We start from the raw sequence: 44,714 nt of genomic DNA, 5'->3' as shown, positions 1-44,714 counted from the left end.
TCATAAGCATCTTTTTATTTTGTACTCAAACATAACTTCTTTGCAAATTAATCGTTCTATATTTGTGCTCTGTGCTTTTAAATGGTAACTTTTAAAACGTTTTTTAGTATCATATCTAAGGTAAAATAGTATTTTACTGCTATGTATTAGCCGCCTCCATTTTTTTATGGAAGCGAATAGTTCCGTTCTTCAAAACTAGCTATGCACTATATTCATTAAAAGGCTTTTCATTTCATAAGATATAACGTTTTGAACTTCATTACCTTTATTTCCTACCTCAGTAAAAAAATACCGTGGTTATAAAATCAATCTTCTCTTTAAATCCTTTGTGCAATCTTTACGAATAAACCCATAAGCTTATGACCGTTTCAAACGATTATTCCTTTGAAGGTTTCGCTCAAAAAAGAGCAAAACTCATACCATTCTTTAAACGTATACAATTTATGTTATCTATAATTTCAAACAACTAAATTTTTAAACAATGTGATTTGTGCTATGATAAAAACGTATCATAAAATTTATAAACTGTTATGAATGATATCTGCTTTTCATTTCATTTGAATGCCCCCATGCGTTATAATATTTACGTCATGATTTTCTTTTTATGGTCTATTCATACATGGCAATCTTATATAAAAAATGGTCAAATGAAACATGCATAAAAATGTGGATTCTTAAGTGGACTCATATAAAATAATTACAAACAAACTATTGACTTTATTGTATTTTTTGATATTATATCTTACATTATCTGACCAGTTGATCTCTACACGCTTAATAGCTTCATTGTCTGAAAAGCGAAACCGCCTTTCAACCGGTGCATTATCTCGCAATGGGTTCCATGTCACCCACAACTCTGCACGCCACCCCTCTCCCTCTTCACGTAACGTTGGAATAAGCGTCTGCCAAGCTGTCTCTGTTACAGGCTCTGCCTCATCAACCCAACAAAGCAAAATACGACCCATCGATTTGATACTGGCAATATTGCGGTCCAGACCAGAAAACTGAAAGGCTATACGACCATCATTTGATTTAATCGAAGCCTCTCCAACTTTGTAATATTCCCTTAAAAAATCATGATCTTCAATGGCGCGCTTAATCTCCTCCAATGAACTCTCTGCCAAAGAATTTTGAAACTGACGTGCACAAAGAATGGTACCAGATATCCCCTGCATGCCAAATTGATAGCCTTTTAAAGCAGCCATCAAGGCAAAGGATCTTGTTTTACCAGAGCCTCGTCCACCCCAAGCCGCGCGTACCACTGCTTTACCTGCAAACATCGGTATAAGCTTTGGTACAATCTTAATCTGTCTTGTCGTCATTCACTAAAGGAGCAATCTCTACACGCCCTATGATCTTAATCGCGCCCCCATCTTCACCTGTTACCTGTAAAGGCAACACCTTACCAAGCAACGCTAAATAAGCCGCAGGGCATTCCATAGCCTGTTTTTCTAAATAAGAGATCAATCCCTCATTGCCAATTTTATTTCTAGCATTCTCTGCAGCCCTCACTACTGCCTCTTTTAAAATACGGGTCATCTTATTAGGCACGCCTTTAACCCGCCCCATTCCTGCCTTAGGTGGTATCCACTTTTTTTTAAGTTGTGGAGCCTGCTCTGTATTTTGTGATGTCATAAAATACACCCTCCCGATAATAAAAAACCCCGCATTTGCGGGGATTTTGGACTGTACTTAACCCTCTCTAGACACAATACGCCTAAATACAGTAACGTCATTAAATACGATTTGCTACACTTTGTCAACATAAAAATAACACATATTGATAACTTCAAAGAAAATCTGTATGAAGCGAAGATGCAACAATGAAAAAAAGATAAAATCTGATGTTATTATCGTATTTAAAGAAAATTGCCTTATCCGGAATAATGAGTATCTTATTCACTAGCTATATAAGTAGTCAATCATTAGCAAAACATGTTTCTTCGGAACATCCATGCCCAAATGGGCAAATTGCTGTTTTTCGTGATGTACAAAATCCATCTTCTTTTATTAAATGTATTCCAGAGACAGATTATGATAAATCACTTCTTCCAGAATGGGCTAGAAAGTATAAACTAGTTGGTATAGGTGAAGACAGTTATAATGAAATATTGGAACGTCGTTTCAAAAAAGCTCGGATAAAATCTCAGATAATACAATGCTTCATAATAGGCTTTATAATAATCACCATCATGTCTCTTCCGATTAACATACTCTGGCGATTTAGATTAAAGATTCCTGCGTTTTTATTTACAATAATGACCGCCTTAGCTGTTATTGCCATTCCCTTCATATTCTATTGATAGTTATTTTTTGTAAAAATACTTTTGAAGCACATTAAGAGCAACGCGCAATGAATTCACAAGGTGTGGTAGCATTTGATCTTCTATAACGAGGTACTGTAGCGCAGCGTGAAGATTGTACTGTCTATAGAGGCATTGGGCTTCTTTTAGTGCCTCTTGCATGTTGATAAACTGCTCTGTTGCGAATGCTACCCATTTGTCTCTTGCTTTATCATCAGCAGATGACGGCATTTCGTCATAAATTGCATTAGGCAAGCCCTTTGCACAAAGGTAATTATTTCTTATCTGTAAATACTGTTGCGCAACGTCATAATGCTCTTGAGTGAGTACACCTTGCAAACAAAGCCGACCTATATAAGACCCAGAAAGTGGATTTTTTGCCTCTTGTAGTGTTAAACCGAAGCGTTTTGCACGTATTTCTATTGCCAATTGATTAGCAGCTTCACGAGGTAATTTTGCACGTGAGATACGACCATTGGCTTCTCTTAGCTGCCCTGTCATTTTAGGGCGTCCCCTCTTTTTATTTCTTTTCACAACACCGCCTTCTGTTTAAAAAGGAACACCATCATTCATAATGGTATGGGGTGTATCAAAAGGTCTCTGAAAGCTTTTGTCATAAGGGGATGATTGCTCTTGATTATCATCATTTTTGCCATCTAAGAGCTTTAAGTCGCCTTTGTACTTAGGCAAAATGACTTCTGTTACAAAACGATCAATACCGTTTTTATCTTGCCATTTACGCGTTTGAAGCTGCCCCTCTATATAAACTTTGCTGCCTTTATTGAGATACTGAAGCGCTATTTTTGCTAAATGTGGATTAAACACCACAATGGAATGCCATTCTGTTTTGTCTATTTTTTTATTAGCTGCCTTATGCCGTTGTCACTGGAGACGTTACGCGTGGCAACTTTTCTAATGTGCGCACTTCTATCATTCAGTTTAGACGACATGTCAAACAATGGCGTGAACATATCATTGCCTTTCAGTTTAACCGCGTTGTTTGGGAGCGCTTTGTTGAAATGTCAGTTCTCGCTGGATGCTTGAATTTACCTGGATGGGAAGAAAATCCCTTGCCATGGCTTCAATGTGAAAGCTTTGCGCCCCCGCTTGAAATGATTGATCCTATTAAAGATATCTCAGCGGAAAAAGAAGAAATCCGTGCTGGCTTGAAAACACGACGTATGGCTCTTGCTGAACGGGGCTTTGATATCGACAGCATTCATGCCGAACTTGAGGAAGAGCATACAGACGCTCGCGCGCGCGGCTTATCTTTTGACACGGATATGGCAGCACCTTCTGGTGAAAATCAAGCGATTGATGATGAAGATTCAGACTCTTCTGAGAGTTATGAAAGTAACCAAGACAGTAAAGCACATAAAAATGGTGAATAATCTTGACATGCCGTTTTTGGCATCACGGCTTTTTGGGGTTCCACACATGCTTGCCTCCACAAAGCTTGATATTATTCTCAATGCTCTTGCCCCACGCCTTTTTGCAAGTGAAAAGTTTCCTATTGAAGCTTATTCGCAAGAGAATACAGAAGCTTTCAGACCACCAGAAACCTATGTGGTGCAAAACAATATTGCCATAATACCCGTTCATGGCACGCTTGTACGCCGCGGTGCATGGCTTGGAGCTTTATCGGGATTGACTTCTTATGAAGGGTTAAGGGCTTCTTTTCGTGAAGCCATTGCACAACCTGATGTTCATGCCGTCTTACTCGATATTGACAGTGGTGGAGGAGAAGCCGGTGGTATCTTTGATTTGGTTGAAGAGTTTCAAACCCTCTCAAAACAATACAATAAACCCATTTGGGCGCATGCCAATGAATTTGCTTGCTCGGCGGCTTATGCCATTGCTTGTTCAGCTTCTCAAATCTGGGTTGCACGCACGAGTGTTGTAGGCTCTATTGGGGTTGTTTGCGCCCATCTTGACCAATCTCGTGCAGATGAGAAACAGGGGCTTAAATGGACCTTTGTTTTTGAAGGTGATCACAAAACGCATGGCAATCCTCACGAACCCTTGAGCGATACAGCACAGATAAAAATGCAAGCCGATTGCGCCCTGCTCTACGAAATGTTTGTCGATTGGGTTGCAAAAAACAGACCTCTGAGTGCGGACGCAATTCGTGACACAAAAACAGAAACTTTTATAGGCACCCAAGCCTTAGAGCTTGGATTAGCAGATGCACAGGGCACCCTTGCGCAAGCTTTGGAAGCCTTAACGGATTCCATATCACAAACCCCAACAGCAACAAAAAAAGGAAAAAACACATGGCACGCACCCTATACCGCGCCGAAGAAGATGATGAAAAAATTGTCGACGTCATCAATGAGGACGAAGAGGACGAAAATGATAATGACATTGACGAAGACACTCAAGACTTCGACGAAGAAGAGGAAAACGAAGACGAAGATGAGGACGAAGATAAACAGGAAAGCGTAAAAGCTGCTCTTGAAAAGGAAAGAAAACGTGGCGAGGCACTGACAAACCTTGAAAGGCAAGCAAAACGCTTAGGCGTTTCTTTTGATGCAGCAAAAGCCATTAAAAGCGGCATGAGTGTTGAGAAAGCAAAAAATGTTGTGTTAACCGCCGCTGTCTCGAAAAGCGCATCTTTAAAACTATCAACCATAGCTCCCCATAGGGATGGGACGAGCAAGGAAAAAATTTATGCAAAATGGGAAACAGCTTGGAGGGCAATAAAATGAGTCAAGTTTTTTATGAAGACGTACGCAATGGCGCTTATCTTGGACCCTACGATCCGGATATGTCAAATGAAGAAGTGGTTTTTGCATCAGGAGCATTCATTGAAGCTGGAACTGTCATGGGGAAAATTACAGCATCACAAAAATATGCCCCCCTTAATCCAGCAGCATCAGATGGCAGTCAAATCCCTGCTGGGATTTCTTTTGCCACTGTTGATGCCTCTCAAGCCGATCAACGTGCCGTGATGACAGCACGCTTATGCACTGTAAAAGCTTCTGAACTGCTATGGCCAGATGCCATTACAGATGAACAAAAAAGTGCTGCCATTCAGTCTCTCGAAGACCATAACAATATTTTATTGCGATAGGAGAATGCGCACATGGATATGAATTTTTTTAAACACGACGCTTTCTCTGCCACCACAATGATGAAAGCGATTGAAAACTATGAGTTTCAACCGGGCCTTATTAGTTCTCTTGATCTTTTTGAGGAAGTGGAAACAAGCACCACAGTGGTTGGTATTGAAAGACGTGACAATACATTGTCCTTGATTCAAACCAGTGAACGTGGCGCCCCCTTGGCAGAAGGTGATAGAGATGGACGTAATCTTCGGTTTTTCAAAACAACACGCATTGCCAAAAGTGACACGGTGAAATCAGAGGAAATCCAGAACCGGCGTGAATTTGGGACAGAAGATCAACTCGAGACAGCAATGAAATATATTGCCAGAAAACAAAAGAAACTGATTTCTGAAATCGAATTGACATGGGAAAACATGCAACTTGGCGCTGTTCAAGGGGTGGTACTTGATGCCGATGGCTCTGTTATTGTCGATTGGTACAAGGAATGGGAAATTACACCTCCAAAGCCGATTGACTTTAAATTAAATAATGAGACAACCAATGTTGCGGACCATGTTGATCAAGTCATTATGAAAATGATTGAAGCTTCAAAGGGAGCGTTTTCTGATCGTTCACGCATTATTGGGCTTTGTGGAAATGAATTTTTCTCCAAATTGAAAAACCATAAAACAATTCGTGAGACTTATCTCAACACAGCTCTTGCACAAACGTTGAATAGTGCTGGAGGTATTGCAACACCAAGTTCAATTGGCTCTGGGAGCTTTGGCAGTTTTGACTTTGCAGGTGTGACTTTCATTAATTACCGGAGTATTCACAACTATAATGTGAGTGCGAAGGCTGGAACAAAGCGCGCCATAGGCATTAAGCCTGATGAATGTCAATTCTTGCCCGCCAATGCACCGGGAGTGTTTCAAAAAACCTTTTCTCCTGGAGAAAGTTTGGATTTTGCCAACACCGTTGGAAAACCGCTCTACACCATGTTGATCGTTGATAACGACCGTAATGCATGGGTAAAACCGGAGGTATACAGCTATCCGCTTTATATTTGCACGCGTCCTGAAATGCTCTTTAAAGCGGTCAGTGGAGGAAAATAACATGCGATGGCACGGGTTGCTAAACCAAATGATTCAAGACGTGTGCAACACCTTTGGGCAATCCGTCATCTACACGCGAAAGGATAATCAACAATCGTTTCAAATTACAGCAATTTACACCATTAAGCATTCAGAATCGGAGGCTGGTGGCAGAATCCCCACGACAATCGCAAAAAAGGAACTTGATGTTTGTATCAATGATATCGGGGGAATACCACCAAAACTTCAAGATAGTATTGTGATCATCTCTCCTGAAAACAACAAAGCCCCCTCTTCTCAAGAGCAATTCGTGGTCACAGATGTCCAAGCCTCTGAATCCGGTATGTACAAACTTATCTTGCGGGAGCTAAAACAATGAAACATCTTTGTGTGGTGTGTTTAAAAATCAATAAGGCCGCCCAAGAGCTCGGATTACTGCTGTAAATCTTGGGCTTGAAAAAGCAGTGAATTGGTAATTCCACGGAATGCCGGTACGGCGACTAACTTGGCATCCTTTGTATGTTATAGCTACTGATGCAATTCGTGTCCAAGTAGTCCTTTCATTCCTTTCAGGGCTTTCAAATACAATGGCTTGATCTGTAACCAAAAGACGTCCCCAAAGTGTGGTCTTTTTACTAATATCAAAGGAAACGCGTTCTTGAACTCCCAACAATTTTTCATTACGCGCTAAACGATAATCATATTCACTTGCATCAAGTTCTTGAAACATTTCACACGCCTCCAAAAAATTAGAGGGAGGAATATCTGGTTGCAACATCGCAACTTGTTCTTCAAAAAGCTTTACATTTTTATTTTCAAAATGGACAGCGATTCCCAAAAGTGAAACAATAATAATGGCTATTAATAACCATGGTGAAATACTTATTATTGCTACTGTGCCCCCAATCAATAGAGCACAAAGGAGAAAAATCTTGATCCCATTTTCCAATCGTTCGTTTTTAAATGCTGGAGATGTTTTATTAACGACTGAGAAATCAGAAGAAGGATGTGCAGGAGGGAGAGACATTGAAGCCTGTTCTGAAACTTTCTCTTTAAAGCGTTTTTTGCGTTTATCTTGCCAATAAGCGAAAATGGAAAACGCAAAAAATGCAAAGAAAATTAACCAAAACCATCCCCAAAAACCTAATCCATTATTTTCATCTGATTTATTGTCTTGAGTGGGCATGATTTGCTTATCAGTATTCTCAACTGGTGCCTGAGCCATGCTTTCATCTTGAGTAGCAACATCTATTGACGAAGTCGAAGAGAGGGTAACAACTTCATTATTATGTACAACTTGACCTGGTTTGTCTTTCTGTACAGAAACACCTACTATTGGAGCACTGACAAATAATAGAGCACCAACACCAAGAGTCTTTAACCCCATTTTGCGCCATTTTTTTCTACATACGAAAACGATCCCAGTGATAATAATTGGTAAAGATAACAACCATACAATAATCGCAATTGTATCAAGTACGTCGCGCATTACTCCCCCTCCGCTATAAATAAAAGGAGAGGGATTTTAAAGTGAGTCGATAAATAAAGTAAAGATAGCTTATCATTTTTAGAAAAAAGTGATATTAATGCTTGACATCATCATAAGGATGTGAATAGTCGAGTCAGGTGCCTCAAAAACGCCTTAAATACCAAGCGGATTGATTGCCGAAATAATCAATCTTCTGAACATTAAAGATTTTGACTCATTATATGTGGTAGCATATAAAGATCTTGTCGGGTGTGGTTATGCTATACAATACCCTTTCGGGGAAAGCATAACGACGGACTTGGTACCGTGTTTTTGAGCACCCGGCGCTCTTCATAGAGTGTCAATCAAAAACCTCTATTACCAAGGAATTCATTATGAACACACTTATAGAAATATCAGAACAGGTTATTGATCGGGAAACTGTTCAAACTGTTAATGCACGTGATTTGCACGCATTTTTGGAAATTACATCAAAGTTTGCAGACTGGATTAAAAATCGCATTAAAGAATGTAATTTTCGAGAAAATATAGACTTTATAGGTTTTTCTAAAAATTTAGAAAAAGGTGGGCGCCCAAGCATAGAATACCACATTACCTTAGACATGGCTAAACATCTTTCCATGATAGAGAGGAATGATAAAGGACATGAAGCTCGTTTATACTTTATCGAATGTGAAAGACGTGCAAAACAAGTAGCAACACCGCAAGTAGATCTTGCCAATGTTTTGGAAAATCCTCTGACGATTAAACAGCTCCTTTTAGAGAGTATCAATCAATTAGAAGACTTAAGAAATGAGGTGAGTACACTCAAGCCAAAAGCAGAAGCTTTGGAAGGCTTAAAACGTTCTGATGGATTGTTTGGTCTTATTGAAGCAGCAAAGATGTTGGAGGTACGACCAAAGGATTTAACCGATTATTTTTATAACTTGTCTCATTTTCTATTTGATAATGTGGCAACAATATGAATAATCGAATTAGGTACCTCAAAAACGCCTTAAATCCCTAGCGGATTGATTGCCGAAATAATCAATCTTCTGAACATTAAAGATTTTGACTCATTATATGTGGTAGCATATAAAGATCTTGTCGGGTGTGGTTGTGCTATACAATACCCTTATGGGGAAAGCATAACGACGGACTATTGGCCGTGTTTTTGAGCACCCGGCACTCTTTTGAAGTGTCAATCAAAAACATCTAACCAATAGGAGTTCATAATGAACAATCCTATAGAAATTACGGAACAAGTCATTGATGGCGATGCGATTCAGACAGTAAATGCACGTGATTTACATACGTTTTTAGGAGTAGGTAAAAAGTTTGCAGACTGAATTACTGAACGCATTAACAAATATAATTTTGTCGAAAACAGAGATTATATAGTTTTTCCCAATTTTGGGAAAAACCTCCAAGGTGGTCGTCCCTCTAAAGAATATCACCTCACCTTAAGTGTAGCCAAAGAGCTCTCTATGCTTGAGAATAATAAGAAAGGTAGAGAAGCTCGTTTATATTTTATAGAATGTGAAAAACGTGCAAAACAAGTAGCAACACCGCAAGTAGATCTTGCCAATGTTTTGGAAAATCCTCTTACGATTAAACAGCTCCTTTTAGAGAGTATCAATCAATTAGAAGACTTAAGAAATGAGGTGAGTACACTCAAGCCAAAAGCAGAGGCTTTGGAAGGTTTAAAACGCTCTGATGGATTGTTTGGTCTCATCGAAGCTGCAAAAATGTTAGAGATACGACCAAAAGATTTAACCGATTACTTACGTAAAAATGATTGGGTCTATCGGCGGGCTCCAGGGGCGCCTCTATTACCTTATCAGGATAAAATCAAGAAAGGATTCATGGACTGCCCTGCCATCACCATTCAAAGACCGGATGGTACAGAGAAGGTACTCCCTTCAACGAAAATCACATCCAGAGGATTGGCATGTTTGAGAGAACAAATCTTTGGGGGTGTGCAATGAAGATAGATATTAACTTCTTATGCGATTTGTGGTTGGCATTATCTCAATTTTCTAGAGATGAAAATATGAATGATAAAGATTGCACTACTCTGGTTGATACTATGAGTGTAATAGAAAAAGCTTTAATTTTAAAACTTCAAGATGAGATGCCAAGTATACTTAAAATCTTAACAGTTCTAACAGATTTTGGCGATTCAGAGTTACCGCATAGCATGGACTCTTTGTTGCGCACTTATGAACCAAATTTCGAGAGCCCTGTTAGAAAGGTTGCTTAAGTAAAAAATATGCCCCTCTCCGTTCTCAAAATGGGGAGGGGGTTAAGAGGCTGCTTCTAAAGGTGCAATATACGAAATCGGATTATTATGCCGTGCTTGCCAAAGATCATGCTTCTGTTGCAATTTAAGCCAGAATTCCGCATCATTTAAACCAGCCATCTCCAAACGTAAGGCTAGGTTAATGCTAATTGCTGCATTACAGTTTAAAACACGTGATAAAGTTAAACGTGCAACACCAAGACGATTAGCTGCTTCTGTTACCGTTAATCCTAGCGTATCCAGCAACTCTTCTCTTAAAATGCCACCGGGGTGTGGAGGGTTGTACATCATCATAACACCTTAAAATTAATGATAATCTTGATAATCAACAAGTCCAATATCTGTTCCAATAAAACGAAAGGTAACGCGCCAATTGGCACTTACACGCATCGACCAATAACCTTTTAAATCGCCAGTAAGTGCATGTAGACGATATGATTTAATTGTTACTTGTTCAGGTGAGGATATTGTATCTAAAATTACCAAAATATTTGCTAATTTTTTAGCATGTGCGGACTGTATACCCTTATGCGATCCTGTTTCAAAAAAACAACTTTAATCCTTTATGCTTAAAACTAACGATTGCCATACACTTACCTTTTGGTACTTGATACTATACACCATGCACTTATATCAATCAAGCATTTTATCAAAAGGAAAATTACAGTTTAGAAGAAATATATCTATTTAAACTTACACCATTTTCGGCGGCTTGAATTGCGAGTTTTCTATGAAGTTCTGGTGGAATTCTTAATTGAAACTTACCACTATATTTACCATGTGACAAAGGCAAGGGAACTTCTTCTCCGTTGTGTTGCATATCCTCAACAACCTCTGAAACGAGATCCATAATGCCTTTTAAAGCTTTCTCTGCTTGAGCGTCTAACCATGAAAGGGATGGGAATTCTGCACATAATCCGACATATTCCTCATCTTCTTGCGACCACAAAACACGATATGTATAATGATTATTGTTCATGTTTCATCCTTTCTATCGCTTGTAAGACTTGTTTAACCTGATAGGCTTTTGCCTTATTGCCAGAATCTTTTTGAATATTCACACGAGGATCACCAAGCCACGGTGTTTTAAAAACAAAGTGGCTTGTACCATTGTTCCGCGGTTCTCCAAAGAAATAGACACATACAGCTAACAAATCCGAAAACTTAACGTTCTTTGGTGATGCTTTCATCAAGCTGATCATTTTTTCAACTTTATTACTCATAACCAATAATAGTATCATTATTAATCCTAGTCAATCACTTTATACACTTAATTGAACAGGAGCCCCCATGTCCCCCCGAGAAACGATAAGGAAAACATTTGCTGCGTTGATAAAGGCAGCAAAAACAGCGGCTGGTGACAATGTTTTCAATATGCGTGACTTCAACTTATTTATTGAAGCAATGCCAGCCATTAATATCTCAACGCAAAGTGAAACCATTGAAGATGGACATGATTTTGGCTTAAGGCGGCGTGTTTTAACAGTAGATGTTGAATGCTATGCAACATGTGAAGATGGCGCGCGTTTTGTTGACCAATTAGCGTGGGAAGTTGAAGAGATTTTCCATGCCAATCCCAATCTTAACAACACCGTTGAGACATGCCGCCTGCAAAATATTGCTTTTGCCTTTGGTGATAATGGCGCTCTAGCGCTCCATGGTGCAATTTTAACCTTTGACGTGACTTACCTAACCAATATCCCCTGCCCTGATGAAGGAAATGCAATCGAAGTAGCTGTTGAACCTCTTGTCGGTTTTGCACCAGAAACAGGTGTAGGAAATGAGGAAAAATACCATAAAATTGAAGATGACCATGTTAGAGCGACGCAATAAAGAGATCACTGATTTAAAGAGACGCATAGCCAATATGGTTGTGGTGGGGAAAATTAGCCATGTCGACCATAAAAACGCACGCTATCGAGTAAAAACTGGAGGTCTTATCAGTGACTGGATTCCAGATACCCAAGCCCGCGCCGGTAAAACACGCTCTTATGAAGGGCGCGATGTTGGAGAGCAAGTGGTTGTTGTTTCATCATCAGGCGATTTATCTCAAGGGGTGATTGTTGGCTCTATTCATACCGATGTTAACCAAGTAGCCGACAAAGGCAATATCCATAAAACACTTTATCCCGATGGTACCAGCCTTGAATATGATGATGAACAAAACACCTATGCACTTAATATAAAGTCGGGTGGAAAATTTATCCTGACAATCTCTGATGGTGTGTCACTCAAAGGGGATAGAGGTAAGCTAGAGCTTAGTGCACCGGATGGCATAAAAATCATCTCAGAACGTGATCTGAATTTAAAGGCAAAGGGCAATATTTCTATAAAAGCAGAGGGTAATATTTCACTCAATTCGCAGAAAGATGTTTCTCTTCATTCAAGCAACAATGAGGTTTCCATTCATTCAAGGAAATTAAAGCATAATGGCACCAATGTAGGAGCAACCCATGTTCATGGGGGTGTTTACCCTGGTGGCTCCATGACGGGAGGTCCAAATTGAACAGTGGAATGGACCGCACAACAGGCAAACCATTGGTCGGCATAGAGCATTTGCGACAGTCGATTATTGACATCTTGTCAACACGGATTGGCACCCGGGTGATGCGTCGTGACTACGGTTCACTCCTTGCTGAGCTCATTGATACACCGGTTAACAGCAACTTTTCTGTTGCTCTTTATGCCGCCATTGCTGAGGCTTTAGACAAGTGGGAACCGCGTTTTAAACTGAAAAAGATTGATTTTAAAATGCTTGAAGCCGGACAAGTTTCGCTATCCTTTGAAGGCATTTATTTACCATCAGGCAAGCCCATCACCATGGAAGGATTATTGATAAAATGAGTAAAGCGCTTGCAAAACCCGAAATTATTACAGAACTTTCTTTTGAGGAAATCCGCGCTGCTGTTCTGACCCATTTAAAAGAGCTTTTACCTAATTATACATTTTTGGAAAGTGATCCAGCCGTAAAAGTCATAGAGGCTTTTAGCTATCGAGAATTGCTTTTAAGACAGCGTATCAACGAGGCAGCACGCAATAATATTCTTAATTTTGCCACCGGTGAATCCCTTGATGCTTTCGTTTCAAACGTTTCTTATAAAGATCTCATTTATGTTTCAAACGTTTAAACGTTCATTTAGAAAGGCTTTCATAAGTTTCTTTTAAACAGAACTTGCTTTGCAAATTAATCGTTCTATATTCGTGCTCTGTGCTTTTAAATGGTAACTTTTAAAACGTTTTTTAGTATCATATCTAAGGTAAAATAGTATTTTACTGCTATGGTATTATTTGTCTCCATTTTTTTGTGGAAGCGAATAATTCCGTTCTTAAAGACTAGCCTGCAATATATTCATTAAAAGACTTTTGATTTCATAAGATATAACGCTTTGAATTTCATTATCTGGTTATTTCCTACCTCGGTAAAAAAATACCGTGGTTATAAAATCAATCGTGTCTTTAAATCCTTTTATGCAATCTTTATGAATTAAACCTATAAGCTTATGACTGCTTCAAACTGTTAATTTCTTTAATGCCATTTTAAAGGTTTTTCCCAATTTTGGGAAAAATTATATGATCTCTATTTTCTATAAATACGTATCTTTTGATACAATTTACCTTATAACAGTTTCAAACGATTACCCTCTTATAGAATGATCTAATATTGCTATAACACTCTTTAGTTTTTGCGCTTCTCAATTTTGAAAACTATAATTTTATGTTTTTATCATGTGATTAACAAACCAATCTTTAAAACAAGATATAATCTTTAAACGTATGCGATTTATGTTATCGATAATTCCAAACGACTAAATTTTTAACAATGTGATTTGTACTATGATAAAAACGTATTATAAAATTTATAAACTATTATGAATGATAACTGCTTTTCATTTCATTTGAACGTTTACATGCGTTATAATATTTACATCATAATTTGCTCTTTATGGTCTATTCATAGATGGCAATCTTCTATAAAAAATGGTCAAATGAAACATGCATAAAAATATGGATTCTTAAATGGACTCATATAAAATAATTACAAACAAACTATTGATTTTATTGTGTTTTTTGATACTATATCGAATCTGCCTTTTAAAAATTAAAAGGCTTACAAATCTTCTCTCAAATATATAACTTACACTACTTTCTTAATGAGGTAAAAATTAAACCATCAATCGGTGCAAAGTTTAAAAATAACTATTGCAAATAAACTAATTACTTTCATTATTTTAAAAAAATATTAGTATTTTTTTAAGCCAATTATAAAAATTCAATTAATGCAGCCTTGAACGATTATATAATGTAATAATCTACTGCTACAATATATAAAATGCTTAAAATATTAATGTATATAATTTATTTATTGTTTATATATACATATATTATCATTTATATATTGATGATAAAATTTCTTCTCCCAAAAATTAAATAAGCTACTATTTGAATATGGAAAATATTGAATAATATAAATATATTCCTAAATTAGTATACACACGTTTTGCTTTTTGAAAAAGAAATACTATATTTTTCCAAAGTATAGTATGATTACCAGGATGAGCTGGTAAAATAACTTTATTTAATAAATAATAACTCTCTTTACTGATAAATAAATTTGACGAAGAAATAGTAGGAATAGAAGTAAAATATGCTTCTTTTTGATAAACTGGACATTCAGATGCCTTCACAACAGATAAAAAAATTAATAATATAGCACATATAGCAAATAAATATTTTATAGTCATTTTTTATAATCTACCTCAATTAATAAATATTCATAATGAAATTAACATAATTCTATTTTTGTGTCTATATTATATTTAAAATATTTTTTATTTATAAATTTTATTTAATAAACTATTAAAATATATACATAAATTGAAAGATAATATTATTTTATATGAAAAATTATTTAATATTGATAATTATCATTTAATAATAGTTTGTATTAATTTTTATATATTATATAGATCTTAAAATAGATATGTATAATTTATGAACAAAATTTTTAAATATTATTATATTAATTATAAAATAAATAATATAAAAATAATTTATTTTGCTACTATTTGTATTCTATATTTCTCATGCAATGCAATAAAAAACTTTATTCAAAGTAAAAACTATTATTTTTTTGGATGTATAAGAGGAACAGACTTTTTAATGGTAAATGCTACAAAGGATGCAATCAACACTTTCAAAAAACCACTAACCAAAAAACCTAATGAACTTATTAAAACTATTAGCAAAGGGACCTGAGTCATATAAGCTACCCATGGAATACCAAAAGCATAGACAATCCCAATGCCACCCACAGTATTTATTAAGAACAATAGTATAAAATTTAATTGTTTCCAAAATAACTCAACCATAAAGCCAATAAAAAATGCAGCAAATGGAAAACTGATTAGATAACCACTCGTAACTCCTAAAAAAACACTAATTCCACCACGACCACCAGGCAACAGCGGCAGTCCAATCGCAACAAGAACAAGAAAAAGAAGCGAAGCTAAAGCACCCCTTTTCGCCCCAAGTATAGATCCTGCTAACATCGGAGCCATAGACTGAGCTGTAATTGGCACTCCTAAAAGAAAAGGAAGATAAATAGAAGGAAAGAGGCCCAAAATAGCATAAATAGCAGCAAATAAAGCAATATAAACTAAATCTTTTGTATTCATTTGTTTCCTCTTTCACTATAAAAACGTTAATGATTATGAGATGCTGTATAAATAGTATCAGCAATCATAAGAACGCGCTTCTAATGCTTCCGCCACATCTGAAGCCATTCTTATTGTTCGTATAATTAAAGGTATCGTAAGAGCGACAAAGTTAGTATTAAGTCCCCGTGCTTTCTGAGCCTCGTGTACTTCATTAAACTTTTCACTCAAAAGAGGAATAAACCTGATTGCCATAGAGATAACCATGCTCACTTTTGATGGATTTATACCAAAACAACGAAAGGGCTGAAGCCATGCTTCAATTGCATTTACCATATCTGAAACTTTTGTTGTGAATGAAATAAGTGACGATAAAGAAAAGAGGATAACAAGATGCAATATGACCTCAACTCCCGTAAGCCAACTACCAAAAATAATTTGAAACATAAATAGAAGAACTAAAAGCAACCACATCGACTGAAACTGCTTTATCACAGTTTTGAAAGAAACCTTGGCAACTCTATAGAATAAGATTACAAATAATAAAAATAGCCCAAGAAGAGCTATGGAAGAAACCATTATTATAAAAGTTCCACACAGCGTAAGAAACAATAACTTAACTCTAGGACTAAGCCTATGAATAATTGTATCCTTTGGAATATATAAACCGATCATGACATTCTTTTTATATACTCCTTGATAGCAACAAAAGGTACATCATCAATTGCTATTTCCCCCTTATCAAAAACAAGTACTCTATCAAACTTTTGCAAAAACTCCAAATCATGCGATACAACAATTGCTGTTTGTGGTAATTCTTCTATCACTTGCGTAACACGATGCTTATTGCGCAAATCAAGTAATGTCGTCGGCTCATCAAAAATAATGTAATCTGGTTTCATTGCAACTACACTGGAAATCGCAATAAGTTGCTTTTGCCCACCACTTAATAAATGAACAGCATGATTTCTAAAAGATTCAAGCTCATAGCGCTGCAAAATTTCATCTACACGTTTCTTAATTTCATCTTTATTAAGCTTTAAATTTTTAAGACCAAAGGATAAATCCTCTTCAACTAATGGTAAAACAATCTGATTATCAGGATTTTGAAAAACAAATCCAACTTTACGCTTTACTGCTTTTGCATCGCGTTTAGTATCAAGCCCATCAACACTTACAAAACCATGAGATGGTAACTGGAGACCATTAATAAGACGAACAAATGTACTTTTTCCAGAACCATTTGCACCAATAATGGCAATGCGTCTTTCAGTAAGTTGTATAGTAATATCCCTTAAAACACACAAGTCACCAAAAACTTGTGTAACCTTATCAAATTTTATAATCCCCAAGATTTATTCCAATCAATCCCTTTTATTAGCTCTTTTTTCGCTACCATTTCAATTTATAACCTAAAAATAACAACAAGCACCATAGAGGAATAATAATGGCTGCCAAACTCATATCGGGCATTTGCACAAGAACATATGACTCTAGAAAATATGCCTTTATTCCTATCATCCCTAAAAGTTGAGCCATGAATCCATTTTGCCCAAAACCGCTTATAAACATTATACAAAATAATAAAGAAAGAAAACATAAGCAAAGATAGTTAGCGTAAGGATATAAACCAAACTCATAAATAAATGTCTCTTTTTTATTCTGATGGGCTTTTCGAAACTTCAAATGAACGATAACAATAATGGCCCAAGTAATAATCGCTGCGGCTGTAGCAAGAGCCATGATCCGCATAAAACTATTATTGGGAATAAGAGCATTAACGATGATTATCATCGCTGTACAGAGTGATGAAAATAAGATAGCAACATAAGGCACGTGTGCAGAATTAAGTTTACTAAAAATATGTGGTGCATTTTTTTGTATAGCTAAACTGTAAAGCATACGACCATTAGAATAAATACCACTATTATAAACTGAAATAGCAGCCATAATAACCACAAAATTCAAAATATGCCCCGCTGCCGGAATTCCTATCATATCAAAAATTGTCACAAAAGGACTGCCATTTCTTTCAATCATATTCCATGGAGTGATCATCATAATAACACTAATAGAACCAACATAAAAGATTATAATTCTCCACATGACCTTACGAATAGCTATAGGTATTGCTTTTCTTGGACTTGATACTTCTCCAGCAGCAACACCAATCAGCTCTGTTCCTCCAAAAGAAAACATCACCACACACGTCGCTAAAATAACACCCTCTATCCCATAAGGAAAAAAACCACCATGATCCCAAAAACGATGAATGCCTACTTGATATCCACCTATGCCAGTGACAATAAGAAAAATCCCAAAAACAATCATACCAACAACGGCTGCGACTTTAATCAAAGCTAAACTAAACTCAAATTCGCCGTAAAAACGAACATTCAACAAATTGATCAATGTCACACATAAAAGAACAAAAAAAGACGATTTCCAATGATCAATCAAAACCCAATGATCTAAATAAAATCCAATCACTGTAAGTTCAGTCATACTGACAAGAATATAAAGAAACCAATAATTCCAACCTGTTATAAAGCCTGCTAAACTCCCCCAATATTTATAAGCAAAAAAACTAAAAGCACCTGATGTTGGCTCTTCTACTGACATTTCACCAAGCATACGCATGATGAAATAAATAATAAGTCCTCCGAAAAGATACGCTAAAATAACCGAAGGACCAGCCAATTTTATAGATTCTGTTGAACCATAAAAAAGGCCTGTTCCAATAACGCCTCCTAAAGCAATCATTTGAATATGGCGATTTTGAAGATTACGTTTTAATTCATTGTGCTTTTTTTCAAACATCATGCCCCATTACTTTTGTTGAACCTAACCGCAGCTTTTATCAAAAAAATTACGCACCTTTTTCAAAAAACATAAAACAAACATAAACCTATTTTCTTGTGATAATGCAACTCTTTATTTTTTTGTGTATTATATGTATGTCTCGTTAAAGTTTTTAAGAAAAAATATGCTCCGTCCTTTATTTAAATTAATGACCTTTATTTTTGTTACACTAACCATTATAGTACTGGTCATTGATAACGCGCACTCTGTGATCACATCACACTGGACAACAACTCCCTTTAATAAAATTTTAGTAAACCTTCTGCAAACAGATATCGATAGCCTTAATCAATCTTTCTGCAAGATAATGCCTGATTTTCTATCCTCAATTTGCATTACTTTTACTTATTTACCGGCGTGGTCTATTTTTGGTACTTTAGCAATAGTATTTTGTATCTTAAATTACGAAAAACAAAAGCCTTTCCACAAAAAGCATATACATATAACGAAGAATACATTTAATCTTGAAAAAGCTTCTAGAAACACTGTATTATACACAACCAATGGAGCTTAGAATGCCCCTCATTCTATCAAAACAGCTGAACATCACTTAATCATCAGATTAACGAATAAATCTAACTTCTTATTCCACCTATAAGAAGACTCTGCACAGAGAAATTAAAATATATTTAGAGTGTTTATATTTTTCTATAGCTGCTGCCTTATACGTTACCAAAAACTTTCTTAATTCCACTCCTAGAAATTATATATAAAAAGTGTCTTCCAATATCGGCACATTACTTATAAAATTGAAATTTTTTGAAATTAATGAGAAAATTTACAAAAACTATTTTATATGTCTAAAAAATTGCATTAGATGGAGATTTAGTCTGTTAATAATTGCAATTATGATAAAGCACATCTAATGGTTTCTCCTTCATAGTGGTATGTGCACTATTGTATCTAACAAATAAAAGGCAATACCAAAAGGCCTTTAGAAGTATTCTTCATACTGAAAATGGTAAAATAACAACTTTAGTGACGCTTCGTTCCTCTAATCTGAAAATCGTCTCGTTAAAACACCGATTTTTTAGATATATCATCCAAACTTTTCCATGGATTAGTTACTACATGAGAAAGCTTTTCAATAAATTTTTCTTGGTAAGCTAACTTTATTTCTAGTTCTAGCAGCCGATTTTCATCTGACATGATTCCTACTCCATCTTAAATAAAAAACGTGATTAATTTTATTAATCCTCGCCTTTTCCTTCCTATAAAAATGAAAATCAACTTTTCAACGAATTTCTCTTATCCTATTTTCATATCAATAAAGGTTTATGATGATCTTTATGTTTCTAAGCACTTATTCAACAATCTTCTTTTCTTAAGAATCAGAAAAAGTTTTTATCTTTACTAAGAGATATTAACAGCATTTTCTATCCTAAAGATTTACATTACCAACTTCTTAATTTGAGTGCTATCGTGAATTGAAAAAATTTTATACCATTAAGATCAAAGAATACTGCCACCTCTTGATTTTTTACATACCTTCCCTTCTCCTTCAAGTTATTCTCATATCTTATAAATTACTGAAAAAATGCATACTTGCTTTTATACGTACTTTTAGCTATTAACCTCAAATTAATCTTGTCTCATTGACTTACAAATCTATGCCGCATTAGCTCAGTTGGTAGAGCACATCATTCGTAATGATGGGGTCGCTGGTTCGGATCCGGCATGCGGCACCACTTTTTTATCAAGCATATTGAAATATATGATTTTTTATTTGATTAGTTGTTTTTTAGATCACCTTTTAAACTACCTCTTGTGGTTTATACAATTTTACTTAATTTGTTGTTATTTGCTCCGTATTTTTCTTTGGAGTGAATGGTAAGATCTCTTTTTTTCTTCCATCTTACTGGTATCCCTAGTTTATAAGGTTGAGAAAACTCTCCTTGAAGCACCCAATTGCGAATCGTTGTTGTCAATACGCTAAAAAGCTGAGCACATTCACGGATTGTTGCATATCTATCACCATCATCAAATATCATCTCATGACTTTGCTATTATGTTACTTAAATGGGTGGAGATGTGGGAGGAAGAAAACCATCATAATTTCAAGAAGCTTTTGTCAAAATCTTTTGCATCACTTGTGCTACTGCTCCTAAAAAGATTTCAACAACTTGATTGATTTGCCTAAGATACCGCTGAAACATAGTCAATACAACGCTAAACAAAGGTAATACCATTGAATCCGAACGCTCCACAAAACGCTTCTCATACGAAGAATACAAAAATGTTATTTATATGAACCTGAAACAAAACTCATCGTTAATTTATTACCAATATCATGATAGTAAATTTTACAACCTCCAGAAGCATTGGGATTTTTGATAAACAAGGTTACCGCAATGTCCGTCATACTACCATTGCCAAAAACATTCTCTCCTTCTTGAGCAGCTCCATTGCTTAACATATTTTTACGAAGATCACCCCTCAAATTGAGAACATAAATACTCGTAAACTCTTTGGCTAAAGATTTTCGTAATCCATCCATTGTTGACTTTTATATAACCAGAACCAGAAACAAAGCCGATTACTCCAGCATTATCAATACGGTCACTCGCCCAGCGAATGGCACGTATATAACTATCATAAAGCGCTCGTATATTCGTTACTTTGGATTGAGTAGCATAGGTTTCACGAATGCGATCATCTAATATCGGATAGGGAGTATTCTTCGCATTATCATTTTCATTCTTTTGTCCTACCGAATAAGGGGGATTGCCAAAAATTACTTTGATATTTAGATTTTTCTGATGTTCTAAATATTCACTGTTTTCTTTAAATAATTTTTGCAGCAGATTCTTCTCTTCAAGCATCCGGAATGTATCGGTTAAACCAATATGCTTAAAAGGGATATACTCACCTTTCATCAAACTATGATACGTCGATTCAATGTTAATCGCTGCTATGTAATAGGCTAGCAAAACAATCTCATTGGCATGGATATCATGACGGAATTTATATTCCATATCCTCTAGTTTGATGAGATTGGATTGTAATAGCCTTGTGATAAAAGTTCCTGTTCCCGTGAAAGGATCAAGGATAGAAACACCCCGTGACCCCAAGCTTTTGCCAAATTCATTGCGCAACACATCATCAACAGAATGAATGATAAAATCAACAACCTCAACGGGCGTATAAACAATCCCAAGCCTATCCGTTGTTTTCTTAAAGGCCTTGGCAAAAAAGCTTTCATAAAGTTTGATAATAAGATTTTGCCTTGCTAAAGGAGAGGTAATCCCTGAGGCACGAAGCCTTACACTGTTATAAAACTCTTGTAATTCCTTGGATTCTTTCTCGATATTCGTTTTATCAAGTTCTGTTAAGATCCTTTCCATGGCTTGCGAAATGGCATTGTTCTGGACAAATTCATTGCCCTCAAACAAGGCTTCAAACACCGGACGCGTGACAAGATGTTGCGCTAACATCTCAATGGCTTCCTCTTGCAGAAGAACCGTTCTAAGAGCACGAGGAAATGCCGCCATAAAGTTGAAGCTTGTTTGTCCATGCAGCGATAAAACTATCAATATCTTCTTTTTTAATTATGTGAGAGGCGTCATAGCATTTACATTGAATAGCCGCATATCCCCCTTCATCACGGATTGTAGCCACTAGATCAATGCCAATATCCGTTCCATCTTCATCATGCTCTTTCGCCCATTCATAATAGGTTTGAACCTTTTCGTATTCTTGCTTTTGAAGCGGATCATGCATCAAATAATCCATGACCAGGTTTTCAAATAATGTTCCTAATTCACGGGGAGATTTAGCTTTTTGCCGATAATATTCCAACAGAGAGTGTAAAGTGACGTGTTCATTATCAGACTTAATAGATTGCAGCATATTGTAATAAAAATCCCTTGCCTTATGAGATGATCAATAATCATCAAAAGAATCAGAATGAAGCCTATAAAATCCATTTTGAGTTAATAGTGAAAAAATGCTAAATCTACACGGGAGTTAATAATAGCGTACCTGTAAAAATAAACGCTGTTATAATTATAATAATACCAATAAATTCAATAAGATAATTTAGTTTTCTATACATATCACATCCACATATTACTGTTGTTTGTTCATTCCAATCGTTAAATGTGATTAACACAATATGTATTTAAAAAATATTAAAGCATTAAAATAAATGTTTTGATACATTTTCTAATTCTAATTTACTTGAATGAATGACGATAAAAATGAGAAAAAGTACTAAAAAACCAATATTTTTTTCAAAAGGGGTTTTAAAGGCTGCTTATTCACAACCCATGACACGAGGTAAGATTAGAAAAATAGTGAAATTTGCTATTCATTTCACAGATCATATCAGACAAATGTATTATGTACTTTTAAGATATCATAAGGAGTATTTTGATAAGTTTTTATTGCTTGCTTCGTAAGAAAGATAGACGGTATATAACACTTCCTATACCTCCCCTCCTACAAAACCTATGCTATAGGTTGAATTTACAGATTGTAATGTTGATATAAGTTGTTTTTTTTTGAAAAATTGATAAAAATTAACATATTGAAATATAATGTCTTTTATTTTAGATTAGAAAATATATAAAGAAGGGAATAAAAAGCACCTCAAAAACCAATGATGTGGAATGCTTTGAAGGTTTTATTTTATCATTATAAAATTATATGTTTTATCAGAATTTAAAATTCGTTCATTGAGGTGTGTTTTTTGACTTTTCACTAAAAGGTGCCATTCATAGCGTATAGTATGTCAAGTGCCTTGGAAGTTATTGTCTCCAGAGGTTTTACAAATATAGTTACAACAACATAAATATAGTGCATTAATGGCATTGGAAACTGTAATAAGCTAAAAAGAGAGCAGCAGTGGTAGATTTTTTTTCGCCCCAACCATTTTTATTGTAATGCCTGTTTATAAGGAATGGCTTCTAAACAAATATTTTCATTTAAAAAGCCATTATCGTTATCATTTAAAGAAGTATTTTGATTATTATTTTTTACATCACTTTCTTTCATATTTTTCTCTCTCTAGAAAGTAACATGTTATTAAAGTCGGTTCCTTTTGGAACTTGCATCATAAAGACCTCAAAAGCTTAACTATAGGCAGGCTTTGCTAAGGTAAATCTGCTTTACGCCCCGCATCAACGACATCCATTGCAATGATGAGACAAGCTTTAATATCGGGTAGATTCACACGTATCATGCCATGGGTTGAAAGGGATGCCATAAATTCACAGGCTCTGATAACAACCCAGATAGCAAAGCCAGACCGGTTTCAATGCCTTCACAAATGACCAGATGTTTTGGATTGCCTTGGCTCAAATGCACCGCGCCACCCGATACAGATCCCAACATAGCTTTAGCTGGTGATAAATCTATTTTGCATCTATTGTCTTTTAAAAAGATCCTATGAATTGCAAAGGAGTCAGCCCCCTTCACAAGAGCCACCAACGCGGGCAGTGTCATCCCTAAAGGATGTGGACATTTGTCGTGAAAGCGTAAATCAGCAAGCAATTCACATGTGATCCCCCGCATGCGTAAATAGGTTTCTACTAAAGTGTTTTTGATTGGTTTGCTTTGTTGCTAAATTGCTCTTGTTTTCTCTGCTGTTCCAGCTTTTGTATCCCAAATGAGAGTAAGGATATTGCGTATTTCAGTTTGTGTAATCTCAAAAACGGGTAGACAGCCTAATTCTGGAAGAATGTGCATTTTTAAATGTGAAAACCAACGCCCATCTTTCCCATTTCCTTTTAATTCAGCTCTATGGCTTTCAAAAGTATCTAAAGCAATATCTTTTAAATAATTTGGAGATTACTTATTGCCTCACGCTTTTGTTTATTGCGTTCTTTAATGGGACCACGCCCTTCACATAAAATAGAGCGCCATTTTGTTGCAGTTTCACGAGCTTTTTTAAAGAGACATGTCTTAATGCACCCAATCCCATTTAACGGCGACGCTCGTGAATGGTATAACGATAAATCCATTAAGCACCTCCATCTTTACGTTTGTGCAGAAGCAAGCCGGCACCATCATTATATTTGCCAGCCCCCAATGTTATGACAACCCTTGCATTAAGACAGTTCATAAGAGCCATTTTAGTCCTTTCTTATACAGTTTTACCCATACTCTAACCCCTCTTATGACGTGCAAAAGAATGGTTTTGATTGATTCAAGATAAACAGATTTGGAATGAGAGAATCCTACGATATTCAGGCCCCTCATTCAACATACGAAACAATGAAATATCATTATAAATCAATTCATTGTAAGTATATTACAGTACAATATTCTTTGACAAAACTATCAAATATCATTGGTCTATAGATCGAATAGCTCTAATAATATATTGTTTCAGTTGGTAACATGCTAATAATAAATGGATAAAATATATATTATGTTTTTTTATAACACACTTTATTTAAAATCTTTATGAAGTTATTTTTTAATGAAATTAAGCAATTAGAGAAAAATAAAAATAATAATTAAATTTACTATAGATTTTTTGATTAAATATATATAATTCATTACGTGTTAAGAACATTGATTCTAAGATAATTGGTATATGCATAATGTTTAATTGTAGCGCGTTTTTTTGTTTTTATAAAAAAGTTTATAATAAATTATGAATTGTACAATTACTTAGAAATTAATATTTTTTATTTTGTGAATTATTATATTTATTATTTTTTATTGAAGATAAGCTTTTCTTTACCCAAGACATTAAAATTTTTCATAAAATTTCTTTAAATCACTCTAGGTAAATAGTGGTAATTTATGGACTCTATCTGATTATAGACTAGATTTATTAAAAGTTATTATCATAAGGATGATATTAATTACTTCAAAGTAGATAATATTTATCAAAATAAAAAATGATATATGATCTTATAGAAAATTATGGAGGTTTTAGCTCTATTAGATTCTTTCACTATTTCTTTCTTTAAAATAAGTAAATGTAAGTTTTAAATTCATATCCTGCTTTGTGTAGGTTTTTTTTATAGGATAAGAATAATGCGCAAAATATCAAAAGAAGGCCTTGCACTGATTAAACAATTGGAAGGTTTACGTTTAAAAGCCTATGAAGATTCCGGTGGTGTATGGACTATTGGTTATGGACATACAAGCGCTGCTGGCGCTCCAAGTATCCAGAAAGACATGCAAATTACAGAAAAAGAAGCTGAAAAAATCCTTTGTCAGGACTTAAGAGAGTGTGAATCCGTTGTTGCAAAAGCTGTTACTTTGCCTTTAAACGATGAGCAATTCGCAGCATTAGTATCGTTTTGCTATAATATAGGGGTAATGGCCTTTTGCAATTCTACACTTTTAAAAAAGCTCAATAAAGGTGAATATGAAGTAGTGCCAGCCGAATTACAAAAGTGGACAAGAGTAGGAGGAAAGCGTATCCAAGGTCTTGTCAATCGTCGAGTAGCTGAAGCAGGGTTATGGGTAAAAGGAGCTCACGTTGCTCCTAATTATCATGCAGTGGAATCAAAAGGTGTAACAGGTATTTGTAAAGTAGAAGCTCTTGCACCAATCATAGGTTCTTTTTCAGGGCTTGGAGGACTTTTTGCAGGAAATGGTCCCGTTCAATGGGTTTTAGCAGGCATTATGGTTTTAGCCGCTTGTACAGCTATGGTATATATTGCTAAGCGCTTTCAGGAATACCGGCTATGATCTTATGGATAAAGAAATACCTGACAACAACATCAGCAATTATCGCAGCTTTTTTGTGGCTTTAGTGAAAGCCTTTTTCCTTGAGAAAAAAGTTGAAAATCAAAAGCAAACAAATGGAACTTTCAAGATGGCGACAACACGGCTTGAAGTAGAAAATGAGGTTAACAAGAAAAGTGATGCTAATGTGCGCACTAAACTTTCTAACTGGTTGCGCAATGAATGAATGAACTTCTTGTATTGGATGGCTGCCAATTTATTTGAATCGGCAAGATATCAATGTATTAGTCCGAATTTAGCGAGGGATATTTTGAAACATAATGAACAAGGTGAGCGTCTATGTAGTTGGAAATATAAACCAAAGTTAAAATGATAAAGGTGTGGTTTCTCTGCAATATTAATTAATAAAAAAAATTTGAAAGAAGTGCGTACACTCAGATTAAAAGTAGTATGACTTACTTAAGGGATTAAAGCATTTTAATCGTTCATTAGGTTTTATTAAAGTAATAAAAATGCTTAATTTATAATCGAAGGATTTAAGTGATCATATTTGCGTAACATGGTTGAATATACCGATTATTCTAGCACTTTTGTTATTCTATAAGAACAAAATGAAAAAAGATTTTAGTGATTGCATTGCTATCCCCATTAAAAGATTTGATAATTACAAAAAAGGCCCTGTCTTCAAAAGAAATAATACCTATAAGTTTGGTATGCTTAAGGGAATAAATTCATAGAACTGTATAAGAAATAACAATATCGGCTTTATGCGATTTGTGTAATGAGATTATTTGAGCTTTCTAATCGTAATGATATTGAAGTTAAAGTAAATAATTTCATACTACATCTACTTTTTCATGTTAAGCTGGTGCAAAAACATTGTAAATAATGTTGGCTGTTAACTTTTCTACAGATGAATTGCCTATGTAGAGAATAATATGTAATTCTAATGGAGAGAACCAATGGTCATTTTTCCCTTCACTCTTTAACCCAGCTTTTTTACTTTCAAAAACCACTCGAACCACTTCTTTAAAGATTGCTGAAGAATTATAAAATTGTACCAATAATTCAGCCTTGAGACCTTGAAACCTTGAGACCTTGAAACCTTGAGACCTTGAGACCTTGAGACCTTGAGACCTTGAGACCTTGAGACCTTGAGACCTTGAGACCTTGAGACCTTGAGATGATATATCTGTGCTAAAGTTATGCAAATATTATAGATCAATTGTCTGTGTAAAGAATAGTATTAATGAAGAGCCGGAGGGGCCATTGCTAAATTGTTTAATGGAATAAAATATTACATGCCAATTTATATCATTAAAAAGACCCAATAACCCTATCTATAATAATAAGAGATTTTGACAATTTATGAAATCTGTCGATAAAATATAACGAAAATAATGTTAGCAATAACCATAATATACAAAATATATTAAACTGCTTCCTAATATGCTCTCCATTCAAAAACATCATAAATTACTAAAGATGTAAGAAAATAAGGCAAATAAGCACATTTAACGCGCAATCTTTCTTTCAGTAAGAAGGCAGTACAGTGCACTTCTTTTATTGCTTAAAAATGTCTTACATAAAAAAACAACATCATCTATATTAAAGTATATTATTCAATAAACTGAACATAAATTCTATAGAGAGTATAAAAATAATATTTATTATGATAAAATTTTATAATAACTATATATTAAAATAATACATATTGATTTTTAATAATTTATTTTATACAATTGTAATGTGTTTAATTTTATATTATATTTAAACTAAATGATATTTATAATCTTATATTAAGATGTAAAATGATTATGATATTTTAAGTGTTTTATAAATAGGAGATAGAAAATGTTAACAGCATTATTGATATTTATTTTTTCTACATCAACAGTTATTTTGCCTTTAATAGCTGCGCTCGTTCCTTTTTATCCTTAGAATAAGCTTTTAATAAAGTGAATAAAAGATGCATATAGTGTCATTTGTGTTTTTTTTTGCATTGATTATTAAATTATTTATTTACTATTATTATAGTTATTGAGTATTTTAAATCATTTTATAGAGGAAATGTTTGACCTTTTATATTTAACGTTAGCTGTAAATATATTTGCAAAATATCCAATTGCGTTTCTTGATGAATACGTTCCTCTATAAAAAGACTTTATTTCTAAAAACAATATAATATTGTTTTCATTTATAAAAAATATCTGTATTCACTAAATTCTTTCGTGTAATATCTTTGACTGTTTGAGCACCAGTCAGTATCATAGCTACCCGCATTTCACTGGTAAAAAGATCAAGGAGATGTGTGACACCTTTCTTACCCGCTGCTGCAAGCGCATAAACAAAAGCACGACCAATCATAACAGCATCCGCACCTTGCGCTATCATGCGTACAACATCAAGACCAGAACGAATACCAGAATCCGCTAAGATAGTTAAATGACCCTTTACAGCATCTGCAATGGCGGGTAATGCTCGTGCTGTTGATAATACACCATCAAGCTGACGTCCACCATGATTGGAAACAACAATACCATCAGCACCAAATTGTACTGCTTCTCGCGCATCTTCTGGGTCAAGAATACCTTTCAGAATCATTTTTCCCTTCCAAAAATCGCGAATCCATTGTAGATCCTGCCAACCAATTGATGGATCAAAATTTGCACCAAGCCAACCAACATAATCATCCAATGCAATCTTCTTTTTGAGATAAGTGGAAACATTTCCAAGATCATGGGGGTGCCCCATAACACCAACATTCCAAGCCCAATGGGGATGCGTAAAAGCTTGTAAAAAACGACGTAATCCAGCATAAGGACCAGACATCCCTGAATGCGCATCACGATAACGTGCACCAGGAACTGGCATATCAACAGTAAAAACCAACGTGCGTACACCAGCTAACCAAGCCCGCTCCAGTACATCACGCATAAAACCGCGATCTTTGAGAACATAAAGTTGAAACCAAAATGCACCTCCAACCACTTCCTGCACTTCTGAAATGGGACAAACTGAAACAGAAGATAGTGTAAAAGGGATCCCTTTTTCTGCTGCGGCACTTGCTGCTTTCACCTCACCACGACGTGCATACATACCCGTTAGCCCAACAGGTGCGAGCACAATCGGTAAATCAAGCGTCTGACCAAAAAGCTTAATTGAAAGATCAACTTCACCAACTTGCCTTAGAATCCTTTGACGCAGTGAAAGCGCTTGAAGATCTGTATAATTACGTCGCATCGTTTCTTCAGCATAAGCCCCACCATCAATATAGTGAAAAAGAAAAGGAGGAAGACGACGCTTTGCTGCCTTACGATAATCAAATGTTGAAGAAATAATCATTTATGGCACCATTGTTCTTGAATAAAAATGGAAGACACTCTAAAATGCATAAGAGCAAATCCGTGTGCTTTCCTATTTAAATATTATCCCAAAACGCTCCATTGAATAGAGAGAAGTAACAGATACTGAAACTTTCTAAAAAAACTAATTGATAAAAACAACGTTTTTATTTCTCTTTTCCAAAGATAAAATCTCATAATATGGGGCAACATCAATAACGTATCCACTCATACATTGTTCATGCGCAATTGAAATATTAATACTCCCTTTAAACGAATATCTCTTCAAGGACTATTGTTCCGCCAATTAGCTTATTATAATTGAAAGTAATTCCCTCCTTCAAAGAGTCCTTACATTCTGATTGATAAAGATAGAAAACCTATAATCATTAAGTATAAACCATAAGCTTCCCCAAAAACCGAAAAAAGCCTTTATTAATATTGAAATTAACACCATCGCATACGTCCAGAAATCTTCTCATATCAATATTCAAAACTGAAACCTGTTAGTTGTTTATAAAAGTTTATAAAAACAGACATTGCCTAATTCATAAAGCATAAAAAGAACTTTTAATGTTCATACTCATAAAAGATATGAGTCTTTATTGAAACAATTTTCTAGCAATATTATATTTGGAAATTATAAATAAGTTACTAAAGTTAGAACATTGTTCATTAAAAAATTTGTTTCTGAACTGCCGTAAAAAACTTATCTATTTGCTCTTAATGATAGTTTTTATACAAAATAAAATCTACCAATCATTTAAGCTCTAAAAAAATAGCTGTATTCAGTCTCGCATATTTTCTTTTCAAAGTAAATAATCTGCTGTTATATTGAGTTTTGATAAGTTATTAACTTATTGTAATAATACATATATATGATATATTAAATATAGTAAAAATTCTTTCATTTTAGATCTTTCCATGATGAAATAATCGAAACTATTCTTTTTATATATCATAAACGAAAACTTCGTGTGGATAGAAATTCTTGAAAAAAATTAAAACGTCTCTTATATCTTTACAGATACAAAGTCATAGTCTTAGAAACTGAAAATAGAGCATATGGCGCTGATTTTGTGAAGGGCAAAACTCTTCTTTTACTCACCCTATATTTCTTGCATACGCATTATCAAAATTCGTGGTTTACCCACTTATTTAAAATGCTTGGATAACTTTAAACCCTGGGCTTGATAATGTGATCCAACATCATGACCATAAAGAACGGATGGTCGATTAAGCATATGCTCATAGACCAAACGGCCAATAATTTGACCATGCTCTAAGATAAAAGGAACTTCATGGCTACGTACTTCTAAAACTGCTCTCGCTCCTTTACCACCCGCCTCCTTATGGCCAAATCCTGGATCAAAAAAACCTGCATAATGCACCCTAAACTCACCAACTAAGGGATCAAAAGGAGTCATTTCTGCAGCATAAAGTGGAGGCACATGAACAGACTCTCGTGAAGCTAAAATATAAAACTCATCAGGATCAAGAACAAGTTCTCTTTGACCTCGATCAAAAAGAGGATCCCAAAAATCTAAAATGTGAGCAATGGCGCGTTTATCGATATCAATAACACTTGTATGATGTTTACCGCGATAACCTATAAGCCCGGTTTTGTCTCCCTTTAAATTAATGGAAAGTCCAATACCATTAGCACTAATATTAGGAAGATCATCCGATATCAGCCTTTCTTGCCTTTGCAGAGCATGCAGCTCAATTTCATCTAAATAGCTGTGCCCTTTTCTAAACCGAAGCTGTGATAAATTCGAGCCAGTACGTACCAAAATTGGAAATGTTCGTGGACTAACTTCCAAATAAAGTGGACCATGATAACCAGAACAAATTTTATCAAACTCCTGAGCATTATTTGTAATAACACGGGTAAAAATATCTAAGCGCCCCGTCGAGCTTTTAGGATTGGCAATAGCAGATAAAAATTCCGGTAAAGCCAAAGTTTCCAAAAGAGGAACAATATAAACACACCCTGTTTCCAAAACGGCCCCGTCTCGTAAATCAAACTCATGCAACTTTAACTGTTCAAGCTTATCCAAAACTTTTGTATCAGTACCCGGCATGAAAGAAGCACGTATACGATAAGCTTTCTCCCCTAAACGAAGATCAAGACTTGCTGGTTGTATTTGAGATCTATCAAATGGATACAGGGACTTGAGAAAGTTATTATTAATCAAAGCTTGTATATCACTATCTGCTAAAATACCGCTTATACGCACCATATATACCGCCTTCCCTTTTTACATTGTTTCTTTTTTGACCTACATGATAAATTGGTGCAAGCTTTTTAAGATGATAAAAACTATTTTTTATTTTTTCCACCCAATTTGTTAAAATAAAATACTTCAAATAATGAAAAATACTGTTTTTCTCTTTAAAAAATAAATAGGAAGTGTTGTAAAAATAATACCTCCCATACCCTCTTATTCTTGAATGTCGCGCAAATGATGTTATTATAATTTTTATAGAACCTTTAAGATTCCTGTTAGAATTTATTATGATTATACGCCATCTTAGCGAAAATATTATTAATCAAATTGCCGCTGGTGAAGTTATTGAGCGACCAGCAAATGTTGTCAAAGAACTTGTTGAAAACGCTATTGATTCAGGTGCAACACGCATTGAGATTATTACAGCAAATGGTGGGAAAAATTTTATCAAAGTCAGCGATAATGGCTGTGGAATTCCTGCAGATCAATTAACCTTAGCAGTTTCTCGGCATTGTACCTCAAAGATCACCGATGACATACACAATATCTGCTTCCTTGGGTTTAGAGGAGAAGCCCTTCCCTCTATTGGTTCTGTTGCTAAACTTAAACTCATTTCACGAACAAAAGATGCTGAAAGTGCTGCTGAAATTTCTGTAACTGCAGGAAAAATTATAGGGCCCAAACCAGCTGCTGCAAATCCTGGAACAATTGTTGAAGTTCGTGATCTTTTCTTTGTCACGCCAGCACGATTAAAATTTATGAAAACTGATCGGGCTGAAACAAATGCTATTAGCGATATGATTAAACGAATTGCTATTGCATTTCCACATATCCGCTTTTCTCTCTCAGGACTAGACAGAACATCTATGGAACTGTCTGCTACAGAAAATAATACTCAAGGGCAATTACAACGCATTACACAAATTATGGGAAAAGACTTCGCCCCTAATAGCATCACTCTGAATGCTGAACGCGAAGCAGTGCGCTTAACGGGTTTTGCTTGTTTGCCATCTTTCAACAGAAATAACAGCCTTCATCAATTTGCTTATGTTAATGGGCGGCCCGTACGTGATAAATTTCTATGGAGTGCGCTCCGAGGCGCTTATGCTGACGTCATGGCACGAGATCGTTATCCTGTCGCTATTCTTTTTCTTGATCTCCCACCCGCTGAGGTTGATGTTAATGTACATCCAGCCAAAGCTGATGTACGGTTCCGCGATCCAGGATTAATTCGTGGTTTAATCGTTGGAGCTATTCGTGAAGCATTACAACAATCTGGTATTTGTCCTACTTCAACCAGTTCTGAAGCAACGCTAGCTGCATTTCAAACACACAAGCCTTTGAGCAATTTTAAGAATACCCACCATTCCTCCTCTTATAGCCCACAGCCTCATCATTTTGCTGCTACTTCAATGGTTCACAAACCATTGGATATTAAAAGCTCTTTTGGTTTTAAAGAAGATACCACTCCTATCATGGAGGGCTTAAATATACCAAGTGGTGATGCATACATTCCAAGCCCTATACCTTCATCAGAAGAGTTATCTTATCCATTAGGAGCGGCCAGAGCACAAATTCATAAAAACTATATTATTGCCCAAACTCAAGATAGCTTGGTCATTGTCGATCAGCATGCAGCTCACGAACGACTGGTTTATGAAGCACTCAAAAATGCACTTTATTCCAAACCGCTTCCCTCACAATTATTACTTATTCCTGAAATTGTAGAACTCTCTGAAGAGGATGCAACGTGCCTTTTAACGCACAAAGATGCTTTGCAAAAATTTGGATTAGGAATAGAACCATTTGGCCCCGGAGCAATCGTCGTGCGTGAAACGCCTTCCATGCTAGGAGAAATCAACATACAAGCCCTTATTAAAGATCTCGCAGATGAAGCTGCTGAATATGATACAACAAATAATTTAAAAGCAATGCTTGATTATGTTGCAGCCACAATGGCCTGTCACGGCTCAATACGATCAGGGCGCCTTTTACGCCCTGAAGAAATGAACACACTATTACGACAAATGGAAGCAACACCCAATACAAGTACATGTAATCATGGTCGTCCTACTTATATTGAACTAAAATTAGCAGATATAGAACGGCTTTTTGGCAGAAAATAAACGCTTAATCATTTTGACAAAAAATATTTTTAAATTTACTCTCGACTTTATAATATATCTTATGGCACTCCTCTTGAATCTCTTGTATCAAGGAAAAAGGAATTATTATGTTTTCCAATGGTGAACGTGAAGCAAAAATTCACTATTCTAATAATGGATATGACATTATAGAATATGGAACTTATACAATTTGTGCTGTTAGCGGGCAAAAAATCCCTATAGATGATTTAAAATATTGGAATTATCACCGCCAAGAAGCATATGCTAATTGTGAAACCTCCTATCATCGGGAACTTGAATGCAATCCGCATCTCAAACAATTGTTAAAAACAAAAGAAAAATAAATCTTCGAAAGCTATTAATTTAACCTTTATCTTTCAGACAAGAAAATTCAAGGGGACGTTTTCTAAAGCGGGTCATGACCTCCTTAAGGAGTGTACGACAGAAATCCTTTTGAGCAAAATTGACCTTTACATCAAAAATAATAAGATTTTTCAAATCTTTTTGCGTATGGATTGTCTGTATACGGATATAATCTTTAGCAGTTGTTGCTAAACATAAATTGTGCATTTTAGCCTTTTCTATAAGGCTTGTTAAATTTTTAGCGGTGAAAAAATAATGGTCTGGATACACGTAAGTTTGCACCACATGACCTGATAATTCTTTAATAGATTTAAAAAATTTATCCGGATTACCAATGCCAGCAAATGCCAAAAATGATTTTCCTGCTACCTCATCAGAGGCACTTGCTTTAAGATGAGCCCGATATAAAGGCTTTCCCGTACGGGTAACAAGAAAAGCAACATTATCACGCGCATCTGGGTGACCAACCAATAAAACACTATCCATAAAAGAAAACTGTGTTTTTAACGGTACGCGTAAAGGTCCTGCTGGAAAGACAGCTCCATTACCAAAACCACGCATCGCATCAACAACGAGTAACGTATAATCCATATAAAGACGGCGGCTTTGAAATCCGTCATCCATTAAAATAAAATTACATCCCTCTTGCTTAAGCCGTTGTGCCGCTGCATAACGATTAGCCGATACAGCTACAACAGCATAACGCGCAAGTAGAAGTGCCTCATCTCCAACATCACGTGCATTGTCATATTTCTCATTTACAAGATGCACTCCTTTAACTGCTCCACCATAACCACGTGATACAACACCGGGTACAAAACCAAGCTCTCTAGCTACTTTAGCAAAAGCAATAACAACCGGCGTTTTACCCGCACCACCACATGTAAAATTTCCAATACACAACACTGGAAGATCAATCACAGGAGGCTTTCTTGCCATAAAACGGCATGAGAAATAACCATAACCCCATGAAATTGGAGTTAATAAAAAACGCAAAAAGCTTTTATTTTTCCACCAAAAATGAGGCGCATTAATATGCATATCTACCCTGACGCTGATGTAAACCTGTTTGTATGACAAGAGGTTGTAAAAATGGATCTAAAATCTTTAATGTGCGCTCAAGTGCACCTGCCATACTTGTTGCTACCTCATAAGCCTTATCAACCATTTCTTGTCGCAAGGCTTCATTTGTTAAAAGCCTATACACCTGAATAGCAAGCTGTTTTGTATCTTGAACCATATATGCTGCATCGCGCGTTAAAAATTGTTCGAACATCTCTTGAAAATTTGAAACATGAGGCCCCGTCAAAATAGCTGAACCAAGCAAAGCCAATTCCAATGGATTGTGGCCACCATTTCCACATAATGACTTACCAACGAAAGAAACTTTTGATAAGCGAAGAACAAATCCCACTTCTCCAATCGTATCTCCCCATAAAATGTCGGTATTCATATCTGGAATCGTATCTCTACTTCTACGAACAAAACGTAAACTCTGACTGTCACATTTTTTAATAAGATCTTCTAAACGTTCAGGATGACGAGGCACAATAATTGTCAATAAATCCGGCAAATAATTTTTAACAATCTTATGAACCTCAAAAGCAATTTCCTCTTCCCCTTCATGTGTTGAAATAGCCGCCCAAACTGGGCGATTACCGATAGCATTACGATAACGTGCAAGCAATGCTTTATCTTCAACCAGAAAAACATCAGCCTTGAGATTACCAGAAAACATAACAGATTTTACACCAAGTGTATGGTAATAAGTTACATCTTTTTCGTTCTGGCCAATCGCCAAATCAATATCTTTAAAAATATGTTTGGCAAGAACGTGCCTCTTTTGCCAAGATTTAAAAGAACGTTCAGACATATGGGCATTGACCAAAATCTGCGGAATACGCATTTTTGCAAGTTCTTTAATACGGAGAGGCCAAATTTCTGATTCACAAATCAAGACGAGATCAGGCTTCCAATGGTTAATAAAACGGCGCACTGCACAATCTAAATCCAAAGGGGCATATTGATGAATCAACCGATTACCAAATTGTTTTTTCAAAAGAATGGAAGAGGTCACAGTCCCTGTTGTAAATAAAACATTGATTTTTAATGATAAAATATGATTAACAAGTGGGAAAAGTGCCAGTGTTTCTCCAACACTTGCTGCATGCAACCAAACTAACGAACCTTGGGGACGTATATGGGAACTTTTACCTAAACGCTCTTTTGCACGACACCATTCTTCTTTGCCACGAATAGTACGAAAAAACAAATAAAAAGGGATAACAGGACATAAGCAAAAACCAATCATTCGATAGGTTAAAAGAGCCGCATGTGCCTTTAATTCTAACATTTAAAATCACCTCATCCAGCTATTTTTAGATATCTATATGCTTATTTTGTTAAAAAATTCATCAACACTATCGGTTGCATCCATATTTTTAATATTCATCTGTATCTTGGATAAAAAACGCTTTATTAAAGGAAAAGAATTACAATTTTATCCCCATATTTTTGCAAAAATTTTACTATAAGAATGACATATACACATTATTCGAATTCCTTTTAACGAAATTTTGTCAATTATGTTTACTTTATCATTTCATTCTGCACCTTATACAAAGAATTTACTCAAAAATAATAAAACTATATTTCAACAAATTATAACTTTGAAAATATAATTATAAATATATGATCTTTTAAAGCCTAAAAAACAATTTATCGTTATTTTTAAGCTATCAAGATGCATTTATAGCTTTTAATGAGACTTTGAATTTTAAACGTTGGTATTTTAGAGAAAAAACCTATTTTTATGTTATGTGTTATCAATTTTTCAAAAAAATATTCCATATAGACATTATAATCTGTATAAATAGAATCAGTAAAATATATTAAAGGGAAAGTTCAATCTTTATCATTCTATTACAATAAAATGAATATGTGAAACTAAACTTTAAACAAAATTTTAAATCCTATCTTTTCAAAAGAGAAGTAGATCATCAACACAAAAAGATTAACTCATGGATTGTCGTTTTAAACTAGTGCTCAAAAAAACTTATGAGGTAAGTTAACTTCATAAATCTATTTAATTTCTCTAAATTCCTAATTTTGGTAAGTTTCTAACGACTTTCATGGTTTCTAAACTTACAGTAATAATTCGTTGCAACAATTCCAATGGATAAGTAAACTTGCTACAGGTCTCAACAGAATAGTGATTGGTGTCATTAACAATGCTATTCTTTTTATCAGACTTAACGCATTAATGTCTTATACTCTATTCAAGAGCAGAGTAACTATTCACAGTATAATTACAGACTTTGAGTAAGACCTATTATGATAATATTTATACCGAAAATAGTTTGATAGAGTTGTCTAGCACTTTCATCAAGTGTAAAGATGATAATGCAAAATGGAGTTATAACCTGCATGAATACTATTATGAAATGGACTTGAACGCCTTGAGAGATATTTCCTTAAGAAAGCATATGCATTTAAACGACAAGCATACTCTTTTTAAGGTGTTATATTTTACTCAAAGAACATGCCTTGTGAAAAATAATAAATAAAAGCGTGAAGCAATTTACAGGCTATAATGACCAAATATTTAAACTTTACTCTGCATCGCCTGATTCAGCATCAAGAAACTGATGCAAATCTACAATGTAATAACGTTGTAATGCATTATCTACACTGCTTTGTGCTTTTGCCTGCCATGCTTTTTGAGCAGATTGATAATCTGAGAAAATACCAACCATATCTAAATCATCTGGATTCTTGAATTGATTACCCTTAAGATTTTTTAATTCCCCACCAAATACAAGATACAAATACTGTTTTTTTTCGTTGATTTCAGTCATATATGCCTCCATATCATTCAAATAATTTTAATACGCTTTTATGTGATTAAACTAACTTTGCTTGACGAACAACATCTATCATGTCCTGACAGCAATTATTTTTACCAGCAATTAAAAGTCCATATTGGTAAGGCTCAATTCCATAAGATAGCAAAGGAATATCAAGCGATGAAAAACATCCTCCACACTCCTGCAAAATAAGATCAGCAGCAGCAATATCCCATTCATGACAATTTGGACGAACCAATACGATATCGATCTCATCTTGAGCAACAAGAACAATGCGATAAGCAAGAGAAGGAAGATAATGGTAAAGACTGACCCGATTACGAAAATCATCTGGTAATTTTTGAGCAAGCGATTTATCAAGCGAAACTTTATATTTTCGATTAATTCCCGAGGCTAAACGAGGAAGCTTTATCTCATTTAATGTTGCCCCTTCCCCCGTGACAGCTGCATAAACATCTCCTCTAGCTGGACATTGTAGAACACCTACAATAGGACGCCCATTCTCAATAACGGCAACCGAAATACACCAATAAGTACTGCCAGAAAGAAATCCACGCGTTCCATCAATAGGATCAACAACAAAATAGCGCTTATAATCTTGTTTTTCTCGATTATCTTTTGTTTCTTCTGAAATCCATCCATAATTTGGACGCGCTCCAAGAAGTGTTTCTTTCAAAAAATGATCAACAGCAAAATCTGCCTCACTAACCGGTGAATTGCCCTCTTTAATCCAAACATCCAACGTGCATCTAAAATACCTCATAGCTAAATCTCCTGCCTCTCGGCAAACATCACGCAAAAGATTTAAATCAGAAAAATGATGCGTGTTATTTTCCTGCAAGTGTCATCCCTTCAATTAACAATGTTGGAGAAGCTGTACCATAACGCCGATCAATATCGTTGGCAGGTGTTAAATGCGCTAACATATGGAGCAAATCAGAACCTAGTGTTACTTCACTCACTGGATAAGCAATTTCACCATTTTCAATCCAAAAACCGGAAGCGCCACGACTATACTGACCGGTAATAAAATCAATGCCATGACCAAATAATTCGGTTACATAAAATCCATTTCGCAAATCTTTTATCATATCGTGAGGCGATACTAAACCTGGTTCAATAGCAAAATTCGTACTGGTCGGCTGCACCAATGACCCCGAACGCACACCGTGTCCATTTGTTTTAAGCCCTAATTCAAGCGCTGTAGAGGAGGAAAGAAGCCAGTTTTTTAAAACACCGTTTTCAATAATATTGAGTGTTTGCCCCTCTACCCCTTCTCCATCAAAAGGATGAGAAGAATTTCCACGTAATCGCAAAGGTTGATCAGTGACGTTAACATCAGGCTTCATCACTGACTTTCCCAAGAAATTTTGTAAAAGACTCGTTTTACGAACCACAGAGGCTCCATTGACCATCGATGCAATATGCCCTGCAACTCCACGAGCCGTACGTGGATTAAAAATAACATCAACTCCTCCTGTCACTGCACGCAACGCCCCCAACCGTCGAACAGCACCAAATCCTGCATTCTTTCCCACAGTTTCTGCGGTCTCTAGATCAGAAAAATGTAAAGCTGTTGTATAATCATAATCCCGCTCCATCTGTGTTCCTTCACCCGCAAGGGCACTACAAGAACGTGAAAAATAACTGGAACGATAGGCTCCACAAAAACCATCGCTAGTCACAAGAATAAACCCTCTACGACCATAAGATGTTGTAGCACCGCCAGAATTGCTTACTCCTTTAACATCAAGAGCTGCTGCTTCTATTTTTAAAGCATCTTCTGTTAAAAAATGACTGCTTGGTACAAAGTCATCAAAAAGATCAAGGTTTTTAGGATGCTTAACCAAACACTCTTTATCTGCCAATCCCTCAAATAAACTATCGGGAGCAGCTTTAGCCATTGCAACAGCACGTTCTGCAATTTCTGGCGGATAAGACGCTAAATTAGCAGAAACACTTGCTACTTTTTTCCCAACAAAAACCCTTAGCGTAAAATCATTGCTCTCTGCAGCTTCTGTCGATTCAACTTTCCCCAAACGAACAGATACACTGGTAGAATGTGCATGAACGATAACAGCATCAGCAGCATCGACCCCGAAACGCCTTGCTGCTTCAACCAACGAAACAGCTTTCTCAATCTGGTTCTTGTCAGTCATTATAGACTCCCTAAAAATATTTTATTATTTATATTGATTAAGCACTCTGATAAATTTATACAAATCAGAATATAATTCTTGTCTGTTTATTTTATTCATAAAATTTACATACGTCTCATGCATTCTTTTTCTTTTAATGCACCAAATTACTTCCCTTTTAGCTTCTTTATGGAAAGATGCAATATGTCGTAAAATCTCTTTAGTTTCAAGATTTATCATGGCACCTTATCATTTTAAAAGCTAAATCAGCCCTGTAATTAGATCAATAGAAGGCTTAGCAATAACACTTGGATTTAAGCCAAAATCCTCAAAAATTCAAAAAGCATAAAACGTACCTAAACTACACGCCTTTTGTCCTCTAAAGTGTCGAATAACGTTTCTCATTCCTATAGCATTCCTTAATCTCGACGCAAGAATCAAGAAAACAACTCATCTTTTTGGCTACTTCTATAAACTCCCTCATAAGAGAACAGTAATCGTGTCAATGAAACAAAACATCAACAACGTAAAAAATATTTCCTTTCATTAAATGATTTCAATAAAATGATCCGTCATACACTTCTTATCCTCATGATCAGTAATGTTACAGAAAACACCTTTTTATAATTATCAAAATAAGTTATAATCGTAACATTTTCTCCCAGGTTTAGTGTGTCTAATCGAGAACCATTCATCTCTTATACATCATCCCTGATCAGTTACTTTGTTATTAAGCCAAGCATAATTTGACGGAATTCTTTTTTCCCGAAACAGAAATCTCAAGACACGGGATAGATTTTGATTTAATATTTTCTCTCTTATTTCTCTCTTACCCCTCCATTAAGAAATGAAGAGGCGTGATATTGTCATAAACTGATAATCAATAAAAGTTTTGTATGAAACTTAACATTGTATCTATTTCTCAATTCAGTTTGCAATATTTGCCCAACTCGTTTTAGTACCCTTATCACTCATAATTGTTTTAACAAATATAAAAACATTTTTAGAAACCGAACATCTCTATACATTTTAAAAATTCAATTTTTTAAACATTTGAACCAAATATATAGATACAAGATTCAATTTTACGGGAATTAAAGTGTATGCTTATTTTATCTTCTAGAGTCTTTTAGAGCTATACTCTCTAGAAAAGTAATCAAAAAAAATGCTCTTGTAATTTTTTAATCAATACTTTGATTTATAAAAATAATTTACTGTTTTATCATTTGCATAAAAAAGCCCAATATTATAAAAATCTATCCATAACGGGGCGGCGTTGTTCTTTTAACGCTGCTAAATCTTGATCATTCCACTGATCTCCATTGTAAAATTGAAAATCTTCCCTTGCATGTTCACGCCATTTGTTAACATGCTCAACATCTTCTTTGTACCAATTGACAAGCTTGCGAAACAAGCCTTCTGTCGACAGATCTGATGCCTTATGTTCTTTTTCTAAATGCTCTTCATCATACATCATTCTGCCATCCATGACGTACTTTCATAAGTTTCTCTACCGCTATAAGCGGCTCTCTTCGGTCTCTGCACCGGCTGTTCGTACCCCACACACATTAATCCAAAAGCATCTGCACCATGACTGGACCAATCATGTTCTGCCCCCAACCCTATATTGCGCTTCTCATCCCATTTCTCGTGATACCAGTTTAGCGCCTTGCGACCCGCTACCGTCGTCTCTTCGTTAAACCAAACTGAAGGTAATATACGTCGCACCGCCTCAATACGCATCTTGACAGCACCAGCCCCTTGATTAGGAATGACTTGCGTCTCAAAACCCGCATCATTCAAAGCACTTTCAAAACTCACATTGTGCACACGGTCTCTGGTCGCACCATCATGGGGTAAAACCATCAGTGCCTTCTCATAGCCATTTCGACGCAACCAACCGATATGTTCGGATAATGGCTGCCCTTGTGCTTCATAATAATCAAGCACTCTGATCTCTCTGCCAACAAATTGCGCTATCCATATCGCTGTTGCATCTGCCTTGGCTCCCGTGCCCCCAATATCCCAAAAGGCGCGTATCTGCATTAAAGGATCACGCGCAACACGCCCTATCCGACCCTCTTGCTCCGCTGCCAACATTTCCTTTTGGTAATACGCGCCTTGAACCGCTGTAAGATATGCCCCTTCCCATATATGCTTATAGGTTTCTGGACGATTTCTAAGGTCATCAAGCCGCGCCTCATTCAAGATCTTGGGAAACTTCGGATTATCGGACCAATTGATCTCTACACGCTTAATGGCTTCATTGTCTGAAAACCGAAACCGCCTTTCAACCGGGGCATTATCTCGCAATGGGTTCCATGTCACCCACAACTCTGCACGCCACCCCTCACCCTCTTCTCGTAACGTTGGAATAAGCGTCTGCCAAGCTGTCTCTGTAACAGGCTCTGCCTCATCAACCCAACAAAGCAAAATACGACCCATCGACTTGATACTGGCTATATTCCGGTCAAGACCAGAAAACTGAAAGGCTATACGACCATCATTCGATTTAATCGAAGCCTCTCCAACTTTGTAATAGTCCCTTAAAAAATCATGAGCTTCAATGACGCGCTTAATCTCCTCCAATGAACTCTCTGCCAAAGAATTTTGAAATTGACGTGCACAAAGAATAGTCCCCGATATCCCCTGCATGCCAAATTGATAGCCTTTTAAAGCAGCCATCAAGGCAAATGATCTTGTCTTCCCAGACCCTCGTCCACCCCAAGCCGCTCGTACCAAGGCATCCCCTGCAAAAAGAGGGATAAGTTTTGGTACAATCTTAATCTGTCTTGTCGTCATTCATTGTTAAAGGAGCAATTTCTACACGCCCTATGATTTTAATGGCTCCCCCATCTTCCCCTGTTACCTGTAAAGGCAATACCTTACCAAGCAACGCTAAATAAGCCGCTGGACACTCCATAGCTTGTTTTTCTAAGTAAGAGATCAATCCCTCGTTGCCAATTTTATTTCCAGCATTCTCCGCAGCCCTCACCACTGCCTCTTTTAAAATACGGGTCATCTTATTAGGCACGCCTTTAACCCGCCCCATTCCTGCCTTTGGTGGTATCCACTTTTTTTTAAGTTGTGGAGCCTGCTCTGTATTTTGTGATGTCATAAAATACACCCTCCCGATAATAAAAAACCCCGCATTTGCGGGGATTTTGGACTGTACTTAACCCTCTCTAGACACAATACGCCTAAGTACAGCAATGTCATTAAATACGATTTGCTACACTTTGTCAACATAAAAATAACACATATTGATATTTTTAAAACGAATCTGTTAGGTAGTGTTAATTATTATAATTTAAGGATTAAATAATGAAGTCACTATCCATAGCGCTCATAGTAATATTTATAGCTTCCTTTTCGATATCAGTGTTATCAAGATACACTAGTGTAGATAGTTTAGAACAATACGATAAACTTTACGAAAAATATGTAAGTGAAAATTATCAAAACTCAGAATATCATCAAAAATTAGCAAAGGCAAAAGAATCGGTGGAGTATTTAAAAACATTTATGGGAAGTACTGTAGACATCCCCCATGACAAAAGTCCATTTTGGAAGCATTTAATAACACTACCTAGCAATCCTCCGGAATTTAATATTTTAAAACATTATCACATAGTGCTTGTTTTTTGTGGTCGTTTTGCTGATTTATTACAAGGTGATAAAAGTATGCCCACAGTTACATTTAACGACTTGCAAACAAAACTTAAGGAATACGGTAGTATTTTTAATGACTGGGATACTATAGAAACTATTTTATTTAAAGCAAAATTTGAAACACATTTTAATGATCCAATGTTTGAATACGCAGAAAAATTTTTGAATTCTCCAAATGGCATTAGCAGAAAAGAACAAACTATTCGTACAGAGCATATGATACTAGGACATGAAAGCGTTCGTTTAAAAAATACAGTGAATATGTGCTCTATTGCTATAAGTGTATATAGAGAAATGATGCCCAAAGAAGATATAAGACCCCCAGTAAGATATGGCTCTTTTGAAAAATGGAAGCGATATTTAAAAATTTTTTAAACTAACGATTAAATACTTATGAAGCACATTAAGAGCAACGCGTAATGAATTCACAAGGTGGGGTAGCATTTGATCTTCTATAACGAGGTACTGTAGCGCAGCGTGAAGATTGTACTGTCTATAAAGGCATTGGGCTTCTTTTAGTGCCTCTTGCATGTTGATAAACTGCTCTGTTGCGAATGCTACCCATTTGTCTCTTGCTTTATCATCAGCAGATGA

The 44,714-nt window shown here is 35.6% G+C and carries 39 protein-coding genes, 1 tRNA gene and 14 pseudogenes; 21 read left to right on the top strand and 33 right to left on the bottom strand.

The genetic code is table 11. The features are described from left to right. Nucleotides 1-737: 737 nt before the first annotated feature. Both MCY_RS02975 and MCY_RS02970 read right to left on the bottom strand, forming a co-directional pair. Nucleotides 738-1,322 (bottom strand): annotated as a pseudogene (locus MCY_RS02975) (phage terminase large subunit); the annotation flags it as partial. Continuing rightward, nucleotides 1,303-1,635: a hypothetical protein gene (locus MCY_RS02970; protein ID WP_007346886.1), complete on the bottom strand. Its 333-nt coding sequence runs from the start codon at nucleotides 1,633-1,635 to the stop codon at nucleotides 1,303-1,305. The gene MCY_RS02970 and the pseudogene MCY_RS02975, both read right to left, overlap by 20 nt. A 209-nt stretch (nucleotides 1,636-1,844) precedes the next feature. Here MCY_RS02970 and MCY_RS02965 point away from each other — a divergent pair, with 209 nt between their 5' ends. Next, complete coding sequence (locus MCY_RS02965) at nucleotides 1,845-2,303, top strand: hypothetical protein (protein ID WP_019224530.1); 459 nt, start codon at nucleotides 1,845-1,847, stop codon at nucleotides 2,301-2,303. A 3-nt stretch (nucleotides 2,304-2,306) separates the two neighbouring features. Here the strand turns inward: MCY_RS02965 and MCY_RS02960 are convergent, their stop codons facing one another. Continuing rightward, nucleotides 2,307-2,804, bottom strand: a complete 498-nt coding sequence (locus MCY_RS02960) for a hypothetical protein (RefSeq protein WP_007346884.1) — start codon at nucleotides 2,802-2,804, stop codon at nucleotides 2,307-2,309. A 48-nt stretch (nucleotides 2,805-2,852) separates the two neighbouring features. Continuing rightward, a pseudogene (gene ssb / locus MCY_RS02955) lies at nucleotides 2,853-3,176 on the bottom strand (single-stranded DNA-binding protein); the annotation flags it as partial. Between ssb and MCY_RS02950 the strand changes: the two are divergent. From MCY_RS02950 to MCY_RS02925, 6 genes and pseudogenes are all read left to right on the top strand, one after another. Next, nucleotides 3,170-3,694, top strand: a pseudogene (locus tag MCY_RS02950) (phage portal protein); the annotation flags it as partial. The pseudogenes ssb and MCY_RS02950 overlap by 7 nt on opposite strands. Further along, nucleotides 3,684-4,748 (top strand): S49 family peptidase, encoded by a 1,065-nt coding sequence (locus MCY_RS02945; RefSeq protein WP_007346881.1) that lies wholly within the window; start codon nucleotides 3,684-3,686, stop codon nucleotides 4,746-4,748. The pseudogene MCY_RS02950 and the gene MCY_RS02945, both read left to right, overlap by 11 nt. Continuing rightward, nucleotides 4,631-5,011 (top strand): hypothetical protein, encoded by a 381-nt coding sequence (locus MCY_RS02940; RefSeq protein ID WP_244832535.1) that lies wholly within the window; start codon nucleotides 4,631-4,633, stop codon nucleotides 5,009-5,011. The genes MCY_RS02945 and MCY_RS02940 overlap by 118 nt, the downstream gene beginning before the upstream one ends. Then, complete coding sequence (locus tag MCY_RS02935) at nucleotides 5,008-5,376, top strand: head decoration protein (RefSeq protein ID WP_007346880.1); 369 nt, start codon at nucleotides 5,008-5,010, stop codon at nucleotides 5,374-5,376. The genes MCY_RS02940 and MCY_RS02935 overlap by 4 nt, the downstream gene beginning before the upstream one ends. Before the next feature lie 12 nt (nucleotides 5,377-5,388). Beyond that, nucleotides 5,389-6,465, top strand: a complete 1,077-nt coding sequence (locus tag MCY_RS02930; RefSeq protein WP_007346879.1) for a major capsid protein — start codon at nucleotides 5,389-5,391, stop codon at nucleotides 6,463-6,465. Nucleotide 6,466: 1 nt separating this feature from the next. After that, nucleotides 6,467-6,823 carry a head-tail joining protein gene (locus MCY_RS02925; protein WP_007346878.1) on the top strand — a complete coding sequence of 119 codons (357 nt, stop codon included), beginning with the start codon at nucleotides 6,467-6,469 and terminating at the stop codon, nucleotides 6,821-6,823. Nucleotides 6,824-6,850: 27 nt separating this feature from the next. Here the strand turns inward: MCY_RS02925 and MCY_RS02920 are convergent, their stop codons facing one another. Beyond that, nucleotides 6,851-7,933 carry a hypothetical protein gene (locus MCY_RS02920; RefSeq protein WP_007346877.1) on the bottom strand — a complete coding sequence of 361 codons (1,083 nt, stop codon included), beginning with the start codon at nucleotides 7,931-7,933 and terminating at the stop codon, nucleotides 6,851-6,853. 374 nt (nucleotides 7,934-8,307) lie between these two features. Here MCY_RS02920 and MCY_RS02915 point away from each other — a divergent pair, with 374 nt between their 5' ends. The 3 genes from MCY_RS02915 (at nucleotide 8,308) to MCY_RS02905 (ending at nucleotide 10,175) form a co-directional block, all read left to right on the top strand. Further along, entirely contained in the window at nucleotides 8,308-8,898 is a 591-nt protein-coding gene (locus MCY_RS02915; protein ID WP_007346876.1) for an antA/AntB antirepressor family protein, read from the top strand. 363 nt (nucleotides 8,899-9,261) lie between these two features. Then, entirely contained in the window at nucleotides 9,262-9,900 is a 639-nt protein-coding gene (locus tag MCY_RS02910; protein ID WP_244427362.1) for a phage antirepressor KilAC domain-containing protein, read from the top strand. Next, nucleotides 9,897-10,175 (top strand): hypothetical protein, encoded by a 279-nt coding sequence (locus MCY_RS02905; RefSeq protein ID WP_019224534.1) that lies wholly within the window; start codon nucleotides 9,897-9,899, stop codon nucleotides 10,173-10,175. The genes MCY_RS02910 and MCY_RS02905 overlap by 4 nt, the downstream gene beginning before the upstream one ends. A 42-nt stretch (nucleotides 10,176-10,217) precedes the next feature. Here the strand turns inward: MCY_RS02905 and MCY_RS02900 are convergent, their stop codons facing one another. The 4 genes and pseudogenes from MCY_RS02900 to MCY_RS02885 all read right to left on the bottom strand — a co-directional run bounded on the left by MCY_RS02900 (nucleotide 10,218) and on the right by MCY_RS02885 (nucleotide 11,455). Continuing rightward, the gene (locus MCY_RS02900; protein WP_007346872.1) at nucleotides 10,218-10,505 is read right to left on the bottom strand and encodes a HigA family addiction module antitoxin; all 288 of its coding nucleotides are present in this window, start codon (nucleotides 10,503-10,505) and stop codon (nucleotides 10,218-10,220) included. 15 nt (nucleotides 10,506-10,520) lie between these two features. Further along, nucleotides 10,521-10,803: pseudogene (locus MCY_RS10220) on the bottom strand (type II toxin-antitoxin system RelE/ParE family toxin). 72 nt (nucleotides 10,804-10,875) lie between these two features. Beyond that, nucleotides 10,876-11,193, bottom strand: a complete 318-nt coding sequence (locus MCY_RS02890; protein WP_007346871.1) for a type II toxin-antitoxin system HicB family antitoxin — start codon at nucleotides 11,191-11,193, stop codon at nucleotides 10,876-10,878. Beyond that, on the bottom strand, nucleotides 11,183-11,455 hold the full coding sequence (locus MCY_RS02885) for a toxin HicA (protein ID WP_007346870.1): 273 nt from the start codon (nucleotides 11,453-11,455) through the stop codon (nucleotides 11,183-11,185). Before MCY_RS02885 ends, MCY_RS02890 begins: the two co-directional genes overlap by 11 nt. 49 nt (nucleotides 11,456-11,504) lie before the next feature. On the opposite strand from MCY_RS02885, the gene MCY_RS02880 reads away from it, so the two are divergent. The 4 genes and pseudogenes from MCY_RS02880 to MCY_RS02865 all read left to right on the top strand — a co-directional run. Beyond that, nucleotides 11,505-12,047 carry a hypothetical protein gene (locus MCY_RS02880; protein WP_007346869.1) on the top strand — a complete coding sequence of 181 codons (543 nt, stop codon included), beginning with the start codon at nucleotides 11,505-11,507 and terminating at the stop codon, nucleotides 12,045-12,047. Then, nucleotides 12,028-12,720, top strand: coding sequence for a phage baseplate assembly protein V (locus MCY_RS02875; RefSeq protein ID WP_019224538.1), 693 nt, complete (start codon nucleotides 12,028-12,030; stop codon nucleotides 12,718-12,720). Before MCY_RS02880 ends, MCY_RS02875 begins: the two co-directional genes overlap by 20 nt. Then, entirely contained in the window at nucleotides 12,717-13,058 is a 342-nt protein-coding gene (locus MCY_RS02870; RefSeq protein WP_007346867.1) for a GPW/gp25 family protein, read from the top strand. Before MCY_RS02875 ends, MCY_RS02870 begins: the two co-directional genes overlap by 4 nt. Further along, nucleotides 13,055-13,291, top strand: a pseudogene (locus MCY_RS02865) (baseplate J/gp47 family protein); the annotation flags it as partial. The gene MCY_RS02870 and the pseudogene MCY_RS02865, both read left to right, overlap by 4 nt. Nucleotides 13,292-14,650: 1,359 nt before the next feature. Here MCY_RS02865 and MCY_RS02860 read toward each other — a convergent pair. From MCY_RS02860 to MCY_RS02840, 5 genes and pseudogenes are all read right to left on the bottom strand, one after another. After that, nucleotides 14,651-14,956, bottom strand: a complete 306-nt coding sequence (locus MCY_RS02860) for a hypothetical protein (RefSeq protein WP_007346865.1) — start codon at nucleotides 14,954-14,956, stop codon at nucleotides 14,651-14,653. 381 nt (nucleotides 14,957-15,337) lie between these two features. Further along, the gene (locus MCY_RS02855; RefSeq protein ID WP_007346864.1) at nucleotides 15,338-15,889 is read right to left on the bottom strand and encodes a biotin transporter BioY; all 552 of its coding nucleotides are present in this window, start codon (nucleotides 15,887-15,889) and stop codon (nucleotides 15,338-15,340) included. Nucleotides 15,890-15,915: 26 nt separating this feature from the next. Next, nucleotides 15,916-16,543: pseudogene (locus tag MCY_RS02850) on the bottom strand (energy-coupling factor transporter transmembrane component T family protein). Next, entirely contained in the window at nucleotides 16,540-17,220 is a 681-nt protein-coding gene (locus tag MCY_RS02845) for an energy-coupling factor ABC transporter ATP-binding protein (protein WP_007346862.1), read from the bottom strand. The pseudogene MCY_RS02850 and the gene MCY_RS02845 overlap by 4 nt, the downstream one beginning before the upstream one ends. A gap of 40 nt (nucleotides 17,221-17,260) precedes the next feature. Continuing rightward, entirely contained in the window at nucleotides 17,261-18,691 is a 1,431-nt protein-coding gene (locus MCY_RS02840) for an amino acid permease (RefSeq protein ID WP_162829352.1), read from the bottom strand. A 163-nt stretch (nucleotides 18,692-18,854) separates the two neighbouring features. Here MCY_RS02840 and MCY_RS02835 point away from each other — a divergent pair, with 163 nt between their 5' ends. Beyond that, nucleotides 18,855-19,244, top strand: coding sequence for a hypothetical protein (locus MCY_RS02835; protein WP_019224541.1), 390 nt, complete (start codon nucleotides 18,855-18,857; stop codon nucleotides 19,242-19,244). 500 nt (nucleotides 19,245-19,744) lie between these two features. On the opposite strand, the gene MCY_RS09045 is transcribed toward MCY_RS02835, so the two are convergent. Next, nucleotides 19,745-19,879 carry a SlyX family protein gene (locus MCY_RS09045; RefSeq protein WP_007346859.1) on the bottom strand — a complete coding sequence of 45 codons (135 nt, stop codon included), beginning with the start codon at nucleotides 19,877-19,879 and terminating at the stop codon, nucleotides 19,745-19,747. Between the two features lie 463 nt (nucleotides 19,880-20,342). On the opposite strand from MCY_RS09045, the gene MCY_RS02830 reads away from it, so the two are divergent. Further along, nucleotides 20,343-20,418, top strand: a tRNA-Thr gene (locus MCY_RS02830). Between the two features lie 98 nt (nucleotides 20,419-20,516). Here the strand turns inward: MCY_RS02830 and MCY_RS02825 are convergent. The 6 genes and pseudogenes from MCY_RS02825 to MCY_RS09390 form a co-directional block, all read right to left on the bottom strand. Beyond that, nucleotides 20,517-20,721 (bottom strand): annotated as a pseudogene (locus tag MCY_RS02825) (helix-turn-helix transcriptional regulator). Between the two features lie 66 nt (nucleotides 20,722-20,787). After that, on the bottom strand, nucleotides 20,788-20,919 hold the full coding sequence (locus tag MCY_RS10170) for a hypothetical protein (protein ID WP_019224542.1): 132 nt from the start codon (nucleotides 20,917-20,919) through the stop codon (nucleotides 20,788-20,790). A gap of 80 nt (nucleotides 20,920-20,999) precedes the next feature. Further along, a pseudogene (locus MCY_RS02820) lies at nucleotides 21,000-22,185 on the bottom strand (N-6 DNA methylase); the annotation flags it as partial. Nucleotides 22,186-22,195: 10 nt separating this feature from the next. Beyond that, nucleotides 22,196-22,579, bottom strand: coding sequence for a restriction endonuclease (locus MCY_RS02815; protein WP_007346856.1), 384 nt, complete (start codon nucleotides 22,577-22,579; stop codon nucleotides 22,196-22,198). A 1,142-nt stretch (nucleotides 22,580-23,721) separates the two neighbouring features. Next, nucleotides 23,722-24,292 (bottom strand): annotated as a pseudogene (locus tag MCY_RS10300) (DUF7146 domain-containing protein); the annotation flags it as partial. Nucleotides 24,293-24,307: 15 nt separating this feature from the next. Further along, nucleotides 24,308-24,803: pseudogene (locus MCY_RS09390) on the bottom strand (integrase arm-type DNA-binding domain-containing protein); the annotation flags it as partial. A gap of 917 nt (nucleotides 24,804-25,720) precedes the next feature. On the opposite strand from MCY_RS09390, the gene MCY_RS02795 reads away from it, so the two are divergent. Both MCY_RS02795 and MCY_RS02790 read left to right on the top strand, forming a co-directional pair. Then, nucleotides 25,721-26,383, top strand: a complete 663-nt coding sequence (locus tag MCY_RS02795; RefSeq protein WP_007346850.1) for a lysozyme — start codon at nucleotides 25,721-25,723, stop codon at nucleotides 26,381-26,383. Beyond that, nucleotides 26,380-26,606, top strand: a pseudogene (locus tag MCY_RS02790) (hypothetical protein). The gene MCY_RS02795 and the pseudogene MCY_RS02790 overlap by 4 nt, the downstream one beginning before the upstream one ends. 640 nt (nucleotides 26,607-27,246) lie before the next feature. On the opposite strand, the pseudogene MCY_RS09385 reads toward MCY_RS02790, so the two are convergent. From MCY_RS09385 to MCY_RS02780, 3 genes and pseudogenes are all read right to left on the bottom strand, one after another. Beyond that, a pseudogene (locus MCY_RS09385) lies at nucleotides 27,247-27,423 on the bottom strand (integrase); the annotation flags it as partial. 1,150 nt (nucleotides 27,424-28,573) lie between these two features. After that, entirely contained in the window at nucleotides 28,574-29,725 is a 1,152-nt protein-coding gene (gene lldD, locus MCY_RS02785; protein WP_007346848.1) for an FMN-dependent L-lactate dehydrogenase LldD, read from the bottom strand. A 1,153-nt stretch (nucleotides 29,726-30,878) separates the two neighbouring features. Beyond that, nucleotides 30,879-31,967: a 2'-deoxycytidine 5'-triphosphate deaminase gene (locus tag MCY_RS02780; protein ID WP_007346847.1), complete on the bottom strand. Its 1,089-nt coding sequence runs from the start codon at nucleotides 31,965-31,967 to the stop codon at nucleotides 30,879-30,881. A gap of 275 nt (nucleotides 31,968-32,242) precedes the next feature. On the opposite strand from MCY_RS02780, the gene mutL reads away from it, so the two are divergent. Together mutL and MCY_RS02770 are read left to right on the top strand one after the other, a co-directional pair. Then, nucleotides 32,243-34,081, top strand: a complete 1,839-nt coding sequence (gene mutL / locus MCY_RS02775; protein WP_007346846.1) for a DNA mismatch repair endonuclease MutL — start codon at nucleotides 32,243-32,245, stop codon at nucleotides 34,079-34,081. A 107-nt stretch (nucleotides 34,082-34,188) separates the two neighbouring features. Continuing rightward, the gene (locus MCY_RS02770; protein ID WP_007346845.1) at nucleotides 34,189-34,425 is read left to right on the top strand and encodes a DUF2093 domain-containing protein; all 237 of its coding nucleotides are present in this window, start codon (nucleotides 34,189-34,191) and stop codon (nucleotides 34,423-34,425) included. A gap of 19 nt (nucleotides 34,426-34,444) precedes the next feature. On the opposite strand, the gene lpxK is transcribed toward MCY_RS02770, so the two are convergent. The 8 genes and pseudogenes from lpxK to MCY_RS02725 form a co-directional block, all read right to left on the bottom strand. Further along, a complete protein-coding gene (gene lpxK, locus MCY_RS02765) occupies nucleotides 34,445-35,485 on the bottom strand; it encodes a tetraacyldisaccharide 4'-kinase (protein ID WP_007346844.1) in 1,041 nt (346 codons plus the stop codon). Further along, nucleotides 35,475-36,797 (bottom strand): lipid IV(A) 3-deoxy-D-manno-octulosonic acid transferase, encoded by a 1,323-nt coding sequence (gene waaA / locus MCY_RS02760; RefSeq protein ID WP_007346843.1) that lies wholly within the window; start codon nucleotides 36,795-36,797, stop codon nucleotides 35,475-35,477. The genes lpxK and waaA overlap by 11 nt, the downstream gene beginning before the upstream one ends. A 1,258-nt stretch (nucleotides 36,798-38,055) precedes the next feature. Then, nucleotides 38,056-38,301 (bottom strand): DUF4170 domain-containing protein, encoded by a 246-nt coding sequence (locus MCY_RS02755; protein WP_007346842.1) that lies wholly within the window; start codon nucleotides 38,299-38,301, stop codon nucleotides 38,056-38,058. 46 nt (nucleotides 38,302-38,347) lie between these two features. After that, nucleotides 38,348-39,151, bottom strand: coding sequence for a 3'(2'),5'-bisphosphate nucleotidase CysQ (locus MCY_RS02750; RefSeq protein ID WP_007346841.1), 804 nt, complete (start codon nucleotides 39,149-39,151; stop codon nucleotides 38,348-38,350). Next, complete coding sequence (locus MCY_RS02745; RefSeq protein WP_007346840.1) at nucleotides 39,138-40,469, bottom strand: TldD/PmbA family protein; 1,332 nt, start codon at nucleotides 40,467-40,469, stop codon at nucleotides 39,138-39,140. The genes MCY_RS02750 and MCY_RS02745 overlap by 14 nt, the downstream gene beginning before the upstream one ends. Before the next feature lie 1,240 nt (nucleotides 40,470-41,709). Then, nucleotides 41,710-41,937: pseudogene (locus MCY_RS02735) on the bottom strand (portal protein); the annotation flags it as partial. Beyond that, on the bottom strand, nucleotides 41,922-43,250 hold the full coding sequence (locus tag MCY_RS02730) for a PBSX family phage terminase large subunit (protein ID WP_007346838.1): 1,329 nt from the start codon (nucleotides 43,248-43,250) through the stop codon (nucleotides 41,922-41,924). The gene MCY_RS02730 and the pseudogene MCY_RS02735, both read right to left, overlap by 16 nt. Beyond that, nucleotides 43,231-43,566, bottom strand: a complete 336-nt coding sequence (locus MCY_RS02725) for a hypothetical protein (RefSeq protein ID WP_007346837.1) — start codon at nucleotides 43,564-43,566, stop codon at nucleotides 43,231-43,233. The genes MCY_RS02730 and MCY_RS02725 overlap by 20 nt, the downstream gene beginning before the upstream one ends. Nucleotides 43,567-43,772: 206 nt before the next feature. Between MCY_RS02725 and MCY_RS02720 the strand changes: the two genes are divergently transcribed. Further along, the gene (locus MCY_RS02720; RefSeq protein WP_007346836.1) at nucleotides 43,773-44,495 is read left to right on the top strand and encodes a hypothetical protein; all 723 of its coding nucleotides are present in this window, start codon (nucleotides 43,773-43,775) and stop codon (nucleotides 44,493-44,495) included. On the opposite strand, the pseudogene MCY_RS02715 reads toward MCY_RS02720, so the two are convergent. Further along, nucleotides 44,481-44,714, bottom strand: a pseudogene (locus MCY_RS02715) (hypothetical protein); the annotation flags it as partial. The gene MCY_RS02720 and the pseudogene MCY_RS02715 sit on opposite strands and share 15 nt — an antisense overlap.

Source organism: Bartonella rattimassiliensis 15908, assembly GCF_000278215.1.
GTDB lineage: Bacteria > Pseudomonadota > Alphaproteobacteria > Rhizobiales > Rhizobiaceae > Bartonella > Bartonella rattimassiliensis.
Note: the sequence above shows the minus strand (reverse complement) of the source record. Positions and strands in the feature narration are given on the sequence as shown.

Coding starts and splice junctions, on each gene's coding strand:
- MCY_RS02970 (WP_007346886.1), bottom strand. CDS start 1,635: ATGACATCACAAAATACAGAGCAGGCTCCACAACTTAAAAAAAAGTGG.
- MCY_RS02965 (WP_019224530.1), top strand. CDS start 1,845: ATGTTATTATCGTATTTAAAGAAAATTGCCTTATCCGGAATAATGAGT.
- MCY_RS02960 (WP_007346884.1), bottom strand. CDS start 2,804: ATGACAGGGCAGCTAAGAGAAGCCAATGGTCGTATCTCACGTGCAAAA.
- MCY_RS02945 (WP_007346881.1), top strand. CDS start 3,684: ATGGTGAATAATCTTGACATGCCGTTTTTGGCATCACGGCTTTTTGGG.
- MCY_RS02935 (WP_007346880.1), top strand. CDS start 5,008: ATGAGTCAAGTTTTTTATGAAGACGTACGCAATGGCGCTTATCTTGGA.
- MCY_RS02930 (WP_007346879.1), top strand. CDS start 5,389: ATGGATATGAATTTTTTTAAACACGACGCTTTCTCTGCCACCACAATG.
- MCY_RS02925 (WP_007346878.1), top strand. CDS start 6,467: ATGCGATGGCACGGGTTGCTAAACCAAATGATTCAAGACGTGTGCAAC.
- MCY_RS02920 (WP_007346877.1), bottom strand. CDS start 7,933: ATGCGCGACGTACTTGATACAATTGCGATTATTGTATGGTTGTTATCT.
- MCY_RS02915 (WP_007346876.1), top strand. CDS start 8,308: ATGAACACACTTATAGAAATATCAGAACAGGTTATTGATCGGGAAACT.
- MCY_RS02905 (WP_019224534.1), top strand. CDS start 9,897: ATGAAGATAGATATTAACTTCTTATGCGATTTGTGGTTGGCATTATCT.
- MCY_RS02900 (WP_007346872.1), bottom strand. CDS start 10,505: ATGATGTACAACCCTCCACACCCCGGTGGCATTTTAAGAGAAGAGTTG.
- MCY_RS02890 (WP_007346871.1), bottom strand. CDS start 11,193: ATGAACAATAATCATTATACATATCGTGTTTTGTGGTCGCAAGAAGAT.
- MCY_RS02885 (WP_007346870.1), bottom strand. CDS start 11,455: ATGATACTATTATTGGTTATGAGTAATAAAGTTGAAAAAATGATCAGC.
- MCY_RS02880 (WP_007346869.1), top strand. CDS start 11,505: ATGTCCCCCCGAGAAACGATAAGGAAAACATTTGCTGCGTTGATAAAG.
- MCY_RS02875 (WP_019224538.1), top strand. CDS start 12,028: ATGTTAGAGCGACGCAATAAAGAGATCACTGATTTAAAGAGACGCATA.
- MCY_RS02860 (WP_007346865.1), bottom strand. CDS start 14,956: ATGACTATAAAATATTTATTTGCTATATGTGCTATATTATTAATTTTT.
- MCY_RS02855 (WP_007346864.1), bottom strand. CDS start 15,889: ATGAATACAAAAGATTTAGTTTATATTGCTTTATTTGCTGCTATTTAT.
- MCY_RS02840 (WP_162829352.1), bottom strand. CDS start 18,691: ATGATGTTTGAAAAAAAGCACAATGAATTAAAACGTAATCTTCAAAAT.
- MCY_RS02835 (WP_019224541.1), top strand. CDS start 18,855: ATGCTCCGTCCTTTATTTAAATTAATGACCTTTATTTTTGTTACACTA.
- MCY_RS09045 (WP_007346859.1), bottom strand. CDS start 19,879: ATGTCAGATGAAAATCGGCTGCTAGAACTAGAAATAAAGTTAGCTTAC.
- MCY_RS10170 (WP_019224542.1), bottom strand. CDS start 20,919: ATGGTATTACCTTTGTTTAGCGTTGTATTGACTATGTTTCAGCGGTAT.
- MCY_RS02815 (WP_007346856.1), bottom strand. CDS start 22,579: ATGCTGCAATCTATTAAGTCTGATAATGAACACGTCACTTTACACTCT.
- MCY_RS02795 (WP_007346850.1), top strand. CDS start 25,721: ATGCGCAAAATATCAAAAGAAGGCCTTGCACTGATTAAACAATTGGAA.
- lldD (WP_007346848.1), bottom strand. CDS start 29,725: ATGATTATTTCTTCAACATTTGATTATCGTAAGGCAGCAAAGCGTCGT.
- MCY_RS02780 (WP_007346847.1), bottom strand. CDS start 31,967: ATGGTGCGTATAAGCGGTATTTTAGCAGATAGTGATATACAAGCTTTG.
- mutL (WP_007346846.1), top strand. CDS start 32,243: ATGATTATACGCCATCTTAGCGAAAATATTATTAATCAAATTGCCGCT.
- MCY_RS02770 (WP_007346845.1), top strand. CDS start 34,189: ATGTTTTCCAATGGTGAACGTGAAGCAAAAATTCACTATTCTAATAAT.
- lpxK (WP_007346844.1), bottom strand. CDS start 35,485: ATGCATATTAATGCGCCTCATTTTTGGTGGAAAAATAAAAGCTTTTTG.
- waaA (WP_007346843.1), bottom strand. CDS start 36,797: ATGTTAGAATTAAAGGCACATGCGGCTCTTTTAACCTATCGAATGATT.
- MCY_RS02755 (WP_007346842.1), bottom strand. CDS start 38,301: ATGACTGAAATCAACGAAAAAAAACAGTATTTGTATCTTGTATTTGGT.
- MCY_RS02745 (WP_007346840.1), bottom strand. CDS start 40,469: ATGACTGACAAGAACCAGATTGAGAAAGCTGTTTCGTTGGTTGAAGCA.
- MCY_RS02730 (WP_007346838.1), bottom strand. CDS start 43,250: ATGACGACAAGACAGATTAAGATTGTACCAAAACTTATCCCTCTTTTT.
- MCY_RS02725 (WP_007346837.1), bottom strand. CDS start 43,566: ATGACATCACAAAATACAGAGCAGGCTCCACAACTTAAAAAAAAGTGG.
- MCY_RS02720 (WP_007346836.1), top strand. CDS start 43,773: ATGAAGTCACTATCCATAGCGCTCATAGTAATATTTATAGCTTCCTTT.